Here is a 57,671-nt window from a genome sequence, read left to right as displayed (position 1 = left end):
CATCCTGCAGCTGACTGATCTGGCCGACACTGAGATCACCGAGGTCCTGCGGAATGTCGAACTGCTCGTTCAGCATCGTCCCGAGGTCGAGCTGCCGGGCCGCGAACAGCATGCCACCGTCGTCGACGGCCTGACCGTCCGCTCCCGGCAGGTTGTCGAGCAGACCGGCGTCCTGCAGCTCGATCAGTTGATCGTCGGTGAGGTCACCGAGCGTCGATGCATCGCCACCGCCGAGCCCGGCGTCCGCCAGGGCGTCCCGCATGTCGTCGGTGAGCGAGATGCCGTCCAGAGCCCCGTCGTCGCGCCGCCGGATCAGTTCGGACGCGCTCAGGTCGCCCAGCCCGTCGGTTCCCAGGGTCCAGTTGTCCGTGATGAGTTGCTGGTCCTGGGAACTCAGGGTCAGTGAGTCCAACAGGCCGGCATCCTGCAGCACACCGAGCTGATCCATGCTCAGTTCGGCGAGGGTCACCGCGCCGTCAGCCGGCAGGCCGCCCGCCCGCAGCGCATCCAGCATCTCGTCGGTGAGCACGAACTGTTCCAGCAGACCGGCGTCATGCACCCTCTGCAGTTCGTCCCGTTGCATCTGCCCCAGGCTCATACCGGTACCGCTGAAGCCGAAGGTGCCGCCGCCACCGCTCTGCGAATCGTCGGCACCCGGAACCCGGGTACTGGCGGCCATCAGCAGACCCGCGCCGGAGATCATCCCGCCGCCCGTCCCCGAGTCCGCGCCGGAGCCCGAACCGCCGGTGCCGTCACCGAAACCGTCACCGAAGCCGCCGGTCGTGGCGAACGTCGACCCGGAACCGGAACCCTCGCTGCCGTCACCGAAACCGTTGCCGAAGCCACCTCCGCCCCCACCCGCGTCCGTCTGCGCGAACTGAGTGGTGGCACCGTTCCCGGCACCCATGGAACCGGCGTCGAGGCTCTGGGGCGAGAACTCGCCCGGGCCGTTGCCGCCGCCGGAGAAGAAGGTGTTCGTGGTGAGCCCGTCCCCACCGGTGACCCCACCGGAGGTGCCGCCCGACTCGGGCACGTCCTTGAAGAGCGTGTCGGAGTTCCCCAGATCCGCGTTGCCCCCGGTGACGCCGTTCCCTTCCGTGACGAAGTTGTTCTCCGAGCCGTTCACCGGAATGTTCGGGTTGCTGTTCGCGTTTGGGCCCGGATCCGTCACCACGATCGTGGGATCGGTGGGGATCGGCCGTCCCTCCAGGGCCGCGGTCGCGTTCTGGAAGTCGATCACCAGCTGGTCCGATGCGGTCAGGGTGTCCGGGAACAGCGCCGACACCTCGGCCGCCCACTTGGCCCGGATCGCCGCGTCCAGGGCTTCCCAGCCGCCCGCGCCGAAGACGTCGTACGGGCCGGCGGCCGCGCCCAGCTCCGGAATCGTGATCAGGATGGTGTGCGTGGGAACCGTTTTGGCATCGCTGGAGCCCGCTCCCACGATGCCGGCCGAGGTCACGTTGTGACCGGCATTGAGGTCCTGACCGGCGACCGAGGCCAGGGTCGACTCCACCCGGGCGCTGTTCAGCAGTTTGATCACGAAATTGATCGGGTTGAGCAGGGCCCCCTCGTACCGGGCCCCCAGGTTCGCCAGTTCCCGCAAGGTCTGGTCGCGGAAGATGCGGGCCCCGTGATAAGCGTTGTCGAAGGCCTTGTCCCACTGCTGGGCGCGTTCGCGGGCCCCCTGCACCTTGCCCATCGCCGTGTTGACCCGCTGCACGAAGGTCTCACTGGCCGAACCGCGGAACGACTCGGCGTTCTGGTCGAGGTTCTCCAGCATCGCGACCATCTGGTCGTACTTCTCACCGTAGAAGTTCGCGGTCGCGGCGAACCAGAGTCGGGTGTTCTGGATACTCGTCGGGTCGAGCACCTTGCCGTCACCCATGAACCCGGGAACCTCGCGGAAGAACGCCTGCCAGGCGTCCCGGGCCAGCACCAGGTTGCCGCTGCCGGCCGCCCCGGAGTCGTAGGTGTTGATGCTCGGCGTACCGGCGAGCTGGATCTCCACGTACTCGTTACGTGTCTCGTCCAGCCGCCGCCAGAAGGTGAGCTTGCCCTCGGTGCGGTCGGGGGTCCAGCCGGCCGTGGGCTTCTCCCCCTGGGCGACCCGGACCAGCCAGGGGGCCGAGGAGGGTTTCCCCACCTCGGTCGGGGTGACCGTCCGGTCGACCCCGCCCTGACCACCGGGCGCACCCAGAGCGTACCCGAGCACGGTGTTCACCACGTCCTCGATCGTGCTGCCCGGATCGTACGGTGCCATCGCTCCTCATCGCCCCTGATCTGTGTGGCCGCTCGGCCCGCGTCCCGAAACTGCTACTGAACAATCTTTCACGCGCTTCTCAGGCCCGTCCGGGGCGACGCTGGTGGTCCGGACGCTGCGTCGGGCGCGGCGAGGACGGGAAGCCCGGCATCGTCGGTTCCTCGGTCGATTCGGTGTCGTCGTCGTCCGACCGGCCGATCACGGCGGGGGCGCCGTCCGGGTCGGTGCCCCAGACGTCCTCGTCCTCGGTCAGCCAGGTCTTGCGTTCGCGTTCCTTGCCGCCCTGGTTGTTGGCCCCCTGGGGCATCATCGGCGGCATCATCCCGGAGCCGGTACCGCTCTTGGCCGCCGCCGCGTCGGCCGCCAGCGCGTCCTCCATCGACGTGCCCAGGGAGCCGATATTGCTCACGCCCTCGAGGTCGCCGTTCGGGGCGAGCCCGCCCGTGGCCAGTCCGACACCCCCGGGCATCGTCGAGGACATCGGCTGCGACACGTTCTTCAGCGGCGTACCGCCGCCGCTGCCGAGGTCACCGAGACCACCACCGCCCACGCCACCACCGACGTCCAGACCGTCGACCGCGGTGGGGAACTGGCTGGAGGGCGTGCTTGAGCCGAACGAGTCCGGGCTCAGACCAGCGCCCAGACCGGCACCCAGACCCGCGCCGAGTCCGTCCGTACCCAGACCGCCCAGACCACCCACTCCACCGGTGCTCAGACCGTCCGTGCCCAGACCGTCCAGACCACCTGTGCCCAGACCGTCGGTGTCCAGACCGCCCAGACCACCCAGCCCGGACGTGCCGCCGGTGCTCAGATCCTCCGTGCCCAGACCGCCCAGACCCGACGTGCCCAGACCGCTGTCGTCCAGACCCAGTTCGGCCTGCTGGGTCGGGCTCAGGTCGAGGTCGTCCAGCAGACCGGCCCGCTGAAGGTCCTGCAGCTGACCGGTACTCAGGTCACCGAGACTGTCGATGCCGGAGGTGTCCGAGCCGAGCAGACCGTCGGCCTGGAGCTCGGCCAGCTGTTCCGGGGTGACCGGGATGTCGTCCAGCAGGCCGGCGTTCTGCAACTGGTTGAGCTGTCCGGACGACAGATCGCCCAGGTCCTGCGGCTGATCGGCCAGTGACGAGCCCAGGTCCAGGCCGTCGGCGCTGCCGAGAAGTCCCGCGTCCTGGAGGATCTGCTGGTCTTCCGGGGTCAGGGCCAGGTCGTCGAGCAGCCCGGCGTCCTGGAGTGCGTCCAGCTGCTGGAGGTCGAGATCGCCGAGGCTGCCGGCTCCGTCGGCGGGCATACCGGCCGCGTCCAGTGCGTCCATCATGGCGCCGGTGAGCGGAACGTCGTCGAGGGCGCCGGACTCCTGCAGCGCGTCCAGCTGGCTGGCCGACAGGTCACCCAGGTCGTCCGGTGTGAGCAGGCCCGCGTCCGAGAGTGCCTGCTGGTCCTCGGGGCTCAGCTCGATGCCGTCCAGGAGTCCGGCGTCGGCCAGCGTGTCGAGCTGGTCGTCACTCAGGTCGCCGAGGTTCAGGGCGCCGCCCGCGCCCATACCGGCCTCGTCCAGCGCGTCACGCATCTCGTCGGTCAGCGGAACGTCGTCCAGGGCGCCCGCGTCGCGCAGCGCGGCCAGCTGTTTGCCGCCGAGCTGACCAAGGGTCGTCGGGACCGCGGCCCCCAGACCACCCAGACCACCGAAACCACCGGTGGAGCCCTCGCTGTCCGGAATCCCGTCCCCGTCCAGATCCAGGCCCCCACCCGCACCCGCACCCAACTGCTCAGAATCCGGAATCCCGTCGCCATCCAGATCCAGGCCCCCACCCGCACCCGCACCCAACTGCTCAGAATCCGGAATCCCGTCGCCATCCAGATCCAGGCCCCCACCCGCACCCGCACCCAACTGCTCAGAATCCGGAATCCCGTCCCCGTCCAGATCCAGGCCCCCACCCGCACCCGAGCTGAACGCGGTTTCCGGGATGTTCAGGTTCTCGTTCCCGCCACCGCCGCCCAGGCCGTCACCGCCGCCGCCCAGACCGTCGAGATTGAGGTTCCCCCCGCCGCCACCACCGAGGCCGTCGAGGTTGAGGTTGCCCCCGCCACCACCACCGAGGCCGTCCAGGTTCAGGTTGCCATTACCGCCGCCACCACCGAGGCCGTCGAAGTTGAGGTTGCCCCCGCCACCACCACCGAGGCCATCGAAGTTGAGGTTGGGGAAGTTGATGTTGAGATCGCCGCCACCGCCACCGCCCCCACCGCCGGTGTTGTAGTTCGGGAAGTAGTTCGCGTAATTCGGCCAGAAGTTGTTGTTCCCGCCGGTATCGACGTTCGGCTTCTTCATCTTCGGGTTGGGCCGCATGTCCGGCGGGATCAGCGCGGCCGTCGCGTTGGTGAAGTCGACCACCATCTGCGCGGCCTGCTTGATGGTCTCCGGGAAGGCATCCGCAACCGTCTTGGCCCACATCTGGCGGATCTGGGCGTCGATCAGCTTCCAGTTGTTCTCGACGAAGACGTCGTACGGGCCGGGGATCGGCAGACCGGGAAGCGTGATCTGGATGGTGTACCAGTTGGCGACCTGGTCGGTGATCAGACCGCCGCCCTTGTCACCGGCGGAACCGTCCGAGGTCAGGTTGTGGTCGTCGTTGAGCGATGTCAGCGCGGCGTTCGGGTCGGGGCTGTCGTACATCAGGCTGCCGTCCGGCCCGTAGGTGTAGCTCGGCTGGGTCGAGTTGTAGGTGCTCTCGACCTTCGCCCCGTTGAGCGCCTTGATCACGAAGTTGTGCGGGTTGAGGATCTGGCCGTCGTACTGCCGGGACAGGTTGTAGAGCTCGGTGACGAGGTGGTCACGGAAGAGCCGGGCACCGTGATAAGCGTTGTCGAAGGCCTTGTCCCAGGCATCCAGCTTCGACTTGACGTTCTCCACCTTGCGCATCGCGGTCTGGACCCGCTGTTCGTACGCCTCGCTGGCCGAGCCCCGGAAGGTTTTTTCGTCCTTGTTGAGGTTGGCCAGCATCGCCTCCATGTCCTTGTGACGTGCCTCGTAGTAGGTCGCGGCGGCGGTGAGCAGGGCCCGGGCCTCGGCGATGCTGTTCGGGTTCAGGCGCGAGTCGGTACCGGTTCCGACGTAGTTCGGCACGTCCCGCACGAAAGAGACCCAGGCGTCGCGGATCTTGGCCAGGTCACCGGTGAAGGTACCGTCGTCCTCCTTGCGGATGGTGGTGCCCTTGTCCGCGGTGCCGGAGATCTTGATGTCGATCCACTCGACGTGGGTACCCGGGTGTTTCCGCCAGAAGACGAGCTTGCCCTCCCCGGCGCCCGGCTTCCACCCCGCGGTGAGCTTGTCGTGCTTTCCGTCGGAGTAGATCCACGGCTTGGCGTTGCCGGCCCCGATCGCTGCGGGCGTGACTTCCTGGGAGATCGCACCGTCCTTACCGGTGCCGAGCCCGAACCCCAGGACGTTGTTCACAACGTCCCAGATCGTGGTGCCGACCTCGTACCCTGCCATCGCCCTCATCGCTCCTGACGTGTCCGGCCGTCAGCCGGCCGCACCGATCCGGCCTTGCCGGTCGGTCCGGCCGGCTGCCGTTCCTGCCGTTTCCCTACTCCCTCACCGCGTCAGCGCGGATCAGGCCGTCTCACCGTTACCGGTGGTCGTCGTGCCGAGCCCACTGGTGGTCTCGCCGACGTAGTCACCGAACTCGGAAGCCGTGATGTTGTTCAGCGACTGGATCTCTTCCTGGTCGTCCAGCAGGTCCTGGAGGCCGCTGTAGAGATGCTGCGACTGCTCCTTGAACTGCGTCATCCGGGTGGAGAAGTTGCTCCTGACACCTTCGGCCGCGGTGTACAGGTCCTTGCCGGGGGTGAATCCGTCCTTACCCGTTCCCATCCGCAGCGCGGTGGTCAGGTTGGCCGTGAGGTTGCCACCCCAGTTGAAGGTGTGAAGCCGGTTGTAGGCCTCGGTATCGAAGTTCGTGAAGTCCGTGATCCGGGCCTTCAGGTACGCCTCGTTGATCGTGATCTTGTCAGCCATCGCACCTGCCTGTCTTCTCGTGCGGGGCCATCGGCGACCGGGTTCCGGTCACCGATGGCACCACCGGACTCCGGGTTCAGAGGAACTGGTTGGCGCCCACGCGGTCACCGTGCAGGATCGCGGCGTGGATCTCGTCCAGGGCCTTGATGCCCTTGCCCATGGCCATGTTCATCTTGATCTGGCCCTGGTTCCACTGCGCCTGCGCGAGGGAGTAGTTGGCGGGGGCCTCACCGTGGTTGGCCTGCTTGAACGCTTCGGCGGCCCGCTCGAGGGCGTCCAGCGACTGCTCGAGCTTCTTGGTCACCGCGATCAGGTCGGCACTGGTGTCCAGACCACCTGCGGGGTTGTAGCTGTATCCGTCCGACATGGTTTCTCCCAGGATCCGTCGTGATGTTCGGTGGTGGTTCCGTACAGCTGGATCAGCCGTTGGCCCAGCCGCTGGCGTAGCTCTGGTTGTTGGTCTCGGTCGTGACCGACACCGTGCGGTAGACGCCCATCGACTCGTTGATCATGGCGAGCGCCTGCTCGATCTGCCGGAAACCGGTCATCCACTCGGACATGCTGTTCTGGTAACGCGTCGCGGCGTCACCCTGGTAGGCCTGCGCCAGCATCGCCGACGCCTGCTCGACGCCGCCCTTGATGGTCTTACAGTCGCCCTCCGCGGTGTCGAACGCGGCCAGCATGTTCTTGGTCGTGACCGGCTCGAACGTCCTCTGACCGGTCTGGGTAACTTCCGCCATTGCGAATTCCTCTCCTGGTCGGGTCATACGCACCGTCGCACCGTCTTTCGGCAGCGCCGGCTCCTCTCCGGAAAGGCACTGCGCTTACGCAGGTTCCGGTGGTCTGTGAGTCCGTCCCCGACATCCGCATCAGCGCATGCCGGAGGTGGTGAGAAGGGTTCCGGGGCGCAGCAAGTCGATGAACGCCGGCGGTACCGGGACCGCCCGCTTGGCGTCGTACCCCAGGGCCTTGATCACGTCGGTACTGGCCAGGGGGTAGACGGTGCCGGAATCGTTGACGAGCAGATAGCTCGGGTTCGAGCCGTCCTTGGCCAGCGAAAGTCCTACCAGACGGCCGGATCCCGGAACCACCCGGACAGCCTGGGTGGGGTCGGTGACACTCTCCTGCCCCTTCCCGGAACCGGTGTGGGCTCCGGTCGGCAGCGCGGCACGCACCAGGTCGGCCCGGTCCGCGCGCAGCTTGCCGGGGTACTCCACGCAGGGGGCGGAGCCCGCGGCGGGGGCGTCGATGGCCGGCGGTTCCTGCGGCAGCCCGTTGCCCGAGGCCGCCGGCCCCTTCGGCACCGAGGCCAGCGCGGCCGCGCTGATCGTGCGGGTGGGCCGCCCCGAATCGGCACTGTCGAGCAGGTACTGGGTGCGGGTCAGCGCCGACAGGCCGTTCTTCTGGAGCAGGTAGTAGGTGCTCTCCGGCGTGGTGCCGGTGGAGAAGAAGTCACCGATCTTCGTCGGCTCGCCGTCGATCGTCGGCCCGGCGTCCCCGGCCCCGGGCACGGCCTGGGGGGCCAGGGCCGGACCGGCCGGGAACAGGTCGAGCCAGGCGGTGGGAACGGTCAGCGGGGTCACGTTGCCCCAGCCGAACACGTCGGCGACCCAGGGTTCGGCCAGTTCCAGAGCCTGCCCCTGCCAGAGCAGCGTCAGGCTCCGGCCCGGGGCGGTGACGAGAAGCCCTTCGGAGTCGGCGAACCGGTCGGCCGACGGCTGCCCACCGATGTCCGAGACCAGGGCGACCGTGGGCGCCTGCACGTACTGGGTCTCCGGCGTGGTCGCGCAGACCCTCCAGACCCCGGTGTTCAGGGTGGAGACAGCGGGCAGGTTGTCCGGGGCACCGCTCACCCCGATCGGCTCGCCGCGCGGAACGTCTTCCAGGGTGCTGCTCTTCACCGAGGCGGTCTTCACCGAACCGCCCACGGCGAGCCGGGCCGAGGCCAGGTTCTCGACCGGGCGCAGCAGCCCGTCCACCATCAGGTAACGGCTGCCGTCGCTCTTGTCGATGATCAGCGTGTTGGCCGCCTGCCAGGCCGTGGACCCCCGGCCGGAGAGCAGTGCGTACAGAGCCACCGCGCCGCAGGCCAGCAGGCCCACCATGATGCTCGCCGCGATACCGCGCAGGTCGCGGCCGGTGGGGTTGTCCAGGCCGTCCGGCTCGGCACTGACCAGTGCACCGGTCAGCCGGTGGTGCATGTATGACTGGGCCTCGACCTGGTCCCGGCGCGACTGCATGTCAGCCCACCATCGAACGGATCAGGGCGTAGTAGCCCAGGACGCCGATGGCCAGCGGCACCAGCGCGGCCAGCGCGATCACGTGCACGACATCGCCGATCCGGCCCCAGATCGGGGTGAGGCGGCGCAGCGGCAGGGTGTGGCCGAGCGTGGCCAGGGTGGCGCCGGTAGCGGCCAGGGCGGCCGCGAGCGCCAGGCGCCACATGGTGCTGGCGTCCATCGCGGTGCAGATCGCGAGTGCGGCCAGGCCGGTCAGGGAGGGCAGGGCGAGGGCCAGGCGGTGCCAGGCGCTGGTCATGACCCGCAGGGCCAGCAGCGGCGGCACGACGGCGACGGCGGCGGTGGCGGGGCCCAGCCAGCCCGGTTCGGCGGCGAGCAGGACCAGGGCGACGGCGGAGGCCAGGCCGATGCCGACGTAGATCGCGGTCATCGACTGGTCGGCCGTGGTGGCGCCGTCGAGGACCTCGGCGCCGGGTTCGGGGTCGATGTCTTTCTGCAGGTCCTCGGGGGTGACCGGGAGTTCGGGCAGCCGTAGCTTGCACAGCCGGAATCCGATGTTGGGCACGTAGGGCCGGAAGGCCGCTCCCAGAAGCAGTGCCAGGGTGCCGATCTGGGCGTCACTGAGGTCGGTGGTGATCAGTAGCACGCCGGTGGCCAGGCACAGTCCGGCGAGCAGCAGTACCAGGGTGATCCACGGGCCCGGGCGACGCGGTGCGATGATCATGATGGCGGCCAGGCCGGTCAGCACGAGCAGCGTGGTGACGGCGAACATCGTGACGGCCGGGGCGATGTCGGCATCGAGCTCGAAGGCCCGGGCCAGGCCGATCGCGCCGTCGATCCCGAAGAGCACTCCCCCGCCGGCCAGGACGACGGCGACGGTGCGGTCCTGGGCGCGGCGCTCGGCCGGCCAGCTGCCGCTGAGCAGGGCGATGGCCGCGACCAGGCCGAAGGCGGCGCGGGCGATCGAGTCGTCCTCGAACCACAGGGTGGCGACGCCGGTGATCAGGGTGGCGACCGCGACGGCCAGGGCGCCGGCCCGGGTCCAGGCCACGCGCCACAGGCCCGAGCGGTTGGCCAGGCCGTCGGCGATGCCGTCGATCAGGTCGTCGAAGTCGAGCGGGGGGATCTGCTCCGAGCGGGGCCGCAGGTGCAGGTGCTGCCCGTCGACGAGGTGGAGCTCGTCGACGGTGAGGTCCTCGTCCAGCGGGGTCTCACCGAGTCGCTGCAGTACCCAGCCGCTGTGTTCGAGACCGCGGTCGGCAAGGTCCGGGCCGAGCGCGTGCAGCAGGGCGGGAAGGAGGTCCGCGAGCGGCACGTGCACGGGCACCGACAGATCGACCTGACTGGTCGGTCCGGTGATGACGAGCCTGCACAGCTCGCCGGTGCTGGTGTCGGGCATACCCGTTGCACGTGGCCGGGGGGCGGGCGGTTCACGAGAATCTTTTGGATTCGGGTGAACGTCAGGTGAGCGCTGTGCCCGGGTCCATCCGTGTGAGGGGTGTGACGACCGTACCCTTCCGCCGGCCCGCCCGCCGTAACGGGCCGGAAATGCCGCACGGGGAGATCACTCTTCAGGAGCCGCCCGAACTGCCGGAGGTCAAGCCGGCCGGGATGCGGATGCTGGTGACCGTGCTGCCGATGATGCTCATGTCCGGCGGCATGGTGCTCATGTACACCAACAACGGCAGTGGTGGCGGCATGAGCTACCTGATGATGGGCATGATGGGCGCCGGCATGATCGGTATGGCGGCGGGCCAGATGGTCTCCGCCGGTGGCGACCGCAAGCACCAGGTCGGTGGCGACCGCCGCGACTACCTGCGTTATCTCTCCCAGAGCCGCCGTCAGGTGCGCACGTTCGCGGAGAAGCAGCGCTCGGCCCTGGCCTGGCGTCATCCCGATCCGGAGTCGCTGTGGTCGCTGGCGATGACGAGCCGTCTCTGGGAGCGCCGACCGGCGCACCCGGACTTCGGCGAGCTGCGGGTGGGGTACGGCTCGCAGCGGCTCGCGGTGCGGATCACGCCGTTGCAGACCAAGCCGGTGGAAGACCTGGAGCCGATCGCGGCGAAGGCCCTGCGCCGGTTCATCAAGGCCTACACGATGATCCCGGACCAGCCGGTGGCCCTGTACATCCGGGGTTTCGCCCACATCCGGGTGGGCAGTGACAAGGGATCGAAGGACGACGCGCGGCGGCTGATCCGGGCGCTGCTGGCCCAGCTGGTCACCTTCCACGCTCCCGACGAGGTGCTGCTGGCGGTGTGCACCTCGGAGCAGACGGTGGACGAGTGGACGTGGCTGAAGTGGCTGCCGCACGCCCAGCACGTCAGTTCGGTGGACGCGGCGGGGCCGGTGCGGTTGTTCGGCGACTCGCTGGAGGACGTCGAGCGCATGCTCGGCCAGCCGTTCGGCGAACGCGCCAAGTTCGAGTCGGGTGCGACGCCTTCGCGGGACGAACCGTTCGTCGTGGTGATCAACGACGGCGGGCGGATCCCGCCCGGGGCCCGCTTCCTGGCCACCGGGTACCGCAACGCGGTGATGATCGACCTGGACGGTCACGCCGAGATGGCCGGCCGGGGCGTGCTGACGCTCGACGTGACGGCGACGGACGTCGACATGGTGAAGAAGGACCGGGTGGGCCGTGAGGTGCGCACCCGTCTGTGCTCCCCCGACGGCCTGTCGCTGCGCCGGGCTCATGCGCTGGCGCGGCTGCTGGCTCCGCACTCGACCCGGGTGGGGGCGGCCGAACAGCAGCAGCAGGACGGCCTGAGCGCCGACCTGGACCTGCCGCTGCTGCTGGGCATCAACGACCTGGAGGCCTTCGACCCCCGGCCGGTCTGGTCGTCACGCAAGCCCAAGGACCGGCTGCGGGTGCCGATCGGGGTGGCGGCCGACGGTTCGCCGATCGAGCTGGACATCAAGGAGTCGGCCGAGGACGGCATGGGCCCGCACGGCATGCTGATCGGTGCGACCGGTTCCGGCAAGAGCGAACTGCTGCGCACACTGGTGATGGCGCTGGCGGCGACGCACTCGTCGGAGACCCTGAACTTCGTCCTCGTCGACTTCAAGGGTGGCGCCACCTTCGCCGGTCTGGACGATCTGCCGCACGTGTCCGCGACCATCACCAACCTGGCCGACGAGGCCGCGCTGGTCGACCGGATGCACGACGCGCTCAGCGGCGAGCTGGTGCGCCGGCAGGAACTGCTGCGGTCGGCGGGCAATTTCAGCTCGGTCCGGGACTACGAGCGGGCCCGGCAGAAGGGTGCCTCACTCGACCCACTACCCACCCTCTTCCTCGTCGTCGACGAGTTCAGCGAGCTGATCGCGACCCACGGCGACTTCATCGAGCTGTTCGTGATGATCGGCCGGCTCGGCCGGTCGCTGGCGGTGCACCTGCTGCTGGCCTCGCAGCGCCTCGACGACGGCCGTATCCACCAGCTGGAGGGTCACCTCTCGTACCGGATCGGCCTGCGCACGTTCTCGGCGATGGAGTCGCGCTCGGTCATCGGTGTGCCGGACGCCTACGAGCTGCCGTCCGCTCCGGGCAACGGCTACCTGCGTTCGGACGTCGCCACGATCACCCGGTTCAAGGCCGCCTACGTCTCCGGCCCGCACCGCCTGCGCTCGGCGAAGATCCGGCAGGAGGTGATCGCCAGCCAGGTGCTGCCGTACGGGGTGACCTACCTGCCGGTGGCGAAGCCGGCCGAGCCGGAGGTCGTGGAGCGCAGCACGTCGGAGGACGACGAGGAGGGCGTGGCCGCGCCGCTGCAGTCGTCGGTGATGTCGGTGCTCGCTGCCCGGTTGTTCGACCAGGGCCCGCCCGCGCACCAGGTGTGGCTGCCGCCGCTGGACCAGCCGCCCACGCTGGACCAGGTGCTGCCGCCGTTGCTGCCCGACCCCGAACGGGGTCTGCGGCCGGTGGACACCGATCCGAGCCAGACCCTGAAGGTGCCGGTCGGCCTGATCGACAAGCCGTTCGAGCAGATCCGTGACCTGCTGGTGGTGGACCTGTCCGGGGTCGGCGGGCACGCCGGCATCGCCGGTGGCCCGCAGAGCGGCAAGAGCACCCTGCTGCGCACCATGATCACCGGTCTGGCACTCACCCATTCCCCGCGCGAGGTGCAGTTCTACTGCCTGGACTTCGGCGGTGGTTCGCTGTCGGCGATCGCCGACCTGCCGCACGTGGGTGGGGTGACCGGCCGGCACGACCCGGACCGCATCAACCGGACCATCGCCGAGGTCTCCTCGCTCCTCACCGAGCGGGAGCGCAAGTTCGCCGAGCACGACGTGGCCGGGATGGCGGCCTACCGCGAGCTGCTGGCGACCGGTCAGGTCGAGGACCAGTTCGGTGACCTGTTCCTGGTGGTCGACGGCTGGTTCACGTTGCGCCAGGAGTTCGAGGCGGCCGAGACCCAGGTACGCGAGATCGCTGGCCGGGGCCTGAGTTACGGCATCCACATCCTGCTCACCGCGGCCCGCTGGTCGGAGATCCACCACACGATGCGCGACAAGATCGGCACCCGCCTGGAACTGCGGCTGGGTGACGCGGTGGAGTCCGGCATCGACCTGCGGGCCGCTGCGCAGGTGCCCAAGAAGCCCGGCCGCGGCCTGACCGACAGCAAACTGCACTTCATCGGGGCGCTGCCCCGGATCGACGGTGTGGGCACGGCCGACGACCTGGCCCAGGGCACCCGGCATCTGGTGTCGTCCGCCGTGGACAGCTGGACCGGGCCGACGGTGCGCCCGGTACGGACCCTGCCGATGCAGCTGCCGGTCGACCAGCTCCCGCCGGTCGAGGGTGACATGCGGATCGCGATCGGACTGGACGAGACCCACCTCAAGCCGGTGTGGCACGACTTCCGGGCCCAGCCGCACCTGACCGTGCTGGGCGACACCGAGAGCGGCAAGACCAACATGCTGAGGGTGATTCTGCGGGGCATCCTGTCCCGCTACTCCCCCAAGGAGGCGCGGATCATGGCGGTGGACTACCGCCGTGAGCTCTTCGACCTGATCCCCGAGGAGTACCGGCTGGGCTACTCGGTCTCCCTGGACAGCACCCGGGCCACCGCCCAGGACGCCGTCGCCGGTCTGAAGCCCCGCCTGCCCGGACCCGAGGTCACCCCGGACCAGCTGCGCCGCCGCGACTGGTGGAAGGGCCCCCTGCTGTTCCTGCTGATCGACGACTACGACCTGATCGCCGGCATGGACAACCCGCTGACCGACCTGGTGCCGCTGCTGCCGCAGGCCGGGGACATCGGGCTGCACATGGTGCTCACCCGGTCCGCGGCCGGCGTGATGCGGATGTCCATGGACCCGGTGCTGCGCCGGATGCAGGAGCTGAACACCCCCGACCTGGCGTTGTCCTGCCCGCCGAACGAAGGTCCACTGCTCGGCAACGTGAAGGCCCGGCACCTGCCCCCCGGGCGGGCCCAGCTGCTCACCCGGCGCGGCGGGCGGCTGATCCAGACGGCGATGGCACCGATTCCCGAGACGGCCGAGGTGTAGCCGGGAGTAGTCGTTCCGTCACCCACAGACCTGTGGGGCGGTGCCCGGAAAGCTGTGGGAGCCGGGCCATAAAGCTGTGAGGCGGCCAGAGGCAATAGGGTTTTCCCCCGTCCTGGACGGGGGAACATCCCCCCGGGAGGAGGGCACACCCCATACCGAGCACAGCTCTGGTTTTGCGAATGTCTGAGCATGTCGCAGACAGCGGAACTGACCCGGCCCGCGTCCACCGTCCCGCAGGCCGTCCCGGCCACCCCCCGGAGCGAGCAGGAACAGCGCTTCATCGATATCGTCCGCACCCACCGTCCGGCCCTGCTGGCCTTCACCACCCGGCTGGTCGGCGGCGACATCGGCCGGGCGGAGGACATTGTTCAGGAAACGTTCGTCCGGGCCTGGCGACGCATCGATATGCTCACTCCGGAGCACGGTTCGGTGAACTCCTGGCTACGCCGGGTGGCCTCGAACGTCGCGATCGACAGCCACCGGATGCGTCAGGTCCGCCCTTCCGAGGTAGAGCTGCAACACCACGACACTCCCATGCGGCAAGATGGGACAGACGGGACAGACCAGATCCTCGTCGGGATGGTGGTACGCGACATGCTCAGCTCCATCTGGCCGGAACACCGGGCAGTTCTCGAAGAGGTTTATCTGAAGGACCGCACCGCGGCCGAGGCCGCGGCCGTCCTCGGTATCCCGGTCGGAACGGTGAAGAGCCGGCTGTTCTACGCGCTGCGTACGCTGCGGGGGAACGCGCTGGAGAGCGGGCTCCGGGCCGGCTAGATGTCCGCACAGCAGGTCGCGATCGCGGCATCGATCATCCTGATCCTCCTGGGCGTGCTGCTGATCGGTCTGGGCACCCGCCCGGGTCCACAGCCGGCCGCCGCCCCCGTGGACGAGGCCGAACCCCCCGAGTCGACCGACGAGCTCCCCGAACTCGACGCCCTGGACGCGCTCGCCGACCCGGCAGACCCGCCCGAGGACGTCGAGGACCCGACTCCCCCGCTGGTCATGCTCGAGACCCGGCCGTTCGCACCCCTCGTGACGCCCGGTCACCAGAGCACTCCTCAGGAACGCCGGCTGTGCCGCGAGCGCACCGGTTCCGAGCTGGACGCCGATCTGGCCGAGGTGATCCGGCTGATCGAGAGCAAACCGCCGCAGCTGCGCGGGATGCTGATGAACGCGTCCTCCGCCGTGATCTCGCAGGAGCTCTCGGTACTGCGCGCCTACCTGCGCGGCGCCCTGACCGGCCTGGACACCCGGCTGCGCAACGGGCAGCACCACGAGGAGGACCAGCCCACGGTGGCCTGCCTGGTGTCCGGCCTGACCCGGCTGCCCGTGCACCCCGGGGCCTGCTTCCACCGGGCGCCCCGCGGTGACGTGTCGCTGGACGCGTTCTTCCCCGGGAGCGTGCTCATCGAGCCCGCTTTCGCCCGTGCCGAGCGAGAGGCCTTCCCGGCTGGTGGGATCGGCACCGGGCCCGTGGTCAATTACGTGATCTGGTCCGAATCGGGACGCCGCACACCGCTTCTCGTCGGCCATACCGACACTGTGCTGTTTCCCGCCGCGTCCCGGTTCCGGGTGCTGGCCCTCGACCACCAGCACGGTGACGCCACCGTGTACCTGGTCGAGGAGACGCCCCGGCCCTCGGCCCGCAGTCGCCGCGAGCACCAGGTGCTGGAACATCTACGCACCCGGGCCACCACGGCCGGTGTCGGGCCGATCGACGGCCCCGCCCCGTCACCGGTGTCCCATCCGGGCCTCGACGACTCGGGGCATCCCTACGCACTGCTCACCGAGACGGCCGACGCCGAGCCCGAGACGGTGGGATAAACGTGTGCGGCCGGCGGACCAGCCGGCCGCACCGCCCCTCCCCCACCGAATACGCCCCGAACCCGGATCCGAACAATGCCCGGAGATACCTCCAGGATTGCCCCGGGACCCCGAATCAGGAGGTGACGAAGTTCCAGATGTGGTCGTCGGTCGGCGAGCACGGGAACAAGGTCAGCACCTGCTCCAGCTTGTCGTTGCCACCCTCGTTCGAAATGTCAAGACATAGGCCGCTCTTGACGTTGACGAGATAAAAACCGTTACCCTGCGCCTGCTTCTTGAACATCTGGTTGTCCTGCGCACCGATCAGGCAGTCACTGATACCGATCTCGGTACCGGAAGCGTCCGCGCCCCGGCCCGGAACGTCGAGGCAGTAGTGAGACTTGACGTTGCGCAGGAGAAACGAGCCGTTCGCCTGCGCGATGGTCTCGTACTCCTGGTTGTCCGTGCTGCCCGGGTAGCAGACGAGCGACACCGGCTTGGTGCCCAGGGCCACCCCGTCGACGCCGGCCAGGTCGATGCACCGGTCGGCGACCATCTCGTTCTTGACCATGCCGACCCACTGCACCGTGGTGTTCGGCGATGCCTCAGCCTTCTTCGCAGCGGTCGAGGCCTTCTTCTTCGCGGCCGACGACTGCTTCTTGGCCGTGGCCGTGCCGGTCGGCGCCGCGGTCTCGGTCACCGTCCGGGTGCGCACCGGAACCGCATCCTGGGTGGCCGTCCTCCGCTTCCGCACCGTCGGCGTGGCGGTCGGGGTCGCGGTGGTGTCCGACGCGGTCGCCGAGCTGATCGGGGCTGCTGTCGACTGCACGTTCGATGCGGCCAGCGAGGCGTTCTGCGGCTCTTGGCCACCGGAGCCGGCGACCGTGCTGACGGCCGCCACACCACCGATCACGACGCCCGCCACCACCGCGAGCGACCCGGCGATCACGGCCACGCCCTGCAGACCCCGGGTGGGCACGGCGGCCATCGCACGCCGGCCCATCACCGGGCTCTTCCCGGGGCCGAGGAGTTCCGGGCGGCTGCCGTCGTCGTCCTCCGCCGGCCTGGTCGTCGGTTCGCTGTTCACGGTCTACTCCTAGGGAGAGCGGATGCTGTCACGAGGCGAACAACGACCGAAAGTACCTCAGATCGAATGCGGAGGGATGTCCGCAGGATCGATGCGCTGCAGCAGCTCGTTCGAGGATTCCGACAGGTCCGTGTCAGCCAGTCGCGCCGCCTGACGCTCCGTCATCGTCTGGAACAGCTGACGAGCCACCCGGCCGTTACCGAAACCGACGTTCCGCCCCATCGCGTCGAAGTACTCCACCAGCGACGCACGGGTCTTCTCGGTGATGTCGTACTCGTGGTGCGCGGCCTGCATCTCGACAATCCGGGTGAGTTCCTCCGAGGTGTAGTCAACGAACTCCAGGGTGCGCGAGAACCGGGACTTCAGGCCGGGGTTCGAGCTGAGGAAGTGGTGCATCTCGCCCGAGTACCCGGCCACGATCACGACGATCTCGTCGCGGTAGTCCTCCATCAGCTTCATCAGCGTGACGATGGCCTCCTGACCGAAGTCGTTCGACTGCCCGGGCGGCGAGAGCGAGTACGCCTCGTCGAGGAACAGCACGCCGCCCAGGGCCTTACGGAACACCGCCTCGGTCTTGGGCGCCGTGTGACCGACGTACGAGCCGACCAGCGCGCCCCGGTCGGCCTCGACCAGGTGCCCCTTCTCCAGCACCCCGAGCCGGGCCAGCAGACCTCCGTAGAGCCGCGCCACCGTGGTCTTGCCGGTGCCCGGGTTGCCGGCGAACACCAGGTGCCGGTTCAGCGGCGGCGCCGCCAGTCCGGCCTCCTGCCGCCGTCGCACCATCTGCATGAGCTTGACCAGCGCGTTCACATCGTTCTTGACCTGCTCCAGGCCGACCAGTTCGGTCAGCTTGTGGTGTAGTTCGTCCAGCGACTCCTGCGGCTCGGTCGTCGCCAACCCGTCCACACCCAGCTCGGCCTCGGAAGCACCCTCGGCCGTGGCCTTCTCGAGTCGCGCACCGGTGCGCGCGGTGACCGCGGCCGCCGGGATCGTCGACGTCTGGACGTTCGCGACGGTAATCTTCGCGAACTCCGGATTCGCGTCCTCGTCCTGACTCAGATCGGCCTCGGTGTCGTGGATCCGCCAGCCGGTCACCGTGGGGGTGGCCTTCCTGCCCACGTGCAGGGCCGGGAACCCGCTCGCCGAGACATCGCAGTCCTCGTAGGTTCCCGAGGCCCCGTCGCCGACGAAGATGCCGTTCTTGGTGGTGTCCCGCACCGTCAGCCGGGTCACCGTGGGACTGGCCCCGGTCCAGACCACCAGGCCCGAACCGCCCGCCCCCTCAATGTGACATTCCTCGAGCGTGCCCCGCGCGTCCTTCTCCAGCACGATCCCGGCCGTACCGGCCCGGCGCACGCGCACCTCACGGATCGTGGCACCGGCCCCCGGCCCGATCTGCACGGCCGAACGCTCGCTCTCACTGATGACGGTCTTCCCCACCGTCGCCCGCTCCCGCGACGCCAGCGAGACCCCTACCCCGCAGCGCTCGAGATCTGTCCCGGAGAGGTCGAGTTCGGCATCGCCCTCGGTCTGCACACCGCTCAGGCCGGCCGCGCGGACGGAACCTCCCCGCACCCGGGCGCCCGCGCGTCCCTTGATGTGCAGGCCGTGCTCCGGGGTTCCGGCGACCACCAGGCCGGTGACGTCGATCTGGGCCGAGTCACCCGCGCAGACGGCGCTGAAAGTGGCCTCCTCGACCCGGACATCGCTCAGACGGGCACCGGAGCTGCCGGAGAGGTAGAACCCGTTCGCCCCGCTACGGCGCACCGAGCCGTCGCTGAACGAGAGCTGAGCCTGGTCGCGGGAGACCACGCCGGTGCCGGTCATCTTCTCGAGCACGCAGTTCTCCAGCGTGAGCACGCTGGTGCCGGCCGCGACCACCCCGGAACGCCCGGTCCCGGCGATCCGGCAGTCGCTCAGGCGGGCCTGTCCCGCGCCCGCCAGAACACCGTCGCCGGTGGCCTTCTCGATCACGCAGTCGGTCAGGAGGACGCCGGTGGCATCGGCCGGCGCCGTACCGGCCGCGGATGCGGGCCCGCTGCCGAGGATGCGCAGACCCTCGGTGCCTGAGCGCTCGATCCGGCAGCCGCGCAGGATCACCGACGCGTCGTCCTCGACCAGCACACCGCTGCGGCCGGTGCGCGAGAACTCGCTACCCTCGGCCTGCACCCGGCCCTGGCCCCGCACCCGCAGACCGGAGCCCCGGGTGGATCGGATCTGCGTCTCCTGCAACGTCAACCGGGCGGAATCGCTGACGACGACGCCGGTTCCGTCGATGGCCGTGATCACACAGGTGTCCATCACGGCCTGGCTGGAGGCGGTCAGGTGCAGGCCGACCATGGGCGCGCTGCTGATGCGGCACATGGTCATCCGCACCGCGGCCTCGTTCTCCAGGTCGACCCGGCCGGCGATCACATCGCACTCCGACAGCTCCGCCACCCCGCCGGTCACCCGCAGCTGGGGGTTGCCGTCGGTGGCACCGGTGAGCACCAGCCCGTGAATGCGCACCGGCGCGGCCAGCATGACCCCCGCCGGGCTGACGATCCGGACCGTACCCGGCCCTTGTTCGGCCACGATCGCCACCGGGCGGGAGATCACCAGGTTCTCCAGGTAGACCCCCGGCGCCACGGCCACGGTCTGCCCGTCCTGGGCTGCGGCCAGCGCCTCGGTGATCGTGCCGATCGCCCGGCGGTCGCCGGGCACGACCCGCACCACCGATGAGGCGCCCGGGTCCGGAGCGGGGCGCGCGTTCTGCCGGGGCTCGCGGCCGCCGAGCCTCACAGCCGGTCCTGCTCGGTCTGCTGCTGGAAAGGATTGCGGAACAGCGCGTCCAGATCGGCCAGGGCGTCACCCAGCGGGTCGCCCGGCACCATCGTGCCGGCCGGTCCAGGACCGGCCACGAGCGGCCCGGCCACCTGCAGCGCGGCGGCCTGGGCGGCCTCGCGGGTCGTGACCAGGGCCTCCAGCAGCTTCGCGGCCAGGGCGGCACCGGTCAGGTCACGGTGCTCCTCACCGGCGAGGCTCAGGCCGGTGATCGCACCGTTGAGCGCGCTGGTGACGGTGATCAGGCCATCAGGTGAGGTGACCTCGACGGTCTCCGTCTCCATCCGGTGGGTGATCACGGCCAACTCGTCTCGCTGCCGGGCGAACTCGGCCACCGCTGCGGCCATCTCGTCAGCCTGCGGCTGGGCCGCGCCGTTCGGGTCGTCGCCGGCCGGTGAGGTCATGATATGCAGCTCTCCGTGATCATCTGGTAAGGGTCGGCCCTTATCTTCGTCCTTCCCGGCAACCGGCCGCACCTCCCGCAGCGGCGAAGTGTGGTCGATCACCCCAGCCAGAGTCCCGGCAGAGTCCCGGCGGAGTCCCGGCAGGACCCCGGCGGGCCGACCGCATGATCCGGAACTGCGCGACGCCTGGCCTGATCACGAACGAGGTGGGGGGCCCGTCAGGTCTGGGGCCGGGACGGGGCGGCCAGGGGTGTTCTTGCGCACCGCCCTGGCCACGGCCTGGATCTCGTGCAGCACCACGCCCACCGCCGGCACCCGGGCCATGTCGGGCCACAGCAGGGCGTAGGTACGACGCAAGGGCCAGTCGCGCAGCGGGCGATAGACCAGGTCGGGGCGGGTGTGGCCGAGCAGGCCGAGCTCGTTCATCATGCTGATGCCCATACCGCTCGCCACCAGGGCCTGGACGGTGAGCACGTCGTCGACGGTGGCCACGATGCGAGGGCTGAAACCGGCGTTGGTGCAGGCCGCCATGAAGCGGTCGCGGAAACTCTCCATCACCCAGTTCTGGTCGGCCAGCTCGGTCAGGTCGATGGCCTTGCGCTGGGCCAGGGCATGTCCGGCCGGCATCACCACACACCGCCGGTCGGTGATGAGTTCCCGCCGCAGCATGGTGCTCTCGCCCTCGGGCAGGTCTTCGTTGGCCCAGTTGCAGAGCAGGCCCAGCTCGACCTCGCCGGAGCGGATGAGTCTCCGGGCCTCCACCGGTTCGGCCTGGGTGACACTGATGCGGATGTTCGGGTGCGACACCCGCAGCCGGTCGATCACCGGCGGGAGCAGACGGATGAGCCCACTCTGGAAGGCCACCACCCGCACCAGGCCACCGCCCCGGGCCACGGCCGAGGACATGTCCTGCTCCACCGCGCGGATCACCGAGAACACATTGTCGGCGTGCTGCAGCAGCACCTCGCCGAGCTCGGTGAGCTGCAGACCCCGGCCCACCCGCACCACCACCGGCGCCCCGAGGGACTGCTGGAGGCGTCGCATCTGGTAACTCACTGCTGGCTGGGTGTAACCCAGCGAAGCCGCGGCGGCCGTGTACGAGCCAGTGCGGGCCACCTCGGCCAGCACCTTGAGCTGCTGTACGTCCACCGAACCAGTATGTCCGCCCCATGTTTCACCTGGGCGTTCGTGATCCATAAAGAGTCTTGATGGATCCACGAAAAAACTCCCGTTGGACGCTGGTGAGCGCCGTTCGCTCTAATTACCGCATCGCCCACCCCGTTCCCTCCGGAGGTCACCGTGTTCGGCAGGAATCAGGTCCAGAACCAGCCGGACGTAACGGTCGCGGACACCAGCGGTGCGAACTCGGACTCACTGATCCGGATTCGTAACCTTAATAAGCACTTCGGTTCTTTCCAGTGCCTTTTCGACATCAATCTGGATGTGGCACTGGGCGAAGTGGTGGTGGTGATCGGCCCCTCCGGGTCGGGCAAGTCCACGCTCTGCCGATGCATCAACCGGCTGGAGACCATCAGTTCCGGGGTGATCGAGGTCGCCGGTAAGCCGGTACCGGCCGAGGGACGCGAGCTGGCCCAGCTGCGGGCCCAGGCCGGCATGGTGTTCCAGTCGTTCAACCTGTTCTCGCACCTGACCATCCTGCAGAACGTGGCCCTGGCCCCGATCAAGGTGCGCGGGCTGTCCAAAGACCGGGCCCACGCCCTGGCCAGGGAGTTGCTCGGCCGGGTCGGGATGGCCGATCACGCCCACAAACACCCTGGTCAGCTCTCCGGGGGCCAGCAGCAGCGAGTGGCCATCGCCCGGGCCCTGGCGATGGAGCCCAAGGTGCTGCTCTGCGACGAGCCGACCTCGGCGCTCGACCCGGAGATGATCCAGGAGGTGCTCGACGTCCTCACCGGCCTGGCCGCCGAGGGGATGACGATGCTCGTGGTCACCCACGAGATGGGTTTCGCCCGCAAGGCGGCCGACCGGGTGGTGTTCATGGACGGCGGGCGCGTTCTCGACGTCGCACCGCCCGAGCAGTTCTTCACCAACCCGCGTAACGACCGGGCCGCGGACTTTCTCGCCAAGGTGCTCACCCACTGAGCAGCTCTCGTCCGGCGGCGCACCGACGCGCTGATGTATCTGGATTAATTCGCTATGCCTTCTCCCCCAACACCCTTCACCTGGAGATTCCGATGACGAGCATCATTCGCCGCACCGGCACCGTCGCAGCCGCCGGCGCCGTCCTGGCCCTCGCCGCCGCCTGCTCCGGCGGTTCCTCCGACACCGGCGCCGTCCCCGGTGGCGGCGCCCAGGCCACCTCGAACGCCGACAGCGACGCCATCGCCGCGCTGATCGAGGCCCAGCAGCCGGCCACCGACCTTCCGGCGGGCTCGACCGCCGCCAAGATCAAGGAGAAGGGCGAGCTCACCGTCGGCGGTGTGCAGACCTCGGCCCTGTTCTCCCTGCTGAACCCGACCACCGGCAAGGTGGAGGGCTTCGACGCCGCGATGTCACAGCTGCTGGCCGACTACATCATCGGCGAGCCGAACACCAAGCTGGTCAACGTGACCTCGCAGACGCGTGAGGCGCTGATCCAGAACGGCTCGGTGGACGTAGTTTTCGCCACCTACACGATCACCCCGGAGCGTGCCGAGAAGATCTCCTTCGCCGGCCCGTACTACCAGGACGGTCTCGGTATCGAGGTGAAGAAGGGCACCACGGGCATCAACACCCTGGCCGATCTGAACGGCAAGACCGTGGTCACGCAGTCGGCCTCGACCGCACCGAACAAGATCACTGAAGCCGCGCCGGAGGCGAAGATCCAGCTGTTCGAGACCAACACCGAGGCACTGCAGGCACTGCAGCAGGGCCGGGCCGACGCCTACGTGATCGACCAGTCCATCCTGGCCGGAAACGCCGTGACCAACGACGATGTCGAGGTGATCGGCGGCAAGTTCACCGAAGACCCCTACGGTATCGGCCTGGCCAAGGACGACGCCGACTTCAAGAAGTTCGTGAACACCTGGCTGCAGGCGAAGATCGACGACGGCACCTGGGCCAAGGTGTGGCAGGCCACGGTCGGCACCGAGGTGCCGGGCGACGTCCCGACCCCGCCCACGATCGGCTGATCCGTGGACGTCATCGCCGACAACCTCGATGTCTTCGGTCAGGGTCTGCTGATCTCGATCCAGATCAGCGTCTCCACGTTCGTCCTGGCGGGGGTCCTGGGCCTGCTGCTCACGGTGTGCCGGATCAGTCCGGTGCTGCCGCTGCGCCTGGCCGCCACCGTCTACGTGGAACTGGTGCGGAGCATCCCCCTGCTCGTCCTGCTCATCCTGTTCGTCTTCGGCCTGCCGGAGATCGGCCTGATCGGGCCGCTGCTGGGGACCGCGGTAGTGGCGATGAGTCTCTACTGGGCAACATTTTTCAGTGAAACCATGAGATCCGGGGTCCGGGCCGTCGCGAAGGGGCAGATCGAGGCGGCCCGGGCTCTGGGGTTCACCTTCGGCCAGGTACTGCGGCTGGTGGTGCTCCCCCAGGCCCTGCGCACCATCATCCAGCCGCTGGCCTCGCTGCTCATCGCGATCATCCTGAACTCCTCGCTCGCCGCGGCGGTCGGGGTGACGCAGGAACTCACCGGGCAGACCCAGCTGCTGGACCAGCGATACGCCCAGCCCCTGGTCACGTTCGGTGCGGCCGCGGTCTGTTACGTGGCCATGGCCTTCATCATCGGCCGGTCCGCCGGTTACCTGGACAGGCGATTGGCGGTGCAGCGATGAGCTCGACCACGCAGCAGCAGGCCCGGGGCGGGGTCGGCGACCCGGAGATCGGCCTGACCCCGGTCACGGTGACGTCCCCGGCCGGCCTGCGGGCCCGGTTGGCGGCCATCGGGGCCCAGGACGCCGCCCTGTTCGACGTCCCGGGACCTCGCGGCCGGCAACGCATCCGGATCGCCACGGTGATCTCGATCATCGTGCTGATGGCGATGTTCGCCGCCGGTGTGCGACAGTTCGCCGTCAACGGCCAGCTGGAATGGTCGAAATGGCAACTTTTCACCCAGTGGCCAGTGATCCGATACCTTCTCAACGCGCTGTGGGCCACCCTCCAGGTCACGCTGATCAGCGGCGCGATCGCCCTGCCGCTGGGGGCCCTGCTGGCCCTGGCCCGGTTGTCGCGCAGCCGGCTGCTGAGCAAGCCCGCCACGCTGTACGTCGAGATCTTGCGGGCCGTTCCGCTGCTGCTGCTGATCTACGCCCTCCTGCTCGGCCTGCCCAGCACCGGCATCCGGATCCCGCTGTTCTGGCAGCTGATCATCCCGATCGTGCTGACCAACGCCGCCGTGCTGGCCGAGATCTTCCGCGCCGCGGTGAAAGCCCTTCCGAGGGGTCAGACCGAGGCCGCCTACGCCCTCGGCCTGGGCTACTGGCCGACGATGCGCCTGGTGGTGCTGCCCCAGGCCATCCGTCTCGCCGCGCCCGCCCTGATCAGCCAGATCATCCGCCTGCTCAAGGACAGCACCCTGGGCTACGTCGTGAGCTATCTCGAACTTCTCTACTCGGCAAGAGTTCTCGGAGAGTTCAACCACACCGTGATCCAGAGCTTCGTGGTCGTCGCAGCCGTCTTCATCGTCGCAAACCTCACCCTGGCCGCTGTCGCCGGCCAGGTCGAGCGCCGCATCGGTGGCGCCGGCGGCCGAGCCTGATCCGCCCTTCCCTGACTTCTGGAGTGTGAACACCGTGTGCCGTCTTCTGGGCGTAGTCGCCCGAAAATCCGCCCCCATCGCCGAACTGCTGGCCGAAGACCTGGACCCTTTCCTGCAACTCGCCTGTGAGCACAAGGACGGGTGGGGGATCGCCTTCCGGGACGAGCTCGGCGCGGTCAGCATCGTCAAGGGCACCGACCGGGCGGACGACAGCGATCTGCTGCGCGGCCTGCTGAAGAGCTGCGTGACCGACATGGCCGTCCTGCACATCCGGATGGCAAGCCCCCATCTCGCAGTGTCGATGGACAACACGCACCCGTTCGGTGACGCCCGGGCGGCCTTCGCCCACAACGGCGAGATCCGGCCGGTCACCAGCCTCGACGCACTGATCTCCCCCGGCCTCCTGGCCACGGCCGTCGGCACCACGGACAGCGAGCGATACTTCCTCGCCATCCGTGAGCAGATGGACCAGGGATCACCGCCCGAGCAGGCGATCACCCGTACGGCGCAGTCGATTCGCGAGCGGGCCGAGATGGTCGTCAGCCTGAACTGCATGATGCTCACCCCGGACGGGCTCTTCACCTATGCGGAGCACGATCCTCACTCCGAGGTGATCGGCCGTCGCGGTCCGGGCTATTTCGGCCTGAGTTACCGTCAGGAAGAACACAAGACGGTCGTCGCGTCCGAGGGCTGGCCGCAGCCCCGGCCGCAGTGGCGCGGGCTCCCCGCGAGCCACGCGGCCCGGTTCACCACCGCGGACCTCCAGCCCCGGATTCACTGACCGCTCTCGTCCGGTCACCGGATACGCACGTGCATTCCCGCTTTTCGACAGGGCCCCTTTATCAGAACTCCCGATCTAAAGGAGCCTTAACATTCCATTCATGTCCTTGAGTGCCAAAATCGCGGTATACATTGACACCGCCTACCGTTCACCAGCGTCGCTCGAACATCCGGGCCCACACCGGTAAGTCTCGACCGGAGGATGGGGCCGGGCACCCCACGACGCGGCCCGGTGGGTGGCCGACCAGAGAAGCACCATACGGAGGGGACGGTTTCGACTATGAGCGTCGGCCCGCAAAGCGCCCGCACCTGGCCCGGCTCCAGCCGTCCGGCCGTGGTGACAGAACGGCAGCTACAACGGATCAAGATCGCGGTCGAGGCCGTGGACGTGTTCAGCCGGGCCGGGGTCGCCGGACTGATCGGCCCCAGCCCCGACATCCAGCTGCTGCCGACCCCCCAGCTCCCCCAGGCCGACGTCGTGGTGATCGTGGCCCCCCGCCTCAGTGGCCGGGCCCTGCGGCGCCTGCGGGGCCTGCGTGAGGTCTGCTCGGCCCCGTTCGTCCTCATCCTCGACAATCTCGGTGACGGCGACTGGCTGGCCGCCGCCGAGGTCGGGGTCGCCGGGGCGATGTGGCGCTCCGAGGTCACCCCCGACCAGTTCACCGAACTGATCCGGACCGTGATGAGCGGTGGCAGTCAGTTGCCGCCCGAGGTCCAGGGTCAGTTGCTGAAAGACGTCGCCCACCTGCAGGAGACCGTGCTCGGCCCGCGCGGCCTGACCGCCTCCGGGCTGGAGACCCGCGAGGTGGACGTGCTGCGGCTGATCGCCGAGGGCCTCGACACCGCCGAGATCGCCGACCGGATGAAGTATTCCGAGCGCACCGTGAAGAACATCCTCTACGCGATGATGACCCGGCTGAACCTGCGCAACCGTTCGCACGCGGTCGCTTACGCCATGCGTTCGGGCATCATTTAGAGCACTCATGATGGACGACGTGGTAGCCGCGGTGGATCACCGCGGCTACCGCTGTGTTTCAGGAGGAATGGGCCCGTAGCTCCGACAGCTGCGCGGCACTCCAGCCGCTGTTCGCGGTGAAGGTCAGCCTCAGGTAGCGCACCCGGGCCTGCGTGAATGACGTCGATACCGCGTTCTGCGACGACGAATTCGCGTCGAAGGAGTAACCCGCGGCTCCCTTGAGCTGTGACCAGGACGAGCCGGTGCGGCTGCCGCTGATCGCGATCGTCTGGGTGCGGCTGTTCCAGTCCGAGACCTGGGGCAGGGCGAGCTGTAGCCGGCCGACGGTCTGCAGAGAACCCAGATCCACCGTGACCGTCTGCGGGAAACCGGCTTCGGCCTCCCAGTAGGTACTCACATCGCCGTCGGTGATATTGCTCGCGACGTAGTCCTGGATGTGCCCGCCGGTCTGCACCGACTTCGACGCGGCCAGGTTCACCGAAGGGTCCGCCACCTTCACCGTGGACGCGCTCGATGCCTTCGTGGTGCTGCTCGCCGCGGTCGCCTTCTTCGTGGTGGTGCCCGAACGCCCGGTGGAGGCGGCCCGCTGGGTGGGCGCGGTGGTCTTCTCGCCCGAGGCCGCCCGGCGGGTGGGCTTCTTCGTCGGCTCCGGGGTCTTCCGGGCGGTGGACGAGGCGGCCGCCGATGCCGACGGGGCGGCCGTCCCGCTCGCCGAAGCGGTGGCGCTCGGGGTCAGCGGATCGGAGGCCAGGGACGCGTTCCCACCGGAGCCGTCCTGCTGGTTCAGCGACTGCACGGTCGCGATCCCACCCACGATCACGCCCGCCACGATGGCAACCGTGCCGGCGATCACGGCAACGCCCCGCGGCCCTCGCAGAGGCATCCGCGCCGCGGGCCCCCGGCTCACCACCGAGCCGCTCCACGAGGCGACATCGCGCCGCTCCTCATCGTCCGGCCCCTCATCGCCCGGCCCGTCATCGCCCGGCCTCTCACCGCCGGCCCCCAGAGTCCCGGCCTTCCGGGACTCCGCCCGTGGAACCGGGCCGGACGAAGGAGCCCTCGACGAGGCCCGATCCCCCGAACCCGATGTGCCCGGTGCCTCCGCCGAAGGATCCGACGTCCTCGAAAAACGCTCCGCCGAGACCTGAACCACCGAGCCCGAGCCACGCACCCCGGAGACCGGCGCCGGATCCGGTGCCGCCGGAGCGCGCGCCCCTGAACCCTGCGCCCCTGAACCCTGCGCGCCGGAGCCCGGAATCACCGAATCCCGCGCCCCGAAACCCCGTCTCCCCAGAACTGGCGCCGCCGGCCCCTGCCCACCGGAACCATCGACCGCCGAACCCCACCCGGCCTGTCCCTGCGAGTCCCGCGGGCCCGAACCAGGCACCGCCGCACCCGAAATCTCCGAATCCCGTGCCCCAGAACCTCGTCCCCCCGGATCGTGCTCACCTGAGCCACGACCGGCCGAGTCGTTCGCTCCCGAATCCGGCGTCTGCGAACCCGGCGTCTGCGTGCCCGGGATCTGCGTGCCCGGGATCTGCGTGCCCGGGATCTGCGTGCCCGGAGCCGACCGCTCCCACACCGTCCTGGGCTGTGGGCCCCGCCCTGGTGGGCCCAGCAGCGGCCTGGCCTGGGGGCGGCGCGGGTTCACCGGCCCGGTCTGGCCCGGCCGGATCCAGCCCGGGCGATCCGGCAGCCCCGTCTGAGCCGACGGCCCCGTCCCGTCCGGCTGAGTGATCCGGCCCGGCTGCCCCGAGTGACCCGGCCGATCCGGTTGACCCGGCCGATCCGGTTGACCTGACCGATCCAGCTGACCTGACCGATCCGGTTGACTTACCTGATCCGGTTTACTCGGCTGGTCCGGCTGTGTCCGGCCCGTCTTCCGGGCCTGCGCACGCCGGGCCTCCGCACGGGTACGCGGCGCCGGCTCAGTGCTGTCCACAACCGCTGCCTCTCACATCTGCTCTCACGGCCATCCGGCACACGCCCGACGCCATCGACTCGCGGTGCAACGCGCAAAGAGGGGATTACCCTCGAAAGGCGACTTTACCGCGTCCTCTGCGACCCGAAAATTACCGTTTGCCAACGACCCGCAGGTGCGACGATGGCGCTGTGCACGACGAACGGATCGCTGCGGCCATCACCTGGGCGCACCAGGTGCTCGGCCCGGTGGAACTGCAGGTGATAAAGCTGCGGCCGTGGGCCGCGACCTGGCGCGTCGAAAGACCGCAGGCCCCGGATCTGTACCTCAAATGTTCCACCGCGCAGACCGGCCACGAGGCCACGGTGCTGCAGACGCTCACGGAGGTCGTCCCCGATCTGGTGCCGGAACTCGTCGCCGCCGACCCGGCCGCCCACCGACTCGTCGTGGCCTCGGCCGGCACCGTGCTCCGCGACCTGAAGAAGATCGACACGTTCGACCTCACCGCCTGGGTACCCCCGGTCGAGAGCTTCGCCCGGTTGCAGCGCCGGGTCGCCCCCCCCCACGCCGACAAGCTTCTGACGCAGGGGGTCCCGGACGAACGACCCCACCGGTACCCGCAGATGCTGCGGGATTTCAGCACCGCGGGGCAGCTTCCGGCGGCGATGCGCGACCGCCTGGCAACCCTCGCCGACCGGTGGGAGACCCGGGAACCCCGGTGGTGGCGGGCGTCCAGCATTCCGGTCTCGATCCAGCACGGCGACCTGCACGACGGCAACGTGGCGGTGGACGCCGAGGGCCGCGCCCGGTTCTTCGACTTCGGCGACTCCACCGTGGCCCACCCGTTCACCACGATGGATCTGCCCCTGCTGTTCGCCCGCCGGGTCGGCCTGGCACCTGTGCTGAGGGCCCACAACTGGCTACGGGCCCTCACCCCGGACGAACCGGGCGGCACCGGATCAAGCAGCAGCACCTCAGGCAGCACCGCAGGCAGCACCGTGCGGTGAGACCAGGTCGCCGCGGACGGGTGGGGTCGGCCGATCGAGCACTGGCTGACTCAGCTCGGCAGCAGTCCACGCACGTAGGCGGCCTGCCCGACGTGCTGGGCGTCGTCGTCGATGACGCTGACGATCCGCACGCCGAGGGTGACGGGCGGGTCCCAGGCCTCGTCCACGATCTTGTCCAGATCGGTCTCGCTCAGCCCGGAGAGGTACTCGACCGTGCGGGCGTGGGCGGCGTTGTAGTAGTCCACGAGCAACTGCGGGTCGTCGACCCGCACCTTGGCCACGTCGTCGCCCGACATGCCGTACCCGTGGGCCTTCGCGTCGAACGTCAACGCGAACCGCCCGAACCAGCCCTGCGACGTCCACACCTGCTCGGTGCCCGCGACGTCGGCGATCTGGGCGTCCTGGACCCGGGCCAGGTGCCACAGCAGCCAGGCGATGGAGTTGCCCGTGCCGCCGGGCCGGTAGGACAGCTGATCGGCGTTCAGCCCTGCCGCCGCCGCGGCCACGTTCTCCTTGATGCGCTCCAGTGAATCGTTCAGCAGGTCGAAGGTGTTCATCCACCGAACCTATGCCTGACTCCGTGACCATGACCACTCGATGACATCGATGTTTCTCCCAGATAAATCAGTGTTCGAATCGATTTCATTGACCGGACGACGCAGAACATCTGTTAGACCGGTACCCACGCGAGTCAGGAGAATTCCCCGATCGGCGGGGCCCCTCCCATATCGGGAGACCTGGCTTCCTCGGCAGAAAGGACGTCATGACCGTCATCCGAGCCGCGATCACCCAGACCACCTGGACCGGCGACAAAGAATCGATGATCAAGCGGCACGAGGACTTCGCTCGCGCCGCCGCGTCGCAGGGCGCCCAGGTCATCTGCTTCCAGGAACTTTTCTACGGTCCTTATTTCGGTATCACCCAGGACAAGAAGTACTACGAGTTCGCCGAACCGGCCGACGGCCCGGTGGTGCAGCGTTTCCAGGCGCTGGCCAAGGAACTGTCCATGGTCATGATCCTCCCGATCTACGAGGAGGAGATGCCGGGCGTGTACTACAACACCGCGGTGGTGGTCGACTCCGACGGCTCAGTGGTGGGCAAGTACCGCAAGAACCACATCCCGCACCTGGACAAGTTCTGGGAGAAGTTCTACTTCCGTCCGGGCAACCTGGGCTGGCCGGTGTTCGAGACGTCGGTCGGCAAGGTCGGCGTGACGATCTGCTACGACCGGCACTTCCCCGAGGGCTGGCGCATGCTCGGCCTGGCCGGGGCGCAGATCGTGTTCAACCCCAACGCCTCCAAGCCCGGCCTGTCGAACCGGCTCTGGGAGCTGGAGCAGACCGGTGCCGCCGCCGCGAACGGCTACTACGTGCTGGTGCCGAACCGGGTCGGCAGCGAGGACAACGAGTTCGGTGACGAGGCCGTGAACTTCTACGGCACCTCGTACGTCGCCGACCCGCAGGGCAACTACGTCGGCGAGGTCGGTTCCGGCAGCGAGGAGCAGTTGCTCGTGCGGGATCTCGACCTGGACCGGATTCGCCAGGTGCGCGACGACTGGCAGTTCTACCGCGACCGTCGTCCCGACGCCTACGGCCTGATCGTGGAGCCGTGATCATGACGAAAACACTGATCAAGAACGGCACCGTGGTCTCGGCGACCGGCCGGGCCCAGGCCGACGTGCTGATCGACGGCGACACCGTCGCCGCCGTGCTGCAGCCCGGCTCGACCCTGCTCGGCTTCGAGATCGAGCGCAACGTGGACCGGGTGATCGACGCGGCGGGCAAGTACGTCATCCCCGGTGGCGTCGACGCCCACACCCACATGGAGATGCCGTTCGGCGGCACCCAGGCGAGCGACACGTTCGAGACCGGTACCCGGGCCGCGGCCTGGGGCGGCACCACCAGCATCGTCGACTTCGTGGTGCAGTACCCCGAGCAGGACGTGCTCAGCCAGCACCAGGTGTGGCAGGAGAAGGCGGCCGGGAACTGCGCCATCGACTACGGCTTCCACCAGATCCTCTCCGACGTCCAGGACTCCAGCCTCAAGGCGATGGACGAGCTGATCGACGAGGGCGTCACGAGCTTCAAGCTCTTCATGGCCTACAAGGGCGTCTTCCTCAGTGACGACGGCCAGATCCTGCGGGCCTTCCAGAAGGGCGCCGAGAACGGCGCCATGATGATGATGCACGCCGAGAACGGCGCGATGATCGACGTTCTCGTGCAGCAGGCGATCGAGGCCGGCAACACCTCCCCGTATTACCACGGGCTCACCCGCCCCTGGCAGGCCGAGGAGGAAGCCACCCACCGGGCGATCATGATCGCCGACCTCACCGGCGCCCCGCTCTACGTGGTGCACGTCAGCGCCAAGCAGGCGGTCGAGCAGATCGCCGCCGCCCGCGACCGCGGCCTGAACGTGTTCGGCGAGACCTGCCCGCAGTATCTCTACCTGTCGCTCGAGGAACAGCTCGGGGCAACGGGTTTCGAAGGTGCCAAGTGGGTCTGCTCGACACCGCTGCGCTCCCGCGCCGAGGGTCACCAGGACCACATGTGGCAGAGCCTGCGCACCAACGACATCCAGATGGTCTCCACCGACCACTGTCCCTTCTGCATGAAAGACCAGAAGGAGATGGGGGTCGGCGACTTCTCGAAGATCCCCAACGGCATCGGCAGCGTCGAGCACCGGATGGACCTGATGTACCAGGGCGTCGTCAACGGGCAGATCAGCCTGGAGCGATGGGTGGAGATCACCTCCACCACCCCGGCCCGGATGTTCGGGCTCTACGGGCGCAAGGGCGTGATCCAGCCGGGCGCCGACGCCGACGTCGTGATCTACGACCCGAACGGCCACACGTCCATCGGCCTGGACAAGACCCACCACATGAACATGGACTACTCGGCCTGGGAGGGTTTCGAGATCGACGGTCACGTCGACACCGTGATCAGCCGAGGCGAGGTCATCGTGGACGACGAGAAGTACCTCGGCCGGGCCGGCCACGGCCGCTACCTCAAGCGCGGCCTGAGCCAGTACCTGGCCTGAAAGGATCAGACCATGGATTTCGGTGTCGTCGTACAGATCAATCCGCCTGCCACCCGCGTGGTCTCGCTCGCCCGGCTGGCCGAGGACCACGGCTTCGACTACTTCTGGACCTACGACTCGCACGTGCTGTGGCTCGAACCGTACGTGGTTCACTCGCAGATCCTGAGTCAGACGGCGCAGATCAAGGTCGGCCCGATGGTGACGAACCCGGCCACCCGGGACGCGACCGTCACCGCATCCACCTTCGCCACGCTGAACTCGATGTTCGGCAACCGGACGATCTGCGGGATCGGCCGGGGTGACTCGGCGGTGCGGGTCACCAACGGTAAACCGACCACGCTCAAGCAGATGCGCGAGGCCACCCACGTCATCCGCGAGCTGGCCAACTCCCGATCGGTCGAGATCGAAGGATCGACCATTCGCTTTCCCTGGAGCCGCAATTCACAGCTCGACGTCTGGGTGGCCGCCTACGGACCGCTCGCCCTGAAGGCGGCCGGTGAGGTCGGCGACGGGTTCATCCTGCAGTGCGCCGACGTGGACATCGCCACCTGGATGATCTCCACCGTCCGTAAGGCCGCGGCGGACGCCGGGCGCGATCCCGACAGCCTGTCGTTCTGCGTGGCCGGCCCGATGTATGTCACCGACGGCACCGACGCGTCCTACCGGCACGCCCTCGACCAGTGCCGCTGGTTCGGCGGCATGGTGGGTAACCACGTGGCCGACATCGTCGCCAAGTACGGCACCGACGGCGACATTCCGAAGGCACTCACCGATTACATCGCCGGCCGCACCGGTTACGACTACAACTCCCACGGCCGGGCCGGTAACGACCACGTCGACTTCGTCCCGGACGAGATCGTCGACCGGTTCTGCCTGATCGGCACGCCCGAGCAGCACATCGCCAAACTGGAGCAGCTGAAGGCCGCCGGGGCCACCCAGTTCGCCGGTTACCTCGACCACGACAACAAGGAAGAGACCCTGCGTCTGTACGGCGAGAGCATCATCCCTGCCGTGCGGGACCAGGTCGTGGCCAAGATCTGAGTGGGAGCCGCGCCGTCGTCCAGAGCCGGGGCGACGGCGCGCACCCAACAGGCTTCTGGAGGTCAGCCGATGGCTGACTCCAGGGCGTCCGCGTAGGCGGCGTGGCCCGTGGCCGTCGGGTGGAACCACTCGACCTGTGCCTGCACGTTCGTGCCGATGATCCACGGGTCGGCCGAGCAGGCCGCGTGACCCACGAAGTCGGGGCGGACGTCTACCAGCTTCACCCGGGCCCGGTGGGCCGCCGTCGAGACCGCGGCGTCGAGAGCGGTGATCTGGTCGGCGATCAGGCCCCGCCGGTAGACACTCGGGCTGATGACCCCGCAGCTACCCGTGCCCTGGTCGATGAGCTGCGGGTAGTTCAGCACCACGATGCGCGCCCGCGGGGCCAGAAGCCGCACCTGCCGGTACAGCTTCTCGAGGTCCCCGACCAGCACGGTGCTCGAATACTCGGCGCCGGCCGCGGTCGCGGCCTCGCAGTCGGCGTCCGTTCCCTGCAGGCAGGCCTGCAGCGAGCGGGAGAAGCCCTTGTTGTCGTTGCCGCCGATCGTCAGCGTGACCAGCCGCGTCTTCCGGCTGAGCGCGCTCAGCTGCTCGGCCCAGACATCGTCGGTGGTGGCGCCGCTGCACGTGACGTCGGTCAGGGTGAAGCGAGCGTGGTCCGCGGCCCAGGTGTGCGAGTAGTTCACCGGGCTGCGCAGGCAGTCACCGCTGGCCGGATCGTACGGCGGGGCACCCACCCCGGCCGCGTACGAGTCGCCGAGCGCCACGTATTCGAGACTCCGCCCGGTACCGGCCTGCGCCGGCCCCGCCTGAATTGCCGCCACACCGAGCACCGCGACCACCGCGGCCAACACCGATGCCATTTTCCTGCGCATGATGACCCCCCTTGGGTACTGGAACGCACCCATGGTGCACACGTCGGTGCCAAGAAGGGGCCAAATCCGGAAAAAGAAGCACTTTCGCCCCTCCCGCATCGACCGGCGGCCCCGTGATGCCGTGGGGGAAGACGTCAGCTGACGAGAGGTTCTCCGTCGTCCACCGGGGTGGCGCCGATCCCCTCGAACCGCACGAGGACGGCGGCGGCGACCGCGGTGAGCACGAAACCGGAGATCGCGACCGGCCAGAAGCCGTCTCGTACCTGGTCGCCGAGGAACACCACGCCGGCCACGGTGGGAGCCACGGTCTGCGTGCTGATCATGGCCGTGGTCGCCGCGGTGACCGAACCTCGCTGCAGGGCAAGGGAGTACAGGATGAAAGCAAGGACGCCGGCAATCACCAGGGTGTAGGTCGAGGCCGAGGTGACCAGGTCGCCGATCACGAAGTCGGGCAGCAGGCGGGAGGCGATCGCGACCACGGCGTAGCCCAGGCCCGAGACCAGCCCGAGCACGGCCGCGGCGAAGGAGCCGTGGAACCGGATCGCGAAGAGTGCCACCACCACCATCCCGAACAGCACGGTGAAAAGCGACCCGGTGAGGGCCGAGGTGGCCCGGGTGGTGCCGGTGTCACCGGCGGCCGAGGAGAGCAGCACGAGACCGGCAATGACGGCGGCGATGGCCGCCCACTCCAGACGGCTGAGCGGGTCGTGGAAGTAGCGCACGGCCAGGAGCGCGGTGACCACCAGGCTGACCGCGATACCGGCCTGGGCCACGAACAGCGGCACGTGGCGCACCGCGATCAGATGGAACACATAGCCACACATCATCAGGGCGATGGCGGCCAGCAGCATCCGGCGACGCAGGAGGTTGATGACGGTGCGCGGGGTCAGACCCCCTTCGGGGATCTCCCGGGCGGCAATCGCCTGAAGAATCGCGGCCACCCCATACATGAGGGCAGCGACGAGGGCCGAACCGAGTCCGAGGAGCACACCAGCATTGTCCCAGGTCAGTCTGGGCGTCGGTGGGGAGGTAGCTGTGCGGGCGCGCCCTGATCGCCGCCGGGGGCGGATCGTTACGTATCGCAGGATTGATCGGTTCTCGCGGATTTTGTTGGATAGATCATTGAACTACCTTGGTATGGGCTGACTTTGAAGAGATACTGAGTCCCGTTTGATACTCCTTGACTAGCGTCGGGCTCTCCGACCGCACTCGTCCCGGGAGCTCCCCTCGTGCCCAGCACACGCCGCCGCACCCTCCTCGTCGCCGCCCTCGCGGCGCCCCTGGCCGCACTCGGCGTCCAGAGAGTCGTCGCCGCCCCGGCACAGACTGCCGCCACCGCCGCGAAGAGCGCCGCCGGCGACGTCGTCGGCAAGATCACCGTGGGCTACCAGGGCTGGTTCGCGGCCATCGGTGACGACGCGCCCGTCAACTGCTGGTGGCACTGGAGTCCGGACGCGCAGAAGGCCCCCTCTCCGTCCAACAACGGCATCAAGGCCTGGCCCGAGATGAACGAGTACGAGAACACGTACGCCACGGGCTTCGGCCGGCTCGGCAACGGCACCCCGGCGACGCTGTTCTCCTCGTACGACCAGCAGACCGTCGACGTGCACTTCGCCTGGATGCAGGAGAACGGCTGCGACACAGCCGCCCTGCAACGGTTCAACCCGACCGGCGGCGAGGGCCCCACCCGCGACGACATGACCGCGAAGGTGCGCACCGCCGCCGAGGCGACCGGGCGCGCGTTCTACATCATGTACGACGTCAGCGGCTGGTCGCAGATGGCGACCCAGCTACCCGCCGACTGGACCGCCAAGATGGCGGCGTACACCTCGTCCAGGGCGTATGCGACCCAGAACGGCAAGCCGGTGGTCTGCATCTGGGGCTTCGGGTTCAACGACGAGAACCACGCGTTCAGCGCCGCCGACTGCCTGAAGGTGATCACCTGGCTGAAGGCCCAGGGCTGCTACGTGATCGGGGGCGTGCCCACCTACTGGCGCAGTGGGAAGAACGACTCGCGCGCCGGGTTCCTCGACGTCTACCACGCGTTCGACATGCTCTCGCCGTGGATGGTCGGGCGGATCGGCGACGCCGACGCCTCGGACTGGTTCTTCACGAACGTGAACGTCGACGACCAGGCCGACTGCGACGCCCACGGCATCGACTACCAGCCGTGTGTGCTGCCCGGTGACGTCAGCGAGCGCCAGCGCGCGCACGGCGACTTCATGTGGCGGCAGTTCTACAACCTGGTGCGGGTCGGTGCGGCGGGCCTCTACATCTCGATGTTCGACGAGTACAACGAGGGCAATCAGATCGCCAAGACCACCGAGACCGCGGCCACGACCCCGGCCGGCTTCCTCGCGCTCGACGAGGACGGCACGGCCTGCTCGTCCGACTACTACCTCCGGCTGACGAACGACGGCGGGAGGATGCTGAGGGGTGAGATCGCGCTCACCGACCGGCGTCCCACCTCCCCGCTGGTCGGCGCCGACCCCGGGGGCGACGACGACCCGGCGGGTCCGGTCTGATCGCCGATCGGGAGGCCATCGGCCCCTGGGAGTCGTTCACTCTCACCGGCGCCTGAGCATCTGAGCGTCTGAGCGAGAGAAAGCGAAAGGCCCGCCCGGGGGCATCCGGGCGGGCCTTTCAGTGTCTGCCGAGGCTCAGGCGGCCTCGACCGTCTCCGGGGTGACCGTGCGCCGGCGTGACGTACCCGTAAGGGTGAGGTACACGCTGCTGACCACGTAGTAACCGATGTAGAGCAGCGACAGCCAGATGATGATGAAGTTCGCGTTGTCCGGCATCTGGGCCAGGATCACCGCGTACGCCACCAGCCAGAGCGCCGCGAAGAGCAGGTTCGCGCTGCGGAAGATCTTGGTGCGCGAAGGGTAGATGTACTTGATCGGCACGAAGACCATCGCCGAGCAGATCACCAGGATGATGCCGGTGGTCATCGGGCTGAGGCTCGCGACGATCGCGTAGAAGGCGACCACGTTCCAGTAGCTGGGGAAGCCCAGGAAGAAGTGGTCGTCGGTCTTCGCGTCCACCCGGCAGAACTGGTAGCTCGAGGCCAGCAGCGGCAGGGCGGCGAGCGTTCCGCCGACCCAGCCCTCGGGCAGGTAGCCGCCGGTCCACAGCAGCACCACGGGAGCGAAGACGTACGTGATGTAGTCGACGATGTCGTCGAGCCGCGCGCCGTCGAACGACGGGATGGTCTCCTTCACCCGCAGGCGCCGGGCGAGCATGCCGTCGGTGCCGTCGATGACGAGCGCCGCCAGACTGATCCACAGGGCCCTGATCGCGTCGCCGTCGAAGGCCGCGATCACCATGAGGAACGCAAGAACAGTGCCGCTCGCGGTGTAGAGGTGAACGGCCATACCGGCAAGTCGGAGTCGAGCCGATGCCTGGAAAGGCTCGAATGCGACGTCGTGAGTCGTCAGCGGAACCCCCGGGCGGCAGGATCAAGAATGGGACGGGCCTCTCGCCCGAACAGGCTCGAGCGCTGAAAGTCTCTCACAGTCCCCATGAGCCCTGACCCGCCCGACGTTGCCTGCTGGTCATATCTACGTTACCCGCGGTCATCTCTCCTGTTCCCCGGCCTCTCCCGGGTACACATCCATCACCAGGGCAATTCAAAGACGTGGGTCGATCACGGCCACACCCCGGGGCGGATGCTCCGCCATGGCCGCCAGAGCCCCTCCGGCCTGGTCCAGGGTGAGGTGCGTGGTGATCATGGACGAGGGGTTCAGCCGGCCGCCCCCCACCATCGCCAGCAACTGGGGGTAGGCGTGCGCTGCCATTCCGTGACTACCGAGAACCTCCAGTTCCCGGGCGATCACCGTGTGCATCGGCACCTGCGGGAGCCCCAGCGACGGCGGGAGGAGACCGACCTGCACGTGCCTCCCCCTCGTCCTCAAACTCTGGATCGAGCTGACGCAGGTCGCGTGACTGCCGAGCGCGTCGAGCGAGACGTGGGCACCGCCCCCGGTCAGATCACGAACCAGATGGTGGACGTCGGTGCTCACCTCGCGGGCGTCGACCACCTTCTCCGCCCCGAGCGAGAGGGCCAGCTCCAGTGCACCGGGCGACACGTCGACCGCGACCACCCGGGCCCCGGCGGCGACCGCGACCGCGACGGCGGACAGGCCGACGCCACCACAACCGTGCACGGCCACCCACTCCCCCGCGCGCACCCGGCCGACCTGCGTCACCGCGCGGAAGGCAGTCCCGAACCGGCAACCCAGAACCGCGGCGACCTCCATCGGCACCTCCTCGGGCAGCGGCACCAGATTCACGGCGGCCCGCTCGATCACGACGTACTGCGCGAACGAGCCCCAGCGGGTGAAGCCGGGCTGCCGCTGGTCGAGGCAGACCTGCCCGTCGCCCTGGCGGCACGGCTCGCAGACCCCGCAGGCGTAGACGAACGGCGCGGTGACCCGCTGCCCCACCTCGACGCCGGTCACGCCCTCACCGATCGCGTGCACCCGACCGGCGAACTCGTGACCGGGCACGTGCGGCAGCCGCACGTCGTCGTCGTGACCGGCCAGGGCGTGCCAGTCCGAACGGCACAGCCCGGTCGCCTCCACGGCCACCACCACGCCGCCGGCCGGCGCCTGCGGATCGGGGACCTCCCTGACCTCCGGAACGCCACCGAAGGTGTCGAAGACCACTGCCCGCACGCCACGTACCTCCATCGTTCAACCGGGAGTCCGGCTCGCCGTCCGCCGACCCTACGGGACCCGGTGCACGAACTGAATGGTGGACGCCCGGCCCGCACCCACCGGTGCGGGCCGGCTCCGGCTCAGACCCCGCCTCCGCCGCCGGCGGCCCCGGCCGCCGAGACGCCTCCCCCGTCACCGGACGTCATCGGGGCGGCCACCTGACCCACCTGGACGAGAGGAATGCCCTCCGGGCTGAACCCGATGGTGAGGATCGAGCCCGACCCCAGCGACCGGGTGTCGAACAGGTGGTCCTCCTCCTGGGTCGACACCGACGGCGGAGGCGGTGGCATCGCCCCGCCGAGAACCCTTCCGTCCGGGGCGATCCGGTGCCGCACGACCGTGCCGTCGGCGTCGGTGTGGACCAGGTCGACGGCCCGGCCGAGGTCGTGGGCGATCAGCCGGGCGATGCGCAAGGGCTCGGGCGGCAGGGTGATCGAGCGCGGCGGCACCGCGTGCGGCACCGCGTCGCGGACGCCGTCCAGCATCTCGTCGACGAGCTGGTTGAGCTTGTCGATGTCTTCGACCGGGGGCGGAGTGTCACCGAGCATCGACTGCTGCAGATCGCGGCCGGTCCGGACCTGCAGCAGTTTCAGCCGGGACGCCTCTCGGCCGTGTTCCGCGGAGAGGGCCTTGACCGCCCACTGGTGAGCCGCCAGCCAGCGGCTGTGGGCCGCGTGAGCCGCCGAGGAGGTGAGCTCGATCTGCTGTGACCGGGCGTGCGACCTCAGGCCCCGGGCCACCTCGTGGGCGATCGCGAGGTCGTGGTCGGCGTTCTGCCCGGCCCGCTGGGCCATCTCGTCCAGGTGGTAGCTGGGGGTGTTCGGGCCGGGCAGCGACCAGGCACCGTCGCTCCCTCTCGGCGGCAGAACGCTGTTGTTCATCTCCGCACGCAGATCCTCGTACTCCTCGACGCCCAACTCGATGTAGACGTCGCCCATCACCGGGTCCGACGTCATGACTCCGGTGCCGTAGCTGCGGAACAACTCGTGGCTGGTGAGTTCGGCCTCCAGATGTCCCTTGAACGTGGCCTTCACGAGGACCATCGGGCCCTGCTGCTTGACGTGCTGCTCGTCGCGCTTGTTCACCGTGTCGCGGGCACCCTCACCCTTCGCCACCAGCCGGTTCACCGCGGTCGAGCCGGAGGCGTCCAGCAGGCCGTCCGGTTTCGTGATCACTTCACCGCTCTGGCTCATCGTGGCGCTCAGCGTCGGCTGCCAGGTGTCCGCGGTGTTCGAGGCCGTGGTGCCGATCTGGTGCTTGGCGTAGCGACCGGTACCGGTACCGGTGGGCATGTCCTCGACCTTCTCCAGGTGGAAGAGGTCGCCCTTCAGGTAGACGGCCGCCCGGTCGGAGGAGTGGCCGGGCAGGAACAGGTTCGAGGCCAGCTGATACCGCTTGCCGCCCAGCGCCTCCATCAGGTGGTTCTTCAGGTGGCTGCGGGACTCCAGCTGCTGCAGCGTGATCGACGAGCGCACCGTGCTGTCGTTGGCGTCCGCGCCGAACATCCGGCCCATCAGTTCCCACCCGGCCGGCACCAGTTCGTCGATCAGCGCGGTGGTGACGTAGGCGTCGTTCGGCAGTTCCGGCACCCGGGTCAGGTCGTCCGGGTCGGGCCGGTCGGAGGCGGTGCCGGGCACGCCCTCGACGAGGGAACGCGGCAACTGCATCACGGTCGCCCCCTCGTACCGGGTGACCTGCGGGGCGGCCTTGTCGATCGATCGACGGTAGGCGCCGGCGAACAGGTTGTTGAGCGGGCGGCCGGCCATGTCGAGCCGCCGGGTCTTCACGGTCAGACGGTGATCCACCTCGGCGGTGTAGTGACCGGTCCAGTCGTAGGCGGTCTGCTCCTCGGTGATCTGGTCACCGCGACTCACCCCCCGGTGGCGGCCCGCCCCGAAGTCGACGCCCCCACCACCGGAGGTCTTACTGGTGGCGTCCCGGCCGCCCAGGCTGATCTTGCTCGCGCTCACGCCGCCGGACAGATGGTGCGTGGACGACTTGGTCACGCCGGAGTAGGCGTGGTCGTAGTTCTCCAGACCGGTTCCCAGGGTGTACCCGGTGATCTTCGGCTTCGAGGTGATCTCCAGCCCGAGGTTGAGCTCGACCACGTCGGCCAGCACCCCGCCGATCCGGTTGACCAGGTAGAACGAGACGCCCTCGGTGTGCAGCAGATCCTCGGTCATCTGATGGTCGCGGTCCCCGGCGACCAGACCGGTCACGAAGTCCATACCCCCGGACAGACGGCCGAGCACCGGCTTGTCGTTCTTCACCGTGCGGTACCAGACCTCGGGCGCCTTGGCGCGGTCCCAGTCCTTGCGCTGGAGACCCACCAGACCGGGAGCCGCGTCCTCGATCGCCCGGTGCAGCAGCTCCACGGCCGAGACCCTGGGGGCCGGAACGCCGGTCGTCACCGTCGTCCCGTCGGCCGGTGTGGCCTTCGGGTCCGTTGTCTCCTTGACCGGGTGATAGCTCATCGACTCGATACCACTGTGGCCGAAAGCTTTCTGGCCGTTCTTGGTGAGGTACTCCGGGATCGTCAGGTCCGCCCGGGTCCGGCCGATCGCCTGCAGGTGCGTGTCCAGGTTCGACACCCCGGTGTTCTCCCGGTACTGCCTCACCTCCGCGGCGATGACGACGTTCTGCTCGTGATCAGAGGTGTCCCGCTCGAGCCGGTCGAGCACCGACGTCACCACGCTGTCGTCGATGCCGGGCAGTTCACCCTTGCTCCAGCGCTCCAGCGCGTTGCGGACATCCGCGACGTCGATCGGTACCTGATCGCGCCCGTAGGCCGCGAGGGCCTTCGGTTCCGGCAGCACGTACATCATCGTGCGCGGCGGAAGGGTCTGGGAATCGGCGACGTTCACCCGGGTCGGGCGCAGCTTCCCGTGGATCTCGTCCACCGCTGAAACCGTCAGGTGAGCCGGGGCGGCGAACGCGTAGGCCCGGTGGAAGTCGAGCTGCAGCAGTTCCTTACCGCCGGTCCGGGCGAACGACTTGCCCTTCTGCCGACCGTCCCGGATCGTCCCGCCCACCTCACCGGCGACCGTACCGACCGCGCCGTCGGCGCTGTCCCCGAGAGCCTGGCCGAACTTCACGCCCGCGTTGACCACCCAGTCGTTCTGCACGGTCTCGGAGTCACTGGCCTGCGACAGGTACAGCTTGATCAGGCCCGAGGTGAACTGGTCCTTCGTCGAGCCCGCGTACACCGACGGGCCCACCGACGCCGCGACGCCCAGACCGGCGTGCCGGTAATGCCCGGACAGGCGTGGTTGGAAGAGCTGCCCCGTCTGGTACTCGTCGCGCAGGATCTCCTTGAAGAACGACCGGGTCATGACGTTGCCGGCCAGGTTCGACACCTGCTCGTCACCGGGCTGTCCCGGGCCGGTCAGTTCGGCCTGCAGTTGCTGGGCCAGGGGCACCAGGCCCTTGGTGTCGAGGTGGTAGATCAGCCCTTCGTCGATGAGCGACGGATCGGTGTCCGGGCGGCCCCCGAAGTCACCGGCCGGGTCGAAGTCCGGCAGCCCGAAGGCCGGGTTCAGGTGCACGAGGGACTCACCGTCGACCGGCGGGCCGGTCCAGGTCAGCCCGTCCTGCGCCGCAGCGATCGCCTGGCGGTAGTGAGCGGCCAGCCGGTGGTGGGCATCGGCGCGGGCCTGGGCCCGATCGGCCGTCGGCCCTCCCGGTTGCCCGCCGCCGAGGCCCCTCCGGACGCTCGCCAGGCGGTCTGCCTTGGCCGCCAGGCGTTCCTGCAGCGCGAGCCTCTGCTGCGGGGAACCGTTCCGGAACATCGCCCGTAGACGCTTGCGCCCGGCGGTGGACAGGCTCTCGTACTCGATGGTGACGGTGTACCGGCTCGGCAGGGCGTAGGTATCCAGATCACCCGGGTACTCCAGCAGTTCGGGCCGGTTCCCGATGAAGGTGCCGGACTGCCCGGCCCCCACGGTTCGCTGCCGATCGACACCGGCACCGATCATCTGGGCCCAGCTCACCCCGACGTTGGCGCGGACCCCGCCGGTGAGGCTCTTCGACCCCGACGCCGAGTGCCCCGCGCTGGTCGAGGAGATCGACAGGTTCACGCTGTGCGCGTCCGAGACCCGGCCCCGGAAGTAGTCCTTGCCCGGTTCCAGGATCTGCTCGGCGCGGATCGTCACCCGGGCATTGCGGGTCACGCCCAGCGGGCTCAGACCGCGGACCGTGAACTGCAGTCCGTCCTGGTGAATCTGGTCGTGGTGCGAGTCGAGGGCGTCGGTGGAGGTGAATTTCTTGATCAGACGGATGTTCTCGAGCCGGTCGTTCCTGGCCATCTTGATCCGTTCGGCGATCAGCTTGCGATACCTGCCCCGCTTCGGCGCCTTCTGCGAGAAAGGTTTTCCCGGGTCGGGCGGCAGGAAGCCGGTACGGCCCAGTTCGGAGGTGATCTGGTCGTTCAGCGACTTCGACGTCGACTCCTGCGCCCGGGTCAGACCGGTACCGATGCCGTGCCCCTCACGCACGTGGGCCGGCAGGGGCGGTGACGTCTCGGGCTGCACGGTCTTCGGATTGTCAAGCACCGCAGCCGGATCGAAGGCGATGGTGCCGTTCGTCGCCGTGAACCCGGGGGCCAGGGCCGACTCGTCCACCGGGAACCCGTGCCGGAACGCTTCTCCCTGGGGCAGCACCAGCACGGCGTGCCCGTCCACCCCGAGAGTCTGCCGGGGCAGGGCGTCCGGACGCTTGGCCACCGAGACGGTCGCCGTGTGGTGCAGGCCCGCGCGATACGTGGCCGCCGGCCCGGTGAACCGGGACACGAGCACCCACAGGCCGGTCTTGCCCGCACTCACGGAATCGGAGTTGTTCCAGCTCATACCGACCTTCGCCGACGGCCCGATGACGGTGCCCGGCACCGGTGACACATCACCGCTGATACTCGCGCTCACCCCACTGGAGTTGGTCAGGGTCTCGCCCGCACTGCTGCCGGCGATCGCGGTGCGCACCCGCTCGATGTGCATGACCTCACTGGTGCGCCCGAGCCGTTCCACCTGCCCGGCCAGCCGTTCCGAGTGCAGCGCCACCTGCGCGATCACCTCACCGGCCTTGTCGCGCAGCAGGATCTCCGAACCCTCGGGCGTGTTCATCGCCTGACCGAGGTTCGCGTTGTACCGCACGATCTGCTCCTGCAGCTGCAGCATCTCGTAGCTGTCGGGTTTGAGGTCGACCCCCTGGGCGCGCAACTCGTCGGTGATCTGGTCCTGCAGCTCCGTCAGCTTGGTCATGCCGGAAGCGAAATAGGTATCCGGCAGTCGCTTCTGGTTCTCGGAGAGGGTCCGGGCCAACTCCCCGTCCGCGGGCGCGACCGCGGTGACCTGAGCCCCACCCTCGCGCAGAAGATCATTGGGGACGTACGTCAGCAACGGTTCACTGACGGTCGCCACGGCTCCGTCCGGGCCGGGATCGTCGGGGTCGCTGCTCCAGCTCGGGGTGATCGAGTCCCACGGGATGCTCGGATCGGTACGCACCCGCACCGTCCAGTTCGCGTCGTAGGCGACCATGGTCGAGTCACCCCGGTTGTCCATCACCCGGCCCGACTCGGCATCCTTGAACGCGGAGGTCGAGACGTTCGTCTGGTCGGCCGTCCCGGACACGGTGAGGCTTCCCTTCACCAGTCCGGCGAACACCGCTCCCGCCGTTCCGTTGATCCGGAAAGCACCCGCCTGTCCCGAGTTCACATGGCTGTGACCACCGGTGTTGAACACGCCGTGGGTGTTCTGGTTGGCGTGGAAGGGGTTGGGCGTCCCGTCCTCCGGAATGGTCTCCAGGTTCGTCCCCGTGGTGGGCACGGCCCGGGTCACCCCGGCCGGGTTCTGCACCAGACGAGGATTGCCGGGACGCATCTGCACCAGCACCTCGACCCCGGGAATCTTGGCGCCCGGCAGCTCCAGCAGGTATCCGCTGCTGACGAGTCCGCGGGAGGCCGACAGCAGGCGGGCCGGCAGCTTGGACCGCAGATCGGTGGGCACCGTGGCGCCGGCGGCCTCCGCCGCGGTGAGCGCCTCGTCCACCACCCGGTTGATGTCGGGCAGCCGCGAGCGCGGCGTGCCGAGCGAGTGCACCTCGGCTGCGTCCCGCGGCTCGATCGGGGTGCGCACCTCCGGCGGTACCGGTGCCGGCTCGGGAGTTTCGGGATCGGGATCCTGCTTGAGTTCGGTAACGTCCCCGGCCGGGTCGGTGACCTCGAAACGGGGGACGTCGACGGCGGGAGTCCCGGAGGTTTCACCGATCTCAGACATCTCATCGATCGTGGGCATCTCATCGACCATCGGCGTCTCGCCGAACTCGGGTGTCTCGGGGACCGTCAGGGTCTCGCCGAACCCGAAGGTCCCCCTCGACCCGGAGCTCTCCCCCACCTTCGAGCCTCCGCCCCTCCGGGAATCCCCGGACCGCTTGATCCAGGCCGACTCCTCCGGTGTCAGGGAGAAGCTCTCGATCTCCCGGTCCGTCTCCGGCTCGGGATGGATGCTGTCCCGGTCGGACCGGTCGACGGCCTTACCGCGGGAGACGTCGGGCGTCAGTCGCGTGGGATCGGACGTCTCGCTGATCTGCGAGGTCTGTGACCGATCCCCACCCATGTCGGCATCGACGTCAGTGATCTCGACCCGGGGTACGGGAGGCAGAACCGACGAGGTCCCCGGCACCTGGGCCCGGGCGAGCTCGATCCCGTTCAGATGGCTGTCGATCACCAGCGTGGCCGCCAGCTCCGTGTCCCGCCACTTGCGGCCGGCCTCGATGACGAGCGTCTCGGCCACGAGGTCCCGCAGGTTACGGCTCTTCGACGCCCGGGCGGCGTCCTGGGGATCGGTGCCGGACCAGGCCAGCCGCTCGGCGATCACCTCGTCGGCGACCTTCAGAACCCGTTTGCGCTGGGCATCGGTCAGGTTCTGGAGCCGGGCCCGAGCACCGTTCGCATTGGCCGAGGGCTGGGTGCCGGGTGGGAAACGGGCATCACCCAGACGGTCCGTGGCCTGAGGGGTGAGACTGGTGATGGCCCGCGGGTGCGAGAGGTGGTTCTCCAGGTGCCGCGGACGGGGCCCGCGGGGCTGTGCCCCCAGGCTGGGGTACGGCTTGCGCAGCACCTCGCGGTCCGGGGAGACCCGCCCCAGATCGCGCAACCCGTTGAGAACCTTCACGTACCAGGGGGAAACCTGGTCGCGCCCGGTCCGGGAACCGTGGGAGCTCCCGGACGTACTGGTCGCCGCCGTGTCCACGCTGTTCGACGAGCTTACCGTGGACCCGGTGTCCCTCCGCCTCGAGTTCGTGGTGGACATCGTGTCCCGGTGCTCGGGTCGCGGATCGTCGGTCAGGTCCTGCTCCGGCGGGGTGACCTCGTCCCTCTCCCGCGTCGACCTGGTCCCGTCCTGGTCCGACGTGGTCCTGGTCTTCGATTCCGTCTCCGCGGTCTTGGATTCCGGCTCCGGCTGCACCTTGGGCGCAGTCTCCGGTTCGGTCTCCACCTCGATCTCAGGGTCGGTCTCCGGCTGCGTCTCCACCTTGGGGTCGACCTTCAGTTCCGGCGACACCTCGGGCACCGTCTCCCGCTGCGTCTCCACCTTCGGGTTGACCTTCAGTTCCGGCGACACCTCAGGCGCAGACTCCAGCCGCGTCTCCACCTCAGGATCAACCTTCGGCTCCCGCACCACCTCAGGCGCAGACTCCAGCCGCGTCTCCACCTCAGGATCAACCTTCGGCTCCGGCGACACCTCGGGCGCAGACTCCGCCTGCGTCTCCACCTCAGGATCGCTCTTCAGCTCCGGCGACACCGCAGGCGCAGACTCCGCCTGCGTCTCCACCTTCTGATCGACCTTCGGCTCCGGCGTCACCTCGACCTCAGGCGTGGTCTTCAGTTCAGTCTCGAGATCGGTCTCGGGCTCAGGCTGCGTCTCCGGCTCACCTTCTGCCGTGAACTCCTTCTCCGGAATGACTTCCAGCTCCGGCCCGGTCTCGGGCTTCACCTTTGTCTCGGGTCCGGTCTCCGCATCCGACTTCTTTGCGGTCTCACCGACCGACAAAGTCCGGTCCCTGAATTTCGCTTCGGCCCCCAGCCCGAGCACGGGTGCCGGCTCGATCTCGATCTCGGACTTCGGCTCGCCATCCGTGCGGGTCATGACCGGGGTCTCCGGCTCGCCCTCTACCTTCGTTCCGGCCTGGTTCTCGCTCCCGGACACGGTCTCGATCCCGGTCAGATTCTCGGCCCCGGTCAGTTTCTCGGCCCCGGACTCGGTCCCTGCCCTCGACCCGGTCCGGCCACCAGGATGGGTTGTCGACCCCGGATTGGTCGTGAGCTCAGGCTGGATGTCTCCCTCGAGCCCACTCTCCCCCTGAGGTTCGACAGTTTCGACCTGGGCAGTGGTTTCGGAATCCGCCTCCGGCTCTGCTCTGGTCTCGATCTCTGGCGTCGACTCGGCCTGGCTGTTCGTCCCGGTTGCCGGCTCCGTCGTGCCGCCCGGCTCGGTCGTCGGCTCGGTCGTCGGCTCGGTCTTCAGCTCGGGCCGGGCATCCCCCTCGACTTCGGCTTCAGCCCAGAGTCCGGCCTCAGGTTCCGGCTCGTTCTTGAGCTCCGACGTGGTCGTGGGCCTGATCCCCACCTCCGGGTCGGGTTCCGTCTCGATCTGAGGCCTCTGGACGTCCGTCACCGTCTCCGCCTCCGGGGTGGAGACGATCTCTGCTTCCTTGGTCTCCGAGAGGTTTGCGTCGTCACGGGTCACCAGCCGTTCGGCTGGCTCCTCCGGAACTGAGGACGATGCGGGATCGCCCGATTCTGGCTCCAGGGAAACCGGTTCGGTCATCCCGGAATCGGTTTGCGCCTCGGAGGCCGTCGGTCGAGGCGTCACCGGGATGGCCGGCTCGTCCTCCCGGGCAGGATCCACCACCACCGCGTCCGAGGTGGACCCGATCTGTTGTTCCGGCACCGAAGGCGTCGCTGACCGGTCGGTCTCCGGATCCTGCGTACCTTCGACGCTTTCCTCCCCAAGGACCGATGGGACCGGGGGGACCAGGGATCCGGTCGCGGTCGTCTCTGCGGAGGGATCGGTCACCGGCCGGGCGGACGTATCCAGGACAGGCGTCGTACCGGCATCCGCATCGGTCGGCCTCTGAACATCCCCCCGCCCGGAAAGATCAATCATCTCGATGCTGCCCGCACTTTCATCGAGATCCGAGACGCTCGGGTCCGGCCGACCGTGATCGGCCATCGGTTGCCTCATCACGGGTTTCGGCAGGCCGTCGGCTCCGAAGCCAAGTCCGTCCAGCTGCGTTGCCGTGCCCTGCCCACGCATCGGCGAAACGGTGGTGCCCGCCGGAGAAGACACTCCGGCGGTGCTGATGGCGTCCGACGGCGGCACCGGGTCGGACAGCTGAGCTCCCTGGATCCAGGCCTTTCCGCTCTTTCGGTAGTCCAGACCACGAACCACTGTCCGGTCGAGCAGCGCCGGATCCAGGGCGCGGAGCACCTTACGCACGACCACGCGCTGGTCATGGGTGGTGGTCTTCAGATCGGCCACGTGGATCTGGAACTCGCCGGGCACCATGGGCTCGTGCTTCGGGGAGTACCCGGGGTGTCCCTGCTGAGGGAACGTGATCTTCAGACCGGAGAACACCACTTCGATCATCGAGCCGTGGAGGGTGAACTTCGCGGCATCGAACGGATCGGGGGTGATCTGCCCGGCAGTGGACGTGGGTTGTGCGAACAGGCTCGCTGGAGGCGGCGCCCCCATGAACAGAGTGGCCGTTGACGGCTGCGGAGCGAACAGGCTCGGCTTGGCCGCCGGCGCTGCTGCGGCGTACCAGCCATGTCGGATACCGCTCATGAGGGGTGCCGGATTGCCTTCCGGCCCGACCGAAGCATGGGTGGCCAGCGAAGCGGCGGACTGCTGGGCGGACGCCGCGTCACCCGCCGGGAACAGTTCCACCTCCACCGTCTTCCCCAGGCCGGTGGCCAGCTTGTTGAGCTCGGCCGGCGTCGGCCGACCCCGGTGACCCGCCCAGTCCAGGGTGTATTCCCGCCCGGAGGGCGAGAGGGTCAGTCGCCCGCCACCGGACTCGGTGATGACCGGCAGACCGGCCTCGGCCGCCACTCTCAGCACCTGCTCCTCGGCCAGGGCGATTTCCTCGTCCAGCCGCATCCGCTCGCGCACCCGCTGGTTGATCTCGGCCGGGTGGGTCGTCGGACGTCCGGTGGACGGGGCCAGCGGCTGACGCAGGCGCCGGAGCTGCCGTGCCTGGGTGATCCAGGCCCGATGAAGGGCTTCCCCCGCCGCCCGGAGGTCCGCCGGGGTGGCCGAACCGGCGTCCACCTCCTTCTTGACCTGTTCCAGCCGCTGAACAGCAGGAGCCACGACCCGCTGGAACCGTTCCTGGGAAAGCCTCTGCCGGGTCTGCGGCCCCTGATCGCCGGCCTCGACCGCTTCGAGAATCATGAACAGGTCGCGCGCTGTCACCGTGTTCTTGGCTTCGGACATGAGCGCGCCCTTGGCGTCGAGATAGGTCGTTCCCCGCACCACCGGTCGCTGCGGGTCGCCCGACTGACCGGACGGGCGAATGGGCAGCTTCGGGTTGCGCAGAGGGTCGGAAGACTGGCCGGTCGCGGTCGAGTACCGGTCCGGCAGACCCACGAGATGCCCACGTTCGTGCTGAACCACCAACCCCGTGGAGTCAGCCGCGAGATTGGACGAGTCCTCCCCGAGCCTGTGACCCTCCGCCGTGATCCGGGGCCAGACATGCATGACGTGGTCCGCCGTCCCGTTGTCCAGAACGCGTTCGGCCCGCATCCGGACGAAGACGGTCTCGCCGTTGAACGTCACGGGACCTGTCGTGTTCCAGGCATCCAGCAGACTTGCCTTGTCCCGCTCCCACAGATCGTTCAGCTGACGCTTGGTCACCGACTCGTGGGGCTGGTACTTGAGAGTGGTCTCCAGTTCGACAACGGTCGGCTGCCCTGGCGTCCGGTAGACCCGGGCCTGGAAGGGGAACGGTTCGTAGAACGCGAACCGCTTCTTCACTTCCTGGCCCAGCTCGATCCGGTCGATCACCGGCTTCAGGTCTGAACCGATGCCCGGTTCCGTCCGCAGTGCGTCCAGGTACGCCGTGAGCTGCGCGTGGACGTCCTTGACCCGCTTCGCCCGCCCGGCGACACCGGGCACCACCTTCGGGATCATCCGGACCAGATGTGCGGCGACCTCCTTCGGCAGTCCGGTCACCCCGGCCGGTCCGGAGAGTTGCGGCCACCAGGTCAGCGGCTGGGCGTCCGGATTGTTGCGGTAGTTGTTGCCGGGGGTACTGATCCTCTGCAAGGGCGTCTTGTCACGCCGGGTCTGGTCGATCTGGGGAGCCTGGGGGCCCGTCGTCGTCATCGGTGCCCGTTGCGCGGGCCCTTCACCGAAGGGCTGTCGCCCTGCCCGTGAGTAGGACGGCGGAAGCTCCGGGGTCTTCGAATCGTGCTTGTCCACCCCGTCGAGCCAGGGCGCGATCTTGGCGAAGGCCTCCTGGGCGAGCGTTTTCAGCTTCGGGTCGAGGATGTCGTAGGTGACCGTGAGCCCGTCGGCGGCCGGTGTGCCCTGATCCGTACCCCGGGAGCCGCCCGCTTGATCGGAAATGAGCACGCCAGAGGGGATCCGGCGCGCGTGAAGGACGTACTCGACCTTCTGCGAGTCCAGCACCACGAAGGACTCGGGCAGGGTTTTCGTGAACGAGTCCGACTCCCATTTCGGAGTCGGATGTAGAGCGCCGCCCTCGACCGTGACCGTGGCCGACCCCGTACCGTCGGCCGGCGGTGTGGCTCGCAGCCAGCCCCGCAGCACGTCGGTCTCCGGGACAGGACGCACCTGGAGACCGTTCTCGGCCCCCCGTACCAGTGGTTCGGCGGAGAAGACGAGATCGATGCCGTGCTTGCCGCTCAGACCACTGGCGGCGTACTCGTGCAGATCCGAGATCAGCAACCGGGCACCGTTCAGCTCGTCCCGGTGTTCGGCCAGGAAGCTGTCCAGGTCGCGCCGGACCGCAGCACGGGATCCGTCGGCGACCGTGACCTCGCCGGCCTCGTTCCGCCAGGCCACCTCGGGCGTGCCCGGTGTGGCTCCCCGGCGCATCACGAAGCCGGGCGTCCCGGTGTCCCCGGCCCAGCCATCAGGGCTGAGAACGGTCTCCACGAAGGGTTTTCTGGTGGTGGGCTCCGGTACGTCGTTCAGTTCCGGACGAGTACCGTCCGGTGGGAACGTGAGCCACGCCGGTCGCTGCACGCCCTCGGTCACGGTCAGCGCCGTCACCGGCAGGCCGGTGAGCGCGGCCACGTGCTGGGCCAGGTGACCGGCTTCCGGTTGTGCCCGCTGGTCGCTCGGATAGGTGCCCGGCGTGGCGAGCACCAGGCTGCCGTCGGAGGTCAGCTGCACCATCCAGCGGTCGTCAAGGAGAACGGGGTGATACACGGACTCCGGCGTCAGAGACGTACCCGGTGGCCCGGAGGGCGATGCCGCGCCCGCCGCCACCAGCTTCTCGGCCGCGGACAACTGCCCGTCGCGGTACTGCAGCGCCTGCCTGGCCGCATCCAGCGCGGTTCCCGTCCGGACGCTCTGTCCCAACCCTTTCAGGTCCGGGAACTTCAGCGCCGTCCGGGCCCTGCGATCCAGGGATTCCTGAACGGTTCGAACCTTGGTGTCCGCAGCGTCCCGGGCCGCGCGCAGGTCCCCGGTCAAGGCCTGGGCCGCTACACCGAGAGCCTGGGTGGTGAGCGGCGAGGCATCCGGGGGCGGCGACATCCGCGACAGCGCATCGTCCACCGCCGAAATGCCCTTCACCTGTGCTATATCCGTGAGATCGGGAGCCAGGCTCCGGTCGATCCAGTCCGGCAGTGGCCAGGACCGGTCGCCCTGGTCGATCCTGATGTCCGGTCGCCGATCCGGGGGGAGCTGTGCCAACCGGTCGATGACGTCGTCAAATTCCGCCGGTCGATAGGCATTCCCCACCGGCAGGACAGCTGTCTCTCCCTTCGGCACCAGCCCCAGCATCTGGGCCCACGCCTGCTGGCGCTTGTCGTTCAGCTCGTTCAGAGCGACATCGAAATCCTGGTCGTGGTAACCCTCGCGATCGGCGCGCTCGTCCCGGAGATCACGGACGATCTCGCTGAGACGCCCCAGGTAATGGGAGTATGACCTCCGCAGTAGGTCCTGGGCCTTCTTCACCGCCTTCGGATCACCGGCGGTCTCCGCCTGACTCAGCGACGCGATTTCCGACGAGATCTGCCGGAACTCGTCAGCCTCCATGCGCCGGAAGTCATCCGGTTCGTAGGGGGCTTCGCTGCCGTCACTCTCGCTGCCGGAATCGCTCCCGTCGGTGCTGTCACCGTCGCTGCTGTCATTCTGCTGGGCCGGGGCTTCCGGGGACGGCGCATTGGCCACCGTGACAACGGACTCGGCGCCGCCCCTCGGCCCCATCTCCATGGAACGTGGGCCGGCCTCCACGGCGGTTTCGTCCTGGCCACCACCGAGCAGACGGTTGGCGTCGTGCTGCAGCAGCGGGAACAGTCGCCGTACGGTCTCCCGGACCTGACCCACGACGTCTGCCGTGGTCTGCGCGGTACCGGCCTCACCGGTCGACAGCATCACGGCCGCAGCGAACGACTCGAAGTCGGACAGCAGCTTCCGTCCGGCTCCGTACGACGTCGACACCACGTTGCCCCGCACTCCGGCACCTTGCTGGACCACGTCCCGGGCCGTCTGCCGGGCCGCTCCCACCTCCTGCCGATCGGCGATCCCGTCGAGGTGGTCGCGAACAGCCGTGTTCCAGCTGTCCCACCAGGTTCGCAGCTCCTGAACCCGTCGCGGGTGAAGGGCACCGCCCGGCCGTGGCTCCGGCAACCACGACAACGCCGTGGAGACCGCTGCGACGTTCCAGTCCCGCGGAGGCTCCGGGAGGTTTTCCGGGAGCTTGATCGACTCAGGCACAACCGTCGCAGGATCGGTCGGTACGAACTGGACCGTGTCGTCATCCTGGGTCCGGGTCAGCGGCTGCATCCGGCCGCCCGGCAGACCCCGCGTACCCGGCACCGCCGTCAGTGGTTCCGCCCAGACCAGCACCCGACGCCGCTGCTCCTCCATCGGCCCGTCGGAGAACTTGTACGGACCGCTGGTGTTCCCGTCACCCCGCGAGATCTCCCGCACCTCGATCGAGGAAGTGGACAGTCCTCGCGCCGACAGCGCGTCCCGCAACTGCGGGCGCAGAAGATCAGCGACCGCATGCGCCCGTTGAGCACCGCGTTTCGTCGCGTTGCCCAGCGTCCCGCCGTTGCCGCCGCCCTCCACGGTGATCGCTATCGGTTGCCCCGACCGGACCAGCGTCGCCGCATGAGCAGCGAACGCCTTCAGTTCCGGCTCGGCGAACTCCGACATGTTTCCCTGGCCCGATTCGAAAGACACCTCGACCTGAGGGTCCTGGAGCCCGGCGATCCGCCGTGCCTCCCAGTCGGACGCCCGGGACGCAGCCACCAGATCGTCGAACAGCACGAAGGAATCGCTCAGGTAGGTGACCACGCCGAAGTCGCGGAACTCGAGAAGGATCAGCGGCAGGTCGGACCGCGCGCCGAAGTGCGGATCCATTTTCTCGAAGCCCTTGGTCATACCGTAGGCCTGAGCCTGACTGATCAGCTTTTCCGGGTTCGTCAGAAGCGCGTTGTCGATGAACTGCCGGACCGAGAAGTCTTTCGCCTCCCGGCGCAGCGACGTCATGTCGAAGGACTCGTCCCGGATCAGATCCTGGTACACGAGTTCGTCTGCGTTCGAGGTCCGGAAATGGTCCACGAATTCCTGACGCACCGAATCGGCGTGGTCGTCCAGCCACCGCTGCACGGCCGGCGGCAATGACTGACGGACCTCAGCGACGTCGGTGCGGCTGGCCAGGAGCAGCTCGTCCTTCAGCAGCCCCCGGCTGGGAATGTTCGGCTTCAGCAACAGATAGCCCTGCACCGGCGCCAGCTGCGAGTACGCATAGGTCATGTAGTTGCGCAGCACCGCCGCATCCGGCTGATCGCTTGGCTGCAGCACCACGTCCCGGTCTCCGGACTCGATCGAGGGCAGCTCGACCCCGAGATACTTCGCTGCCATCGCGTCGCCGAAGGTCATGGCGGCCCGGGCATGCTCGGTCGCACGCCCTTCCTGCCCGACGGCCTTCTCGATCGCCAGTGCGGTCATCGAACGAACTGCCGGAACCGACACCCCCGCCGTGAACTGCACTCCGGGCATGCCGACGCCACCGCTGATCCCGAGTCCGGCCTTCGGGTAATTGTGCTGATATCCCTTGGAGCTGGGGAAGATATCGGTCAGCGACACCGGTTTCCCGCTGCTCGTGGCCTTGGCCGCCGCCTTCGCCAATCGCTTCGCGGCGTCCTCGACGGCGGCCCGCATGTCCGCCTGCCTCAGGTGTCTCGTCTCGCCGCGAAGAACGTTCACCGGCTTGGGCACCACCTCGGCGATGGCCTTCTTGACACCCGCGATAGCAGTGGTGTCCAGGTGCAACGCGAAATACGGACTGTCCACCAGAACGGCCTTACCCGCCGAGTCAAAAGACCGGTCCGAGTACGAAAGGGTGTACTTGAACTCCGCTTCCATACCGACCGCACCGCCGGGCAGGGCGTTGGTGTCGTGCTCGAGCAACGGAACCAGCCGCTGCACCATCTCCCGAACCTCGCCCACAGTCTCCGCTGTGGTCTGTGCGCTCCCGGTTTCGTCACTGGCCAGCAGCACGGCCGAGACGAAGGAGTTGAAGTCCGTCTCTAGCCGCGCACCCAGGCCGTACGACGAGGACACCACGCTCCCTCGGACGCGCGCTCCCTGCTGGACAATGTCTTTCGCCAGTTGCTGGGTTTCCCGCACCTGCCGTTGATCAGCGATGGTGCCGAGGTATTCCTGGGTGGACGCTTTCCAGCCGGCCCACCAAGTTTTCACCTCCTGCAGCCGGGCCGGGTCCATCTCGACGCCACGAATCGGCTCCGGCAACCACGACAGCGCCTGCGAGACCGCCGGCAGATTCCAGGCCGGCGGAGCTACGGGCAGCGTGTCCGGCAGCTGCACCTGATCGGGTGCGATGAACGAGGGTGCCGGGACGAGCTGCCGCTGTCCCGGAATGTCCGAGAGTGCCGGGGCCTCCGGCTCCGGCGACGGGGCCGAGGACGGGGCCGCTTCCTGCGCCAAAGGTGTTTCGACCACCAGTGGATCGGGCGCGGTGGAGATCTGGCCGACCGGTTCCGGAACGATCACCGGCGGGATCTCCGGACCGGTGAGGCCTGGTGAGGGAACGCTGCCGGTGTGGGCGTCCGTACCCGGTGTACCTGCGGTCACGCCACCGGTCGGCTGCGGTCGCACGTTCGGCGGGACGACCGGTGTTCCCTGCCCCTCGACGACGTTCGGTCGGACCGGAACAGAGGCCACGGCACCAGAGTTCGTGACCACGACAGCCTGGGCAGCGACCGGGACCGGGGGCGTCTGGGTCTGGGTACGGATCTGCTCCCCCGGTAGGGCCTGGAGCTCCGTCCACACCACCTGCCCTTTCCAGTTGACCGCGGCGAAAGCCTGGCCCGGGTGGCCGGGCGTCTGTGCGTGCACGAAGGCAGTGGTGCCGTGTTCTCCTTCGGTGACCGACCGGACCACGCCGTCCCAGGAATCGCCGACCGGCCTCCATCCCAGGGACTGCGAAAGGGGCGAATCAGCAATGGACGAGGTATCCGTCACGCTCGGGACGACCGGCACCGCCGCCGGGTACATCAGCGTGTGGGCCTGCCGGATGAGGTCCAGCGCGTTGTTCTGTTGCAGTGCCACTGATGGCTCGGTGGCCTGCGGCTGAACCGGGCGGTCGCTGAGGAACCGGCTGACCTCGGAACGGGCGGTGGCAGCATCGGGGGATGGCCCCGCAGGCATGGCCGGAATGCCGGAGCTCGCCGGAACCGTCTGCCGAACGGCCCCGTTCGCAGTCTGACCGAGATCGCCCGGCACCACGCCGGGCGTGCTCGCACCACCCGGTGTGGGCATGTTCACCGCACCCGGTACCGAGGCGAGCACGGTGTTCGACGCCACCACGCCCGGAACGACCGGTGCCGTGACGACGGCCTCGGGTGTCGTGCCGTTCGGTGTCGTGCCGTTCGGTGTCGTGCCGTTCGGTGTCGGCACGCCGGGGGCGGTTCCGGTCGCGACCGGTGCGTTCACCGCATCCGGTACCTGCCCGAAAACGCCGTTCGACGCGGCCACACCCGGAACGACCGGTGGGAGATGCCCGTTCGTGGTCGTTGTGGGCACGGTCACCGGGGTCACCGGGGTCACCGGGGTCACCGGGGTCACCGGGGTCACCGGGGTCACCGGGGTCACCGGGGTCACGTCATGGGAGGTCATGACCTCCGGCGCCGAGGCGACGACCGGCGAGTTCGGCGTCACCGGCTGAGGAATGCCCGGTGAGGTCACCACTGACCCGCCGGTCACCTCAGGTGCCGGCACCGGTGTCACGTTCGGCTGCCGGGCCCAGGCGCCCACCGGTTCGGACACCGGTGCGGGAGTTGCAGACCCAGGCCTCTCCTGACCGACCGGGACCGCGGACCGGTTCCCGCCGGCCCCGTTCTGGTCAGCGGTCCCGTTCTGACCGCCGGATCCGTTCTGGCCACGGGTTCCGTTCTCGCCACCGGTCCCGTTCAGACCGCCGGTCCCGTTCTGACCGCCAGATCCGTTCAGGCCACGGGTTCCGTTCAGACCGCCGGTCCCATTCTGGCCACCGGTTCCGTTCAGGCCACCGGTCCCGTTCTGACCACCGGTTCCGTTCTGGCCACCGGTCCCGTTCTGATCGCCCACGGGTTGCGGAACGCCGTTGGTCGGCCGATCAGAACCGTTCTTCCCGGAAGTGCCTTGCCCCAGTATCACCTGATTCTGCGCGATGTTCTCGAGGGTGTGGCGCAGCTCGGTGTAGTCCGTGCTGCTGACCACGCTGGCCGGGGTGGACGTGCCCGATCCCGGCTCGGAGTCGAAAATACTGTCCTGCGAACCGTTCGAGGACACGCTGCTGCCGGTGTCCGTTCGGCTCGGCCCGGCGAACTCCGGGCTGGACGACTCTTCGGAACCGTTGACATGGACGGTGCCGTTGACATTGACGGTCGTTTGGCCCGACTCCTGGCCGTTGACGGCCGGGGGTACGGTCACGCCCGGCACGGCCGGAGGCGGAGCGACCGCACCGTTGCCGTTGCTGCCGTAGCCGCCCTTGAGATCCTCTGGATCCGGCGCCGAACCCTCACCCGTCGAGGTACCCGCCGACACATCGCTCGCGCCCTTACCGCCCGAGCCCGAGCCGCCGCCCGCGATCTTCGTGTACCAGCCCGGTTTGTTGAAACCATTGGGCTTGTTCATCAAGGCCAGCGCGCCCAGACCCGCAGCACCCGCACCCGCCGTACCAATGGTCTCCACACCCGCCGAAGCAGCCGCCGACC

At 68.7% G+C, this 57,671-nt stretch carries 31 protein-coding genes and 1 pseudogene (1 of these 32 running past the window's edge); 14 read left to right on the top strand and 18 right to left on the bottom strand.

The annotated features are described in order from the left end of the window. From QSK05_RS35075 to eccD, 7 genes are all read right to left on the bottom strand, one after another. Nucleotides 1-2,260, bottom strand: partial view of a hypothetical protein gene (locus QSK05_RS35075; protein ID WP_285601725.1) — the 5' portion only. 845 nt of this gene lie to the left of the window's left edge; only the first 2,260 of its 3,105 coding nucleotides appear in the window; the start codon lies at nt 2,258-2,260; the stop codon falls past the left edge of the window. A 79-nt stretch (nt 2,261-2,339) separates the two neighbouring features. Next, complete coding sequence (locus QSK05_RS35070) at nt 2,340-5,750, bottom strand: hypothetical protein (RefSeq protein ID WP_285601724.1); 3,411 nt, start codon at nt 5,748-5,750, stop codon at nt 2,340-2,342. 120 nt (nt 5,751-5,870) lie between these two features. Next, nucleotides 5,871-6,275 carry a hypothetical protein gene (locus QSK05_RS35065; protein ID WP_285601723.1) on the bottom strand — a complete coding sequence of 135 codons (405 nt, stop codon included), beginning with the start codon at nt 6,273-6,275 and terminating at the stop codon, nt 5,871-5,873. A gap of 76 nt (nt 6,276-6,351) precedes the next feature. After that, nucleotides 6,352-6,642: a WXG100 family type VII secretion target gene (locus tag QSK05_RS35060; RefSeq protein WP_285601722.1), complete on the bottom strand. Its 291-nt coding sequence runs from the start codon at nt 6,640-6,642 to the stop codon at nt 6,352-6,354. A gap of 52 nt (nt 6,643-6,694) precedes the next feature. Then, the gene (locus QSK05_RS35055) at nt 6,695-7,015 is read right to left on the bottom strand and encodes a WXG100 family type VII secretion target (RefSeq protein ID WP_285601721.1); all 321 of its coding nucleotides are present in this window, start codon (nt 7,013-7,015) and stop codon (nt 6,695-6,697) included. 129 nt (nt 7,016-7,144) lie between these two features. After that, nucleotides 7,145-8,515 carry a type VII secretion protein EccB gene (gene eccB, locus QSK05_RS35050; RefSeq protein WP_285601720.1) on the bottom strand — a complete coding sequence of 457 codons (1,371 nt, stop codon included), beginning with the start codon at nt 8,513-8,515 and terminating at the stop codon, nt 7,145-7,147. A gap of 1 nt (nt 8,516) precedes the next feature. Continuing rightward, nucleotides 8,517-9,914, bottom strand: coding sequence for a type VII secretion integral membrane protein EccD (gene eccD / locus QSK05_RS35045; protein WP_285601719.1), 1,398 nt, complete (start codon nt 9,912-9,914; stop codon nt 8,517-8,519). Nucleotides 9,915-10,015: 101 nt separating this feature from the next. On the opposite strand from eccD, the gene eccCa reads away from it, so the two are divergent. The 3 genes from eccCa (at nt 10,016) to QSK05_RS35030 (ending at nt 15,841) form a co-directional block, all read left to right on the top strand. After that, nucleotides 10,016-14,014, top strand: a complete 3,999-nt coding sequence (gene eccCa / locus QSK05_RS35040; RefSeq protein ID WP_285601718.1) for a type VII secretion protein EccCa — start codon at nt 10,016-10,018, stop codon at nt 14,012-14,014. A gap of 189 nt (nt 14,015-14,203) precedes the next feature. After that, the gene (locus QSK05_RS35035; protein ID WP_285601717.1) at nt 14,204-14,791 is read left to right on the top strand and encodes a sigma-70 family RNA polymerase sigma factor; all 588 of its coding nucleotides are present in this window, start codon (nt 14,204-14,206) and stop codon (nt 14,789-14,791) included. After that, nucleotides 14,792-15,841, top strand: coding sequence for a hypothetical protein (locus tag QSK05_RS35030; protein WP_285601716.1), 1,050 nt, complete (start codon nt 14,792-14,794; stop codon nt 15,839-15,841). It begins immediately after the preceding gene. A gap of 115 nt (nt 15,842-15,956) precedes the next feature. Here the strand turns inward: QSK05_RS35030 and QSK05_RS35025 are convergent, their stop codons facing one another. The 4 genes from QSK05_RS35025 to QSK05_RS35010 all read right to left on the bottom strand — a co-directional run bounded on the left by QSK05_RS35025 (nt 15,957) and on the right by QSK05_RS35010 (nt 21,283). Then, nucleotides 15,957-16,907 carry an RICIN domain-containing protein gene (locus QSK05_RS35025; protein ID WP_285601715.1) on the bottom strand — a complete coding sequence of 317 codons (951 nt, stop codon included), beginning with the start codon at nt 16,905-16,907 and terminating at the stop codon, nt 15,957-15,959. A 57-nt stretch (nt 16,908-16,964) separates the two neighbouring features. Next, nucleotides 16,965-19,688 carry a right-handed parallel beta-helix repeat-containing protein gene (locus tag QSK05_RS35020; protein WP_285601714.1) on the bottom strand — a complete coding sequence of 908 codons (2,724 nt, stop codon included), beginning with the start codon at nt 19,686-19,688 and terminating at the stop codon, nt 16,965-16,967. Continuing rightward, complete coding sequence (locus QSK05_RS35015; RefSeq protein ID WP_285601713.1) at nt 19,685-20,134, bottom strand: YbaB/EbfC family nucleoid-associated protein; 450 nt, start codon at nt 20,132-20,134, stop codon at nt 19,685-19,687. The genes QSK05_RS35020 and QSK05_RS35015 overlap by 4 nt, the downstream gene beginning before the upstream one ends. A 195-nt stretch (nt 20,135-20,329) precedes the next feature. Further along, complete coding sequence (locus QSK05_RS35010; RefSeq protein ID WP_285601712.1) at nt 20,330-21,283, bottom strand: LysR family transcriptional regulator; 954 nt, start codon at nt 21,281-21,283, stop codon at nt 20,330-20,332. Nucleotides 21,284-21,508: 225 nt separating this feature from the next. Here QSK05_RS35010 and QSK05_RS35005 point away from each other — a divergent pair, with 225 nt between their 5' ends. The 6 genes from QSK05_RS35005 (at nt 21,509) to QSK05_RS34980 (ending at nt 26,595) form a co-directional block, all read left to right on the top strand. Next, complete coding sequence (locus QSK05_RS35005) at nt 21,509-22,237, top strand: amino acid ABC transporter ATP-binding protein (RefSeq protein WP_285601728.1); 729 nt, start codon at nt 21,509-21,511, stop codon at nt 22,235-22,237. A 92-nt stretch (nt 22,238-22,329) separates the two neighbouring features. Beyond that, nucleotides 22,330-23,265 carry a glutamate ABC transporter substrate-binding protein gene (locus QSK05_RS35000; protein WP_285601711.1) on the top strand — a complete coding sequence of 312 codons (936 nt, stop codon included), beginning with the start codon at nt 22,330-22,332 and terminating at the stop codon, nt 23,263-23,265. A 3-nt stretch (nt 23,266-23,268) separates the two neighbouring features. Then, a complete protein-coding gene (locus QSK05_RS34995) occupies nt 23,269-23,916 on the top strand; it encodes an amino acid ABC transporter permease (RefSeq protein WP_285601710.1) in 648 nt (215 codons plus the stop codon). After that, nucleotides 23,913-24,839 carry an amino acid ABC transporter permease gene (locus QSK05_RS34990; protein WP_285601709.1) on the top strand — a complete coding sequence of 309 codons (927 nt, stop codon included), beginning with the start codon at nt 23,913-23,915 and terminating at the stop codon, nt 24,837-24,839. Before QSK05_RS34995 ends, QSK05_RS34990 begins: the two co-directional genes overlap by 4 nt. 34 nt (nt 24,840-24,873) lie before the next feature. Continuing rightward, nucleotides 24,874-25,620 (top strand): class II glutamine amidotransferase, encoded by a 747-nt coding sequence (locus QSK05_RS34985; protein WP_285601708.1) that lies wholly within the window; start codon nt 24,874-24,876, stop codon nt 25,618-25,620. Nucleotides 25,621-25,899: 279 nt separating this feature from the next. After that, nucleotides 25,900-26,595: a helix-turn-helix transcriptional regulator gene (locus QSK05_RS34980; RefSeq protein WP_285601707.1), complete on the top strand. Its 696-nt coding sequence runs from the start codon at nt 25,900-25,902 to the stop codon at nt 26,593-26,595. 58 nt (nt 26,596-26,653) lie between these two features. On the opposite strand, the gene QSK05_RS34975 is transcribed toward QSK05_RS34980, so the two are convergent. Beyond that, nucleotides 26,654-27,502: a discoidin domain-containing protein gene (locus tag QSK05_RS34975; RefSeq protein ID WP_285601706.1), complete on the bottom strand. Its 849-nt coding sequence runs from the start codon at nt 27,500-27,502 to the stop codon at nt 26,654-26,656. 1,205 nt (nt 27,503-28,707) lie between these two features. Between QSK05_RS34975 and QSK05_RS34970 the strand changes: the two genes are divergently transcribed. Further along, nucleotides 28,708-29,523, top strand: a complete 816-nt coding sequence (locus QSK05_RS34970) for a phosphotransferase (RefSeq protein WP_285601705.1) — start codon at nt 28,708-28,710, stop codon at nt 29,521-29,523. A gap of 50 nt (nt 29,524-29,573) precedes the next feature. Here the strand turns inward: QSK05_RS34970 and QSK05_RS34965 are convergent, their stop codons facing one another. Continuing rightward, complete coding sequence (locus QSK05_RS34965) at nt 29,574-30,080, bottom strand: mycothiol transferase (protein ID WP_285601704.1); 507 nt, start codon at nt 30,078-30,080, stop codon at nt 29,574-29,576. Nucleotides 30,081-30,286: 206 nt separating this feature from the next. On the opposite strand from QSK05_RS34965, the gene QSK05_RS34960 reads away from it, so the two are divergent. Genes QSK05_RS34960 through QSK05_RS34950 form a run of 3 tightly spaced genes read left to right on the top strand, consistent with a single transcriptional unit; the run spans nt 30,287 to nt 33,600 of the window. After that, nucleotides 30,287-31,135 (top strand): nitrilase-related carbon-nitrogen hydrolase, encoded by an 849-nt coding sequence (locus tag QSK05_RS34960; RefSeq protein ID WP_285601703.1) that lies wholly within the window; start codon nt 30,287-30,289, stop codon nt 31,133-31,135. A 2-nt stretch (nt 31,136-31,137) separates the two neighbouring features. Next, the gene (gene hydA, locus QSK05_RS34955) at nt 31,138-32,559 is read left to right on the top strand and encodes a dihydropyrimidinase (protein ID WP_285601702.1); all 1,422 of its coding nucleotides are present in this window, start codon (nt 31,138-31,140) and stop codon (nt 32,557-32,559) included. A gap of 12 nt (nt 32,560-32,571) precedes the next feature. Next, nucleotides 32,572-33,600 carry a TIGR03842 family LLM class F420-dependent oxidoreductase gene (locus tag QSK05_RS34950; protein ID WP_285601701.1) on the top strand — a complete coding sequence of 343 codons (1,029 nt, stop codon included), beginning with the start codon at nt 32,572-32,574 and terminating at the stop codon, nt 33,598-33,600. 62 nt (nt 33,601-33,662) lie between these two features. Here the strand turns inward: QSK05_RS34950 and QSK05_RS34945 are convergent, their stop codons facing one another. Together QSK05_RS34945 and QSK05_RS34940 are read right to left on the bottom strand one after the other, a co-directional pair. After that, the gene (locus tag QSK05_RS34945; protein ID WP_285601700.1) at nt 33,663-34,475 is read right to left on the bottom strand and encodes an SGNH/GDSL hydrolase family protein; all 813 of its coding nucleotides are present in this window, start codon (nt 34,473-34,475) and stop codon (nt 33,663-33,665) included. A gap of 134 nt (nt 34,476-34,609) precedes the next feature. After that, nucleotides 34,610-35,464 carry a DMT family transporter gene (locus QSK05_RS34940; RefSeq protein WP_285601699.1) on the bottom strand — a complete coding sequence of 285 codons (855 nt, stop codon included), beginning with the start codon at nt 35,462-35,464 and terminating at the stop codon, nt 34,610-34,612. Between the two features lie 240 nt (nt 35,465-35,704). On the opposite strand from QSK05_RS34940, the pseudogene QSK05_RS34935 reads away from it, so the two are divergent. Further along, nucleotides 35,705-36,973, top strand: a pseudogene (locus tag QSK05_RS34935) (glycoside hydrolase family 99 protein); the annotation flags it as partial. Nucleotides 36,974-37,135: 162 nt separating this feature from the next. On the opposite strand, the gene QSK05_RS34930 reads toward QSK05_RS34935, so the two are convergent. From QSK05_RS34930 to QSK05_RS34920, 3 genes are all read right to left on the bottom strand, one after another. After that, entirely contained in the window at nt 37,136-37,849 is a 714-nt protein-coding gene (locus QSK05_RS34930; RefSeq protein WP_285601697.1) for a CDP-alcohol phosphatidyltransferase family protein, read from the bottom strand. Nucleotides 37,850-38,104: 255 nt separating this feature from the next. Continuing rightward, on the bottom strand, nt 38,105-39,151 hold the full coding sequence (locus QSK05_RS34925; RefSeq protein ID WP_285601696.1) for a zinc-binding dehydrogenase: 1,047 nt from the start codon (nt 39,149-39,151) through the stop codon (nt 38,105-38,107). Nucleotides 39,152-39,273: 122 nt separating this feature from the next. Then, nucleotides 39,274-57,648: a hypothetical protein gene (locus QSK05_RS34920; RefSeq protein ID WP_285601695.1), complete on the bottom strand. Its 18,375-nt coding sequence runs from the start codon at nt 57,646-57,648 to the stop codon at nt 39,274-39,276. Nucleotides 57,649-57,671 lie beyond the last annotated feature (23 nt).

It is taken from the genome of Kineosporia sp. NBRC 101731 (assembly GCF_030269305.1).
Classification (GTDB): Bacteria; Actinomycetota; Actinomycetes; order Actinomycetales; family Kineosporiaceae; genus Kineosporia.
The sequence above is the reverse complement of the archived record's forward strand: the minus strand, read 5'-3'. Positions and strand labels throughout refer to the sequence as shown.

Coding starts and splice junctions, on each gene's coding strand:
- QSK05_RS35070 (WP_285601724.1), bottom strand. CDS start 5,750: ATGGCAGGGTACGAGGTCGGCACCACGATCTGGGACGTTGTGAACAAC.
- QSK05_RS35065 (WP_285601723.1), bottom strand. CDS start 6,275: ATGGCTGACAAGATCACGATCAACGAGGCGTACCTGAAGGCCCGGATC.
- QSK05_RS35060 (WP_285601722.1), bottom strand. CDS start 6,642: ATGTCGGACGGATACAGCTACAACCCCGCAGGTGGTCTGGACACCAGT.
- QSK05_RS35055 (WP_285601721.1), bottom strand. CDS start 7,015: ATGGCGGAAGTTACCCAGACCGGTCAGAGGACGTTCGAGCCGGTCACG.
- eccB (WP_285601720.1), bottom strand. CDS start 8,515: ATGCAGTCGCGCCGGGACCAGGTCGAGGCCCAGTCATACATGCACCAC.
- eccD (WP_285601719.1), bottom strand. CDS start 9,914: ATGCCCGACACCAGCACCGGCGAGCTGTGCAGGCTCGTCATCACCGGA.
- QSK05_RS35035 (WP_285601717.1), top strand. CDS start 14,204: ATGTCGCAGACAGCGGAACTGACCCGGCCCGCGTCCACCGTCCCGCAG.
- QSK05_RS35030 (WP_285601716.1), top strand. CDS start 14,792: ATGTCCGCACAGCAGGTCGCGATCGCGGCATCGATCATCCTGATCCTC.
- QSK05_RS35015 (WP_285601713.1), bottom strand. CDS start 20,134: ATGACCTCACCGGCCGGCGACGACCCGAACGGCGCGGCCCAGCCGCAG.
- QSK05_RS35000 (WP_285601711.1), top strand. CDS start 22,330: ATGACGAGCATCATTCGCCGCACCGGCACCGTCGCAGCCGCCGGCGCC.
- QSK05_RS34990 (WP_285601709.1), top strand. CDS start 23,913: ATGAGCTCGACCACGCAGCAGCAGGCCCGGGGCGGGGTCGGCGACCCG.
- QSK05_RS34980 (WP_285601707.1), top strand. CDS start 25,900: ATGAGCGTCGGCCCGCAAAGCGCCCGCACCTGGCCCGGCTCCAGCCGT.
- QSK05_RS34965 (WP_285601704.1), bottom strand. CDS start 30,080: ATGAACACCTTCGACCTGCTGAACGATTCACTGGAGCGCATCAAGGAG.
- QSK05_RS34960 (WP_285601703.1), top strand. CDS start 30,287: ATGACCGTCATCCGAGCCGCGATCACCCAGACCACCTGGACCGGCGAC.
- hydA (WP_285601702.1), top strand. CDS start 31,138: ATGACGAAAACACTGATCAAGAACGGCACCGTGGTCTCGGCGACCGGC.
- QSK05_RS34950 (WP_285601701.1), top strand. CDS start 32,572: ATGGATTTCGGTGTCGTCGTACAGATCAATCCGCCTGCCACCCGCGTG.
- QSK05_RS34945 (WP_285601700.1), bottom strand. CDS start 34,475: ATGCGCAGGAAAATGGCATCGGTGTTGGCCGCGGTGGTCGCGGTGCTC.
- QSK05_RS34930 (WP_285601697.1), bottom strand. CDS start 37,849: ATGGCCGTTCACCTCTACACCGCGAGCGGCACTGTTCTTGCGTTCCTC.